Raw genomic sequence first — 57,671 nt, 5'->3', positions numbered from 1 at the left:
ATATATATTGCGACGTAAAAGTGAGAATGAAGTAATTATATATGAAAATTCATATATATTGGGACAAAAATAAAGAAATTGGTCAAATATGTATGAAAAATCATACATATTACTCAAAAAGTAGTCCTTTCAGGATATTATATATGATATTTCATACACATTTGAATTAGGGGTGGCGAAAAACGGTTGCATATAGGAGATAGGAGATAGGAGATAGGAGATAGTACGATCGAATAATTGAATAATGGAATAATGGAATAATTGAATGATCGTATGATCAAATGAGGGAATGATGGAATGATGATGCGTTGAATTGTTGGAACGAGAGGGGAGAGGAACGTTAGTCCGTTTAGAGTCAGGGCGACATTCGAATATTAATAAAAATGGCGTTGCAGGGTTCATCCCCTGCAACGCCATAATGCGTTAAAGCTACCTCTAAGAAGAAAGCTCCTCTTCCGTTTAACCACTTCGGCTAAGTGGCAGTCTCGGCGCTTAGCCGACCAATTCGTCCAGTCCGCGAACAACGATGTTCGCCGCGCCGAGAATCTCTTTCGTGCCGATGCCGACAACGTACATGCCTGCTGCAATCGCCGCCTGCACGCCCGCTTCCGCATCCTCGTAAACGACGCAATCGGCCGGAGTCAGACCGAGCTCGCTGCAGCCCAAAGTGAATACTTCAGGGTCCGGCTTCGCCTTCGACACCTTCGTGCCGTCCACGATAGCATCGAACAGATCCAGAATGCCGACTTTTTCTAAAATAAACACCGCGTTTTTGCTCGCCGAGCCGAGCGCAATTTTCACGCCTTGCTCCTTCAGCTGCAGCAAGTACGCTTTTGCTCCAGGCAGCAGCTCCGACTCATCCATGTTGCGGATATACTGCAGGTACCGCTCATTCTTTTCTTCCGCAAGACGGGTCTTCTCGTCCTCGGACAGTGTGACCCCGCCTACTTCCAGCACGATTTCCAGCGATCTTGTGCGGCTGACGCCCTTCAGTCTTTCGTTGTCCGCTTCGGTAAAATCGAAGCCCAAATCCTGTGCCAGCTGTCTCCAAGCCAAGAAATGATACTTTGCCGTATCGACGATAACGCCATCCAAATCAAATAGTGCCCCTTTAAAATCTGTACGCATGCTATTCACCGCTTTCCGTGTTGTTAAAGGCGAATCGCCAGCCGATTGCCCGGCTCCGCCGCCAATTGTTGTCCGCCTATCTCAAAAACTTGCGCCGAACGATTGCTTGCATCCGCCTCGATTGCAACTTCCGATGACGTCAGATGAAGATGGAAGCTTTGTCCCAAAATCCGTACCGGAAGCGAAATCGACTTCCAGCCTTGCGGCAGCGCAGGCTTCACGACGATCGTTCCTTCTTGGAGACGAATGCCGGCGAAGCCTAGAGCGGCTGCCATCCAAGCGCCGCCGTTGGCAGCCGGATGCGTTCCGCCGATGTACAGCGTTCCGACGTACTGCTTGGAATCGCCCGTCAGGTCGATCGTTGCTGTTTTCATAAAATATTTATAAGCCCAATCCGGCGAGCCGATATCGGACGCGACAAGCGCGTAAATGCAGGAGCTAAGGCTGGAACCATGTTCGGTGCGAGGCTCGTAATATTGCCAGTTGGCCTTCTTCACGTCTTCCGAATAACGATCCTTCAGCAAGTGAAGCGTGAGCACGACGTCGGCCTGCTTCAAAATTTGCGTCGTTGTCGCTAGTCCGTTGCCGCCGCCCAAATATTCGTTCTTGTTCAAAATTCGCGACTTCAGCGTCGGAAGTTCGACGTCCTCAAGCTTGAAGTAACCGTCGAACTGTTCGATCAGCAGCGTCTCCGAATCCGGCTGAGGAACGTACAGCTCCGAGTGCATGGCGCGCAAATGCTCCAAGTCTTCCGCGTAAGCCAGCTTCTCGATCAATTGCTCATAGAAAGCCGGATGTTTCGCTTGCAGCAGTTCGATCGTTTGCAGCGCGGTTTCCAGCGTCCGGCCGACCATGGCGTTCGTAAATGCGTTGTTGTTCACACGCTCGTGGTACTCGTCCGGTCCCGTTACGTCAAGCAGTTCGTAACGGCCTTTATCGACTTTGTAGTAAGAGTAGGAATGGAAAAATCTTGCGCATTCCAAAATAACCTCGGCGCCGCCTTCCAATAAGGCGCTGTCGTCGCCTGTGAAGCGGTAATACTCCCAAATGCCGTGCGCGGCGTCCGCGCTAATATGAATTTGTTTATCACGGAAATAAGTACGCATCGGACGATTCGTAAAGACATCGGTCACATTAAACAGCGTGCAAGCGTCGTCGCCTGATTCTTGACTTTCCCAAGCATAATAAGCACCGCGGAAGCCGTACTCCGCCGCTTTTCTGCGCGCTCCGTCCAGCGTATGAACCCTATACATAACCAAATTTCTGGCGACCTCCGGCTGGCTGTACAGAAAGAACGGCAGCATAAACATTTCCGTATCCCAGAAAACCGCCCCTTTATACACTTGCCCGGACAGTCCGCGAGCCGGAATCGATACCTTCTCCGATTCGGTCGGCGCGATGATATGCAGCTGATAAAGGCTGTAGCGAAGCGCGAATTGCGCCTCGTCATCGCCTTCGATCTCGACGTCTGAAGCGGCCCATTTTTGCTCCCATTCCCGCTCGTGTTCTGCCAACAAGCTCTCGTAGCCTGTGTTCAACGCTTCCTGCACGCTGTTAGCCGCCGCTGTTGTCGTTGCGGAACGGTCTTCACCGTAACGGACGGAAATGTATTTCGTGAACGAATACGTTTGCCCCGCCGCACAGCGAAAAACTATTTTCCGGTACGCGCCTTTATCGGTCCGAACGGCCGTTTCTTCACCGTCGATGCCCGCGAGCACGACGCCTTCAGCTACGCTAACTGTCTGACGAAGCTCGTGCGTCAGCGCAGACAAGCTGACGATCCCGTCCTTCTCTACCGTCTCGAAAACTTCGAGATGCGGACCGTTAATATCCCAAACATCGCCGTCAATGCCGGTTTCCACCGTCAATTCGGCGTCTTCCGAGCAGCGCACGTCCACTTTCAGCACAATCAGATCAAGACGGCTCATACTGACAAAACGGGTCGAGCGGATTTCCGCCTTGCCGCCGCTTTGCGTCGCGAACGTCGTAGCCCGATGAAAGGTTGCGTTGCGTATGTTAAGCGATTGTTCATGCGATTCGTAACCGGACGACAGCAGGCTAAGCGGTTCGCCGTTGTAAAACCAGCGAGTCGACAGCCCATTTGGCGCATTGACCGGCTCCCGCCATTGGTCTCCGACTTTGTCGTATAGGCCAGCTGGCGTGCACGCCGTCAGTTGCTCCTTCGTAAATTCCTCCAGTGTTCCACGATAACCGAGCGCTCCATTGCCCAGCATAAACTTGTTCCCGTTAATCGTAATCCTTTCCGGATCAAATCCGGATTGTTCCACGATCCAACTCACAGTAATCTCCTACCCTTCGGCTCTGAATATCCCCTCTATTATATAAAAGGCGAATTCAGGCCAATAGGCGCATTCCTATCGAAATGATGTTCGATTCCAAGATGTTTTGCAGCAGTCCTGTAGACCCATTGCGGGGAGATCGGATGATCACCAAAAAAGATCATAAAAAATAGGCCAACCAGAAAATACTGGTTGACCTGATAGTAGAAGCAGCCGGATAACGAACCGCCCCCCATGGCATTCGCCATATAAAGGGAGCACAGTCCAGTACCGGCTGCTCTTCAATTTTTACTTAGCGCCAAGCTCCTTCGCCAGCTTCTCGGCTCCGTCGAAGATCGAGTAGCTGTAACCCCAGAACTGGTTGAAATCAATGACGTAAATCGCTTTGTTTTGAATAGCTTTCAAGCTTTGCAGAGCGGGATCGGCGTAAAATTTCTTGATCGTCTGCTCCGGATCTGGAGCCCCGCTGTAGTACGAAAGCAGCAAAATGTCGGGATTCGTCGCGATCAGTTGCTCACGGCTAATTTCACCCGTTAAATCGCCAAACGCGTTTTTCAGCCCAAGCAGGCCGAGAACTTCCGCTTGGAATGTATCGGTATTCCCGCTGTAAACGGCGATAGCTCCTTCGCCTGCATCCGAAGAGTAAGCAAACGTTTTGCCGCCGACGGCAGCAGAACCGTCCTTAATCGCCTGAGCCCGCTTCTTCAGCTCTTCAATATAAGCGGCTGCGTTGTCCTGCGCGTCGAAAATTTGTCCGATTTGCGCAATATCGTTATATAAGCTGTCGAGCGTAGCGCCTTTGATGCTGGTACTTTGCACGAATGTCTTAATGTTCAATGCGTTTAGTGCATCGACCGTGCCGACTCCCCAGTCCGCATCGGCGAACAAGTCGCCGCGTCCGAGCACGAGATCCGGTCCTGCTCCTACAACGAGCTCTTTGCTTGCATAATCTTTGGAGATGACCGGAATTTTCTTGAACTCTTTCGCTACGTCCGGGTCTCCTCCGCCATAAACGGCAGCCACTCCGACCATTTTATCGGTCAATCCCAGCTTAATAAGCAGCTCAGCCGCCCCTTGTGTATTAGCGACCACTTTCTCCGGCGCTTTATCAAATGTTTGCGATTTGTCGCTCCAGCTTCCGCCCTCGCCAGAAAGCGAGTAGTTTTTCACCGTAAGCGGATAGGTAGTTTTCCCTCCGGCTGCCGACGTTTCTTCCGGCTTCCCGCCGTTATTTGCATTTTCGGTCTGCTGACCGGCTCCTTGATTGGCATTGCTATTTCCTTTTCCGTTATTCGCCGCATTCGAACCGCAGCCTGCGGCCAGCAGCAGCGTCAAAATGACGGCTAACAGCGGCAGCATCGTTTGTTTAAAAGCTTTCATTCCCCTATCTCCTTCTCCTCGAACCTTGTTTATGTTTGTTATCGAACCACTCGTAGCATACAAGACAAATTTGAACGTTGTCAATGAGAAAGATTATCATTGACAACAATTATCATTTTCACTTATATTCTTTGAGAGGGCTCTATTACGCAAAATGTAGACAGGAGTTTATTTGTTTATTTGCTCGGCCCAATCACTTATATACGGAAGGGTTATCACTCATGCAAACTGCCAGTGCCGAGCCGTCTTCGGCAAAACCATCCATTATTCATACTAGAGCCGGCTTCTTCACGATTATCGGCGTACTCGTCGCAATCGCCTTCTTCTCGGTCGTCGCAGCCGTTTCGTTCGGCCAAGTCGATATCCCGCTCTCGCAGTCCTACCGTATTCTGCTACATCAATTAACGGGACTGCAGATCGGGAACCCGGAAGATTTACAAGCCGGCTCCTTTGTCGATATTATTTGGAAAATTCGTTTCCCGCGCGTTTTGTTGGCCATGTTCATCGGCGCTGGGCTCACGCTATGCGGCACAATCATGCAAGCAGCCGTGCAAAACCCGCTTGCCGATCCTTACATTCTCGGCATCTCGTCGGGCGCAACGCTGGGCGCTACCTTCGCTATCTTGGTCGGCTTCGGCTCGATCGGCCTGATCGGTCAAACGGGCGTCGCCTTCTGGGCGTTCGCTGGAGCGCTCGGCGCAGCGATACTTGTACTGACGCTCGCCGGCGCAGGTGGCAAGATCACCTCCGTCAAACTTGTTTTGGCCGGTATGGTCATCAATGCGCTATGTACTGCATTCTCCAACTTCATCGTTTATTTTGCAAACAACGCTGAGGGCATCAAAACCGTTACCTTCTGGACGATGGGCAGTCTGGCCGTAGCCAACTGGGAACGCCTTCCGCTCATCGCAATCGCCGTTATACTGTCTTGCGCCTTTTTCCTGCTGCAACCCCGCATTTTGAATACGATGATGCTGGGCGATGAAGCAGCTGTTACACTTGGGATCAATTTGAGCGTTTACCGCAAAATTTACATGCTTTTCTCTGCATTAATTACAGGCATTATGGTAGCCTCCTGCGGCATGATCGGCTTTGTCGGTCTCATTATTCCGCATATGGTGCGTGGACTCGTCGGTTCCGACCATCGCCGGATGCTGCCGACCGCGATTTTGTTCGGCGCCATTTTCCTGATTTGGGCCGATGTAATCGCTCGTACCATCGTTCCTAGCGTAGAGCTTCCAATCGGCATTATTACGGCGCTCATTGGCGGACCGATGTTCATGTACATGCTTGTTAAAAAAGGGTATGCGTTTGGGGGGAGATAACAATGAATTTAAAAGTGGAACATTTATCGGTCTCATTCGCAGACACTGCAATAGTGAAGGACGTATCGGTCAGGGTGCGCGATAAACAGTTCGTCGGCCTGATTGGTCCGAACGGATGCGGCAAGTCGACACTGCTTAAAAGCATTTACAAAGTAATTAAGCCGAGCCAGGGCGAAGTTTTCTTGTCCGATATGAACGTAATCAAATCGAACCCGAAGACGGTATCGCAAAAGCTTGGCGTTGTCGGCCAATTCAATGAATTGAGCTTCGACTTCTCGGTTCAGGAAATGGTCATGATGGGACGAACGCCTCATAAGGGCTTGCTCGAAACGGACAGCGCCAGCGATTATCAGATCGTAGACGAGGCGCTGCGCAAAGTTAATCTACAAACTTATGTGAACCGCAGCTACAACTCGTTGTCCGGCGGCGAAAAACAGCGCGTCGTGCTCGCCCGCGTGCTGGCGCAGCAGCCGCAGTTTCTTATTCTCGACGAGCCGACCAACCATCTCGACATTAAATATCAGCTGCAAATCTTAACGATTGTCAGACAGCTCGGCATCGGCGTTTTGTCTGCGCTGCACGACTTGGAGCTGGCCGCCGAATACTGCGACTACTTATATATGATGAAAGACGGGCAAGTCGTCGCAAGCGGAACGCCCGAAGAGCTTTTGACGAAAGAGCGGATTCTGGAAGTTTTTGACGTGTCCTGTGAAATCTATCGTAATCCGGTCACCGGCGGTCTCGGTATCGCCTATTTGGCCACAACTTAAAAAACGAGAGCAGCCCGCTCTCGCTCCAACCATGCCAAAAACCGTCCTTATCTCTGAACTGTCCCCCAAAGCGTTAGATGGTGTCTAACAATTGGGGGTAGTTCATCTCAAGGCGGTTTTTTGGCATCATCTTCATCGATATTTTCACAATAAAATAACCGAACGGCTCCGTTTAGGAAGCGGCTCGGTTGTTCTGAACGAAAATGGTCCGAATTGCATTGCTGGCGGCACATCTCCGCGCTCATCTTATAATCTCGGTTCAATGTTCCCGAGAAGCGCTGCTGCATTTTTATAAAATCGCGATATAAATTTCGGTGTTTCCGTTCGGACTGTACTTTTCGAAATCCCAAGTGTACGCCCGCCGGAGCGTCCCTTCCTGCTCGCGTTCCCAAATGTTTTGCCACGCGCGTACGACCGACAGCTCGTCGGCTTCATCCACTTTAAAAATCTCGTAATTGGCGTGTTCCGACAGCTCTACCAAGGCTTCGCCCTCGCTGCCCTCTACTGCCACAGCCAACGTATAATCCCCTTTATAATCGCTCTCATAATCGTAATACACGCCGTATAGAACTGTATTTTGGCCCACGAGCTGGCGGGAAGCTTCCGCCCACAGGCTGTTTATTTTTTCTACACATTGCTCGTCTGCAAAATTATTCGTTCGAATGCTGTTGATAACGGAGAACTTCATTTCAAAACGCCCTCTCTCGCCCTATGTTTTCCATTAGCAGGACTACCGTTACAATAGCAAGAATTTGGTTGCCGAGCAACTGTTAAAAGCATCGTTGACAATCTTCCGTTCATCCCCTAAAATTCAGATAGTTAAGTGCTTAACTATTTTAAAAGGGAGAACTGCTTCATGAACGAATTGCAACAATATGTACTGGATTTGCCGCTGCCGAATCAAGTTTTTTTCACACTCGTGGAAACAACCGCCCAATTGGTCGACGTATCCGAGCAATATTGGCAGTCCAAAGGAATTAGCGGTGCTAGAATTCGTCTCTTAGTCGAGCTGATGAAGGAAGGCGGTACGCTGTCCCCTTCAGTCCTCGCTCAAAAGATCGGCGTCACCAAAGCGAATATCAGTCTGCTTCTAACCCCGCTGGAAAACGACGGTTTAGTACAGAGAAAACCTCATGCCGAAGATGGCAGAAAATGGGTCATTTCGATTACGGATAAAGGTCGATTTCTTTTGCAGCGACATTTGCCCGATAACCGGCAAGCCGTTGCAAACCGCGTGCAAGCGTTGGACGAGTCGGAGTTGACACAGCTTCTCTTCCTATTAAATAAGCTGAAACGGGGGTAACGCTTCCGCCCGACTTTTTAGTTAAGTCCTTAACTATTTATTTGAATTCTATTTGAAGGGAAGAACATTCATGCCGATTATCATTACAGGAGCAAACGGCAAGCTGGGACAGCTAGTCATTCAACGTCTTGTTCGCAGTATCCCGCTAGATCAGATCATCGCTTGCGTTCGCCGTGCTGAATCCGCAAAATCACTTGAACAACTGGGAGTAGAGGTGCGGCTTTGTGATTACGATCGCCCCGAGTCGCTTGAACAGGCCTTTATCGGGGCCTCCAAGCTGCTTTTTATTTCAAGCTCTCATCCCGATGACGATGTTCGTTTGCGTCAGCATATCGCGGTGATTGAAGCAGCCAAACTAACGAAGGTTGAACATTTGCTCTATACCAGCTTCGCTTATCCTGATAACGGTTCGAGCCCGCCTGTCCCACTGCATCTTGCGACTGAACAAGCCATCCGGGCTGCGAAAATTCCTTTTACTTTTCTGCGGAACGCGTTGTACATCGATTTTATCGGCGCCCTCGATCTGAATGCGGCTATTGAAAAAGGGACTCTGACAGTCCCGCCGGGCGAATGGCGATTCAATTCGGCAGCTCGTTCCGATCTCGCTGACGCGATTGCTGCTGTACTGACAGCGCCCAATGAAACGAATCGCATTTACGAACTAACCGCGTCCACCCCATGGACATTCGATGATTTGGTTGCCGCGCTGTCAGACATCTCAGGGAAATCTATCACGCTTGAAATTGACCCGGGCATTCAACATTGGATTTACAGGTTTTTAAGCCGCATCAACACGTCGTCGGTTTCGTTGGATATGGAGCGTTTAATGGGCCGTCCGGCCGCTTCGCTAAAAGAAAACGTTGCTTCCATCCTCTCAACAGCTCCTGGCAAGTGAACCACTGCCGAGTAAGTCAATGCGGAGATTGATAGTTCGAGCGTTATTTTACGGAAGTCCGAAGCATCGCTGTCCGCGCACCTTCTCTCGTGCAGCAGCGGTGCTTCGAAGCGGCGCGCTCCCGCATGGTTAGCCGAGAAAGCCCATCCGCCTCTTGACCTCATTTGTATTTTCCGTCGAAGTCAACAACTCAAGCAGCTCGAATGCCACCTCGAATGCGGTTGAAGGATTATAGGAAGTAATAATATTGCCGTCTCTTACGATCGGCTGGTCCGGCACGATGACGGCCCCCGTCTCCGCCAGTTGAAGCTGACGTTTTCGATCGTTCAGGTTGTAGGTGGTCGCCCTTCTCCCCTGCAATACCCCGCTTTTGCCAATCGGCAGCGCACCAACGCATATAGAGGCAATGAATTTGCCCTGCCGGTCGAATTCCCGGATCAACTCAAGAACATCAGAACGATAAGCGTCCTCGTAAAATCCAGCCTCTTCGAAACCACCCGGCAGCGCCAGCGCATCAAACTCGGCAACCGTCACTTCATCAATCGTTTTTTCTGGTATGACTGTGAAATTCCACGTGCACGTTAATTGCGCTCGGGTGCCGACCGTCACGAGCAATGTTGAGCCGTCGCCCTCATCCTTATTCCATCCAAAAACATCCGTGAACACGCTCGCCTCGACCGCTTCAAAGCCGTTTGGCAGCAGCAGACATATTTTTTTCATCGCCATCATCTCCTTTTCCCAGTAGAATAAGCTATAAGCATTCATTAGTAAAATTGAAATAACTAAATATAATGTTCAGAAAAGCTAATGACAAAATCGAACTCAGGAGGCGATCGTATCGAAATCCGGCAATTGCAAACGTTCAAGGCGGTAGCCGACTGGCAGAGCTTCACGAAGGCTGCCCAATCGCTTCAATATTCGCAAGCTTCGGTCACTTCGCATATTCAGCAGCTGGAGCAGGAAATCGGAGCGCCTTTGTTCGACAGGCTTGGCAAGCAAATCCGGCTTACGTCTGTCGGGCGGGAACTCTATACGTATGGCGAGGAATTGCTGGCCGCTTACGCGAAAATTAAACATTTATCCGCCGACGACTTCAACTTGAAGGGCGAGCTGCGCATCGGCGCATCAGAAACGATCACCGTATATAAGCTGGGACCGGTGCTTTCCGCATTTAAAAAAAGCTATCCGGGCGTAACCGTCTCCTTAATTAACGATCACTGCCCCTCGCTGCGCGAGAAGCTCCACTCTGGCGAGCTTGATCTGGCCATGACGCTGGAGCCCGTGGTAAACGATCCGCAGCTCGTTATGGAAGTTTGCTCGGAGGAACCATTAGTTTTTGTCGGCGAGTACGGTCATAATCTGACCCATATCGAAGAATCGAATGGCGCGTGCGTTATTTTCAGCGAAAAAAATTGCTCGTTGAGACGATTTTATGAGCAGTATCTAATAGACAAAGGGATGAGCGCCGCGCAATATTTAGAGTTTACGAGCATGGAAGCGATGAAGCAGTGCGTTGCGAGCGGATTAGGCGTTAGTTTAATGCCTCTGATTAGCGTAGAGTCGCTGCTGAGAGAGAATAAATTGGAGACGATACCGTCTCCGGAAGATGACCTTACCTTTTATATGCAAATTATTGTTCATAAAAATAAATGGCTGTCGAAGGCTCAGCTCAAATGGATGGAGCTTGCCAGAAACGAATTTATGCGGAGCGCTGTTGGGAAATAACGATTTCGGAGTGAAGTGAAGCATTCACGGAACGCAGCTCATTTTCGCTCACGTTTATGATGGCTCACTACCAGTGTTACTAGGCGTGCGCTCTACCTAGCTTATATGTAGGGTCACGACACGGTACCTGAGACGGTTCAGTTGCAAAGATCGTCTGTTCGTAGCAAGAGACCGTGCTCATGATAGCAAGATGGCTGTCCTAACGGCAGTAGGGTCGTTATTGCTGTGGCATTCTAGCACGCTGTGCCATCCCGGCACGCGGTGCTCGGTCACACTTTGGCGGTCAAACCTCCTCCCCGCATGACATTCACAATAACTGCCATATGGCAGTTATTTGCTCTACTTCCAGTATAAAAAGCCGGAATAACTGCCATATGGCAGTTATTTGCTCTACTTCTAGCATAAAAAGCAGAAATAACTGCATTTTAGCAGTTATTCGCCGAGATAGGCGAACACACCGGGCAATCCCCTAGTAATAACTGCCATATGGCAGTTATTCGCTCTGCTTCCAGCCTAAAAAGCAGAAATAACTGCATTTTAGCAGTTATTCGCCGCGATAGGCGCACACACCGGGCAATCCCCCAGTCAATAACTGCCATATGGCAGTTATTCGCTCTGCTTCAGCATAAAAAACAGAAATAACTGCAATTTAGCAGTTATTCGCCGCGATAGGCGCATAAACTGAGCATCCCCCAGTCAATAACTGCCGCATCCATGCAATCGATGCCACATCCATACAACGATGCCGCATTCAATTGCTGCTAAAATAAGCGACTGTCGAATCGTTCTCGACAGCCCGGATGCCTTTTAACGGTTAATCCTCACCGCCTCCCAGCCTCATTTCCTCAAACTAGTCCCTCCTTCCCTTGAAATAAACCATAACTTCGGTATAAATGCACATAAAATGAATAAAGTTGAACCTTCTTTCGACACGACGATTGAACTAATCTGAGACTGTATAGGATTGAAAAGCATAAAAGGAGTGGAATTAGCATGGCAAAAGTAGCAGATAAGTATCTTGTCGTGGATACGTGGAAGGTCATTGAAAACGACTTCGATGCAGCCCGGAATCGCGTTTCCGAATCGATTTTTTCGCTAGGCAACGAGTATATGGGGGTTCGCGCTTACCCGGAAGAAGGGTATAGCGGCGATTCGCTGATCGGCAGCTATTTTAACGGACTTTTCGAGGAAAGCAAAGTATCCGCTCACTATAAAGGCATAATTCGTTCCCTTCGTTTCATGGTCAATGCGGTCGACTGGCTGTATACGCGAATCAGCGTCAATGGCGAATCGCTGGACTTGGCCAAAAGCAAATTCAGCGGCTTCCGCAGAGAGCTGGACTTTAAACGCGGCAAATATGTGCGCACCTTCGTATGGGAGCTTTCCGACGGGAAGCAGCTCCGTTTGACGTTCGAGCGCTTCGTCAGCATGAATGTGTCCAGCCTCGGCTGTCAGCGCATCGTGTTCGAACCGCTGAACTTCTCCGGGCAAGTTGAAATCCGCACAGGTCTCGACTTCTCCGTCATCCACGAGGATCAAGGCCGCAGCTTCTGGGGAAGCGTTCGTCAAGGCCAAGAGGATGGCGTAACGGCTATGCTCGGCGAAACCGTTTTGACCAAAAACCGCCTCTATTCCGGTTTTATATTCGACGCGCCTAACGCCCTGGAATCCAAGCCTGTTGAAGGCGACCGTTTCATCGGTCAAGATGTGTCCATCAAGCTTGTTCAAGGCGAGAAATCGACCTTTGATAAATTTGTCTATAATTATGCCGAGAAAGATCTTTCCGTAGCGAACGACCAGTTGTGGAGCACCGGACAACAGCAAGCGAAAGCTTATATCGGCGCAAGCTATTTGAAGCTCGAGCAGGAGCAAGCGAATTACTGGGAGAACGTATGGAAGGAATCCGATATCGTTATTGAAGGCGATCCTGAAAATCAGCAAGGCATTCGCTTCTGTATTTTCAATCTGTACCAAACGTATCACGGCGACAACCCAGGCTTCAACATCGGCGCAAAAGGCCTTACAGGCGAGGCTTACCGCGGACTTGCCTTCTGGGATACCGAGTCCTACTGCCTGCCATTCTACATTTTCAACAATCCGAAGGCGGCCAAAAGCTTGCTTGAATTCCGTTACAAATCGCTGCCATACGCATTGGAGCGCGCAAAAGAGCTCGACTGCAAAGGCGCCTTCTACCCGATCGCAACGATCGACGGAACGGAAAGCTGCGACCTGTGGCAGCACTCGAACCTTCAATTGCATGTCGGTACGGCCGTCGCTTACGGCATTCGCCATTATGTGAACATCACAGACGACGTCGACTTCCTATACGAAAAAGGTTTGGAAATGCTGATTGAAATCAGCCGTTTCTACGCAACGCGCGGTCAATGGGGACAGAAGAGCGGCCTGTACGGTTATTTCGGCGTCATGGGACCGGACGAATTCCAATTGATGGTCAACAACAACTGCTACATCAACTTGATGGCGAAAAAACTGTTCGAATATACGCTGGAAGTGATCGACAGCATGTCGAACGAGTCTGCGGTAGCGTTCAAAGCGCTGGCTGAGCGCCTTGCATTGACGGACGAGGAGCAAGCGGACTGGAAGCATAAGGCGGAATTTATGAAAATTCCGAAAGACGAGGAAAACGGCATTTTCGAGGAGCATGACGGCTTCTTCGATATGCCTCATCTGGACATTCATTCGATTCCGGTAACGGAATTCCCGTTGTACTCTCACTGGTCGTACGATCGCCTGTACCGTTACGACATGATCAAGCAGCCGGATGTGCTGATGTTCATGTTTCTGTACAGCGGAGATTATTCGGCGGCCGAGAAGCTGGCGAACTACGAATATTACGAGTCGCGCTGCATTCACGAGTCTTCCCTCTCCCCTTCCATTCACTCCATTTTGGCAGCTGAGATTGGCAAAGAAGAGGAAGCTTATCAATTTTTTGAATTTGCAACGCGTCTTGATCTGGACAACTACAACCGCAATACGCGCGAAGGATTGCACACGACTTCCATCGCGGCGGCTTGGATGAACATCGTCTATGGCTTCGGCGGCATGCGCTCGGACGGCGATCACCTTGTCCTTCGTCCGACAATTCCTGCACGCTGGGACAGCTACAGCTTCCCAATCTCTTATAAGGAATCGAAGCTGATTGTCGAAGTGAACAAACAGCGCGCTTCGATTAAAGCCGTATCCGGCAAAGCGATCGAACTGACGATCTACGGTCAGACGCACACGGTTACGGCCGACGGCGTAACGATCGATTTGGCTCAAACCGTTCAGCAATAATTGGCGAACGCGAGAGTAATAAAAGCAGCCAGGCTCCTAAATTAGAGCTTTGGCTGCTTTTTTTCATACTGCCCTTCCTGCATTTGCCACCCTCTCTCTTCTATAGCTATAATGAATTGTACCTGAATGATAGAAAGTAAAGGAGTTGGAGAATCATGGCTATAACACAATTCGAAACCTTTCAACGCAAGGAGACCAAGCTCGTCGGCTACTCTGTCACAGCGTCGTTAAATGAGGACCTGGACCAAGGGATTGTAGTAAATTTGCGAAACTCGCTGCTAGCCAAGCAGCATGAAATTATAGGCCTCTCGGATAACAACGGCCTGTACCTTATTCAAATTTATCCTGATGTCGAATGGACGCCGGATGTTCCTTTTGAAAGCATTGTGGCAGTAGAAGTGCACAACTTCGACGGCTTTTCTGAAGATCAAGGACTCGTGCAGCACACATTGCCTGCCGGCAGCTATGTAAAGGTTTCGCATCAAGGGCCGGAAGATGAAATCGCCGAGGCTTACGATACGATTCGAGAGCGGGATATTAGCAGCAATCGCTGCTTTGATTTTGAATATTGGCCGGACGCCAGCAACTTCGATCCTGAAGATTGCAAGATTGATATCTATTTACCAACAGAGGAGTAACGGCTCGCTGTCATAAGAAATGAAAACACCTTCAAGATAACCCTGCCATGCCGAAGTGATGGAGGCTCTCTTGAAGGTGTTTTTGATCTAAACCGGAGTTATTCTAGTTCAAACCCGCTTTCATTAATCCAAATGCCGCGTCCGCCGAACCAGGCACGTTCCTGAAAGCTACGTTTATGCGGTTCCACGCGTTAATCGTCATGACTGAGAACGTAAGGTCCGAGATTTCTTTCTCAGATAATTGTGTGCGAACACGGTTATAAACTTCGTCAGGCACACCATGTTCAGGCAGCTTGGTTAAAACCTCGGTCCATGCCAGCGCGGCCCGCTCACGCGGAGCAAATAGATTCGACTCCCGCCAAATGGAGAGATGATAGAGTCGAAGCTCGCTCTCGCCGTTGATTTTGGCCTGTTTCACGTGCATATCCAAACAAAATCCGCAACCATTAATTTGCGAGGCTCTTATATGAACGAGATCAAGAATCTTTTCTTCAATTGCGCTATTCCTCTCAGCATTGCTGAGGTCCATCATTTTTCTGAAAAACTCCGGTGATTGCTCCATGTAATTCAAACGCTGTGTCATTATTATAACCTCTTTCTTTCATAAATTTGGATAAGTCGAATCATCATACCGCTTTCGATTAACTGAATGTTCGACGTCCTCCATCTTGTCTTTCGGAAAATATAACGACGCTGACATTCAATCTGTGACAGAAGAACCGTTGAGAAAAATATTTTTTCGGGAAAATTAAAAATATGTCACAGCATAGCCCACCATCTCGTTTTATTAATGGCGCTGACTATGCCAAAGTGAGTAAATAGATGGGATGGATGTGAAACAGATGCACGAGTTATATATGCAATATAAAGGATTGTTATTTAAACTCGCCTACCAATTGACAGGGTCCGTTTCCGATGCGGAGGATGTCGTTCAAGATGTTTTTCTAAAAATATATGAAGTACCTCAGGAGAAGCTTGCCGAGCCGAAAGCTTACCTTTGCAAAATGGTTACAAATCGCTGCCGGGACTTGTATAAATCGGCGCGCAAGAAGCGGGAGCAATATTTCGGGGAATGGCTGCCTGAGCCTTATGTCAGCACGGATAACGATACGATGGAATCCGTTATTCGCGATGATCTTTTGTCATATGCCATGCTGGTTCTTTTGGAGCGGCTCACACCTACTGAACGAATCGTGTTCGTTCTTCGCGAAGCGCTCGGCTTTGAATATCAAGAGATAGCCAAGCTCACAGAAAAAAGCGAAGTGAATTGCCGGAAGCTTTATAGCCGTGCCAGCGCTAAGATGGGAATTGACGCCGAAGAGATGATTCATGCTGAACCCGTCAATCAGGAATGGGTGACTGGTTTTCTGGAAGCTCTTAAACAAGGGGATATGAATCAACTCTTATCCATGCTTGATCAGAATGTCGTATTCATTTCGGATGGAGGAGGCAAAGTGTCTGCCGCTGTTGCTCCGATCGAGAAACGAGAGCCAGTGGCAAACTTTCTTCTCGGTCCGATACGCCAAGCAGCTACAGCTAGTGGAGACTTCTTGATCGAATTGGCTCAATTGAATGGACAAACCGGTATTATTCTTCGATCAAGCGATGGCATTCACACGGTTGGTATGCTGCATGTTGAGGACAATAAAATCCAGAACCTGTATTTTATCAGAAATCCGGATAAATTGAAGCATGTCATGTCCTAAAAATGGTCGAAGCATAACTCGATACTGCTGCTCTGTACTCTCTGCCATCATCGTTATCAGCTAGCGGTGCCGCCTCTCCTCCTAATCCGGATAATTCGATTTAGTGAAGAACAACGTTTATAATGAATACAGCATATCGCATCTTACCTAATTAGGAGTTGTACTTCTTGGATAATCAACAATGGATTGCACCCGATTTTTATAACCTCACTTCCGAGATGACGAAACATCCGGAGGACAAGGTTGCGCTAATATCGCTTACTGAGCAAGGAGAAGGAGCTGAGATTACATATGGCGAGCTGAATAAGCAAGCTAATCGGCTGGCGCATGGATTGACGAATCTCGGCCTGAGCAAAGGGGATCGCGTACTAGTCATGGTTCCTCGCAGCATTGCCGCCTATGTCATCTATATCGCCAGTTTGAAAGCGGGTCTTGCCATTATCCCTTCCTCCGAAATGCTGCGGGCGAAGGATCTTTCCTATCGGCTTCGCCATTCTGAGGCAAAGGCGGTCATTGCTTGGCCAAACGGTATAACCGAGGTTGAATCGATCGAAGAAACACTCCCCGATTTGTCGTACCGCATCACCGCCGCATCGGAAGCTGCCGACCGTTTGCCCGAAGGTTGGACCGCGTTGGACAGCTTGATGCATGGACAACCGGACGATTATGCTGCTGTCGGCACTCATCGGGACGATATTGCGATTCTGGCATACACATCTGGCACTACCGGCAATCCGAAGGGAGTCGTCCACAGCCACGGTTGGGGCTACGCTCATCTGCGGATCGTCTCGTCGCTATGGCTCGATATCCAGCCAGGAGATACGGTTTGGGCAACGGCTGCTCCCGGTTGGCAGAAATGGATTTGGACGCCGTTCCTGTCCGTGCTCGGAAACGGCGCGACGGGATTGGTCTACAACGGTCCGTTCCAATCCGAACGTTATTTGCAGCTTCTTCAGGATGAAGGCATTCAAGTTTTATGCTGCACGCCTACGGAATACCGGATCATGGCCAAGTCGGAAACGTTGAGTCACTATGATTTGACCGGCCTGCGCTGCGCCGTATCCGCCGGTGAACCGTTAAATCAGGAAGTAATCAACAGATTCAAACAGGTGCTCGGCATTACGATTCGAGACGGTTACGGACAAACCGAGAACACGCTCATCATCGGCAATTTCAAGAATGCTGAGCTAAAAGCCGGGTCGATGGGCAAAGCGATTAATGACGGAATGGTCGCCGTCGTCGATGAAGACGGACGCCCTCTTCCTGCCGGCATTGTCGGCGACATTGCCGTTCATCTCGATATGCCCGCCCTGTTCAAGCAGTACTATAAAGCTCCCGAGCGCAAGTCGGCTCAATCCCACGGCTCCTACTTCATTACCGGAGACCGGGCGCGCAAGGATGAGGACGGCTACTTCTGGTTTGAAGGCCGCGGAGACGATATTATTATTAGCTCCGGCTATACGATCGGGCCTTTTGAAGTCGAGGACGCGCTAATGAAGCATCCAGCCGTTAAGGAATGCGCCGTCGTCGCCAGCCCGGATGAAATTCGCGGACATGTGGTAAAAGCTCTCATCGTTCTTAAAGACGCAGAAGCTGGCTCTCAAGAGCTGGTGAAGGAGCTGCAGGACCATGTCAAGCAATGGACGGCCCCTTACAAATATCCTCGCAAAATCGAGTTTGTCGCCGATCTTCCGAAAACCTCCTCCGGCAAAATTCACAGGATCGACCTTCGGGAACAGGAGAACCAGACTCGTCAAAAATAAAGCAAGAGCAAAGGCTGCCGTATCTCTCGGCAGCCTTTGCTCTTTTCCCATTCCTATTCCCTGTTATTCTTCCTCTTCGTCGAAAAGAATGACGTCCAGCACCGTTACTTGCTGATCGAATATTTCTGGATGCAGCACAACGGTCTGTTTGCCGGGGAAGGAGAAGCGTGCATTTTGTATGCCCGCCGTCAGATTGGTGAGCGTATATTGGCCGGCTTGGTTGCTAATCGTCTGTCTTATTAGCTCGTTTGAAGAAGTGACAATCTCAACCAACGCCTTAAAGAGCGGCTGTTTGGCTGCGTTTCTGATCGTACCTGTCAGCGTGCCGAACGCCGTACTGAGCTGAACGCTGCCGTCCCCTCCAGCGGCAGCGCTTCGCGCAACCGATCCGAATAGCGGAGACGAGAAAGTCGTTGTAAACGTCCCCGGACGAAGTCCTCGGGCGGTAAAGCGACCGGTCTCATCGACAATAGCAGATGTCAACGGCATATTCGTTCCCGGATCAAGCACCGTCACGATAGCGCCGGGAACCGGCCCGGTCAACTCATCTCGAACAGAACCGCTGATCGTAAGCGGCGGAGCTTTCAGTGTGAGATTGACGGTTGTTTTGGCTGGCGGCGTTGAAGGCGGAAGAAATACAACGCCAGGCTGCGTGTCCGGGTTATTGCCTACGACCGTCTGCCCGCCGCCGGGAACGCTCGGCACCTCGTAATGACCGCCGCTATCCGAAACGCCGCCGCCGATCACGGTCCCGTTGTCGTCAATAACGGTAATAGGCGTATCTGGAAGCGGATTGCCCGTTGTACCGTCAGATACAGTGCCTTCAATCGAAGTCGGGGTCATCTTGAGTGTGAAATCGACCGTGGACGCCGAGCCTGAAGCGACGTTGACGGATGTCTGCTCCCCGATGAAATTCGTCTGCGAGGCCGAGACGACATAGTTCGCCGCTGTAACTTGACCGGCATCGTAGACGCCGTTGCTGTCCGTTAGAATGGATGTGACAACCGGTCCGAAGTTGTTGTATTGTCGCACGACGACGGTGCAACCGGGAATCGAAATTCCGTTACTCACGTCCGTTACTTTTCCGTTTAGTTCACCTGGCAGTGGAATTAACGCGTAGCTGAACTTCGTCGCTTCACCGGCGCCGATGTCGAATCCCCCTAGAGCGTTGCCGAAGCCATCTGCGCTGCAAATAGACGTATAAGAACCGGGCGCCAGCCCTTCAAAGCTGTATTGCCCTCCGCTGCCGCTAAGCACCGAAGTGATTAACGATCCTGTAACTCCATCGAAAATACGGATCGTTGCTCCCGCCACATTCGCACCGTTGGCAAAGTTGCTGACGAGCCCGAATACGCTTCCCGGCGTCGGTGTCAATTGGAGAAATACAGTCGCAATCTGTCCCGCTGTTGCAACGACTGCAGCCGTATCAGAACCAGAACGAGCGGCGGTCGCCGTAACAAGCAGGTTGCCTAGCGGTATTCCGTTAATTGAGAAAGCTCCGGTCTCGTCGCTAAAACCACTCTCTATTTGCTGACCGTAGACAGTGCGAACCTCGATCTGAGCCCCGGCAATGCCGACACCGGAAGCCGCATTGCTAACCGTGCCGCGCAGCACAACCTTTTCCGGCTCCAATGCGGTCCGAATAACTGACGTTGTACCGGCCGCTACAAAGGTGCCTTGAGTCGAGGAGGTAAATCCGGTGGCAGACACGTTCAAGAGATATTCGCCAGGGCGCAGTTGATCGATGACGAAGGTTCCGTCCTGGCTCGGAAAGAGCGTACTGACCAGCGCTCCTTCCTTTGTATATAAACGAATCTCAATAATAGATGCAGGTATATCCTGACCGGCGCTATCCGCAATCGAGCCTTCGATACGGCCGTAGCTCGGCGTTAATGCTATAACAGCGGAGACGCTTTGATCGCTGGCGACGACTGCGCCAACGCTGTTGTTCCCGTATCCGACCGCCGACGCTACAACAGCATAAGAGCCTCGCTGCAGGCCGTCGATTACGAAACCTCCGGAAGGATCCGTAATTACCGAAACGATAGACAGTCCATTCGCACTGCCGCTGCGAAGCTCAATACTGGCGCTGCGAATCGGCTGCTGTGTAACCGCGTCAACGACTTGCCCGGCGATTGAACCAGGATTCGGAAGCAGCCTCACTTCCACTCCGTCAATCAACTGTCCCGGCCCAACCGATACGCCTGTCGTCGCCCCAGAATAGCCCGGTGCCGAAACAGCCAACTCAATTTGCCCGGACGGCATTAAATCAAGGATGAAGCTTCCGTCGGCTCCCGTCTGCACAACCCCGCGAACCGTTTCATTGCCGTTGATGGCTTTGACGATTGCATTGGGGATCGGCAGCCCATTATTGTCGAGCACATGCCCGGTAATTTTCCCAGGCAGCGGCACAAGCGGAATCGTTACAGTTGTCGTTTGATCAGGCGTAATAATCGCTCCGATTGCGTCGGACGTGTACCCGTTCCCCGAGGCGATGAGATAATACGAGCCTGCGGCAAGCGTTAGAAACTGAGTTTTCCCTTCTGTGCTGGTCAGACTGCCGACAATCTGTACATTGCTTAAATTGTACAGATTTACAGTCACTTCCGATACAACTGGCTCGGTCAATACGTTTAACATGCCTGGATTCGGAAGCAAAGCAAAATCGACAGTCGTTGTTGCATCCGAGACAACAACAGCCCCCGTCGTCCCGCTCTGATGAGCGAGCGAATTGACAACAATCGTATAAGCGCCGGGCGGTAAGCCGTTTACAATATACTGTCCGGAGTTGTCTACAAGAGTCGAGGCAACCTGCAGCCCGTTCTTATCTTTCACATTAATAATGGTCGACGTCAGCGGTGCTCCCGTACTGCTGTCGGTGACAATACCTTGAATGGAGCCGGGGTCCGGCGCCAACCGAATGACAATCGGGCTAGCGGCATCCGATACGACTTGCGTTACAGCGGAAGCGGTCTGGAACGATGAAGCCGACGCAACAATCGTGTAGACCCCGGGCGCCAGATTGCCGCTCACGAATGACCCGGCTGGGTCCGTGAACAAGCTGGATATCGTTACGCCATTCGCATTGCCGGAATGCACTTGAACAGCCGCGCCTTCAATCGGCAAACCGTCGCTTGTCAGAACAGTCCCAGCAATCGATCCCGGATCGGGCGCTAGGCTGAAATCGATCTTCGTTTGCTGACCGGGAATGAGCGATGCGCTCGCGAAACTGGACTGGAAACCCGCCGCGCTTACCGATACGATGCTTGGCACCGCGATCAGATTACTGGCAACATATTGGCCGTTCTCTTGCGTTAAGAAACGCAAGAAGACGACATTGCCTCCATCCAAATTCAACTGTATGGAAAGCACCGCTCCGGCGAGCGGATTTCCAGCCGTATCGGTCACGTTGCCGGATATTGACGCCGGTTCTGGCGGAAGGACAAAGTCGGCGATCGTCGTTTGCCCCGGAATGACCGTCACGTTCAAGGCGCTTCCGCTATAGCCGCCTTTTCGCGTGGAAAGCAAATATTTGCCGGAAGCCAATTGGTTAATCTCATACGTTCCATCGGTATCCGTATTGACGGAGGCTACTACAACGTTATTAAGAAATACACGAATGTTCACGGCCGACAGCGGGTTGCCGTTTACATCTTTAACTGTACCGGTTATCGCTCCGGCCAGTTGTTCCAGCGTTGCGTTCAAGGTTATGGTTTGACCGGATAGAACCGTCGCGCCAATTGTTTTCAACGCATAGCCCGAAGCTCCAAAAAAAACGCTATAGCTTCCGGGGCTGAGTGAAGTAATGGTATAAGCGCCCGCGCTATCGGTCATTGCGGTCTGCAGCGTTAATCCTTCCGCATTGGCAATGCGAATGGACGCGTTTGGAATGGCAGCCCCTGTCGTTCCGTCGGTAACAATGCCGGATACTTGGCCGGTAATCGGAGATAACGAGATATTGACGGTTTTCGTCTGTCCGGCTGTAACGGCTAAACTAATAATTGAGGTGTTAAAACCGGGTTCAGACACTCTAAGCCGGTCATTCTGATCGGGAGGAAGGTTGTTGAGCAAGTAGCTTCCCGACGCATCCGTCGTCGTCGAAATAAGCAAATTGCTGCGGCTATTGAGCACCTCGACAAGCGCTCCCGCAATAGGAGTACCGCTGGTTGACGTTACAATACCTGTAACCGCTCCAGGGTTGCTGAGCAAGGAAATATTCAGGTCAAGCGTTTGAGCAGCGCTCAGTTTAATGCCTTGATCGAATTGCTGGAACCCATCGGCAGAAAAACTGATCCGGTAGTTGCCCGGTGTGATGCCGGTAATCGTGTACTGACCCGCAGCGTTTGTGTTTGTCTTCGCGACAACAGCGCCAAGCAGATTGGTGACAATAACGGCAGCTCCAGGTATCGCCCCGCCGCCCGATGAGGCGGAAATAACGCCCTGCACCGCCGACGGTAAAGGAATGAGCGTTGCGTTTAAGGTGGTAATTGTATTGGCCGTTACCGTCGTCTGAGACGTCAAGGTTTGGTGCAAATCAAGTGAGAATTGCACGTTGTACGATCCGACGGGAAGGCCGGTAAACGAGTAAACGCCTGCCGTATCGGTCGTTGTCTGACTGATGACCGATGTCGTCCCGGTAAGCAGAGCTTTCACCGTCACTCCCGGCAAAGGCAAGCCGCTTGCTTGGCTAAGCACCGTCCCTGCGATACCGCCTATCGCGATGACGTTGATCGTTGCCGTCACGGCAGGGGCGGAGATGGCTGCGCCTGTCGCCAAATCGCTGCCCGACGCCGTAACCGTATTGATAGTCCGGGAGCCCGAAGTTGTAAACATGCCGTCGATCTGATATCGAAGCATTTCACTCTGTCCCGGGTTCAAAACACCTACGCTCCAAGTTAATGTTCGCGTCTGCATATTAACGAAGACGCTGCCTGTCGAGACCGTCGGGTTCGGAAACGAAATGAGCTTATCAAACTGAAAAGGCGCGGATACAATAACCAGATTTGCTCCGCTGCGCCCGGTATTGGATGCCGTAATCGTACCTGAGAATGTCGCTTGGGCTCCCGCAGTCACCGATTGAGGGGTGACCGTCTGGGCTAAAGCCAGCTTTGCACGGATATCGCCTCCGGCGATTGTGACCGGATCGCAAAAGGCTTGACTTAACACCTGAGGCGTACCGTTCGTGAAGTCTTTATTGAAGTTGTTATTATTGGTCGCCGTGAAGAAAGCGAAGCGAAGAGTGGACTGACTGGTAATGCCAAGCGCCGCTAACAGCGAGGAAGCCGGAATAAGCCAGTCAATAAAGAAATTCTCGTGACTTCCAAAGGTCGAGCCGTCGCCGGTAGCCTGCGCCCTCGCGATGTCGAAATTGCATATTTCGGTACTAATGTTCGGTGCGCCTTTGCCGTCAGTTCCTTCCGCTTGATCTGTAAATGCATTCGCAATTTGAACCGTATTGCGGATCAGGTCTACCGATGAGCCGAGTCCGTTGACGACAAGCTCCCATTCATAGGTGGAAGGATTGTTATCGGTGTCAAACAGCACACCCCATGCAAAATTTCGAAAGGCGCTCTTGAATCGAGGGTCTGTACTTAACCTCAGACGAAAATAAATATTAATTCCGTCGTAAGCGTAGTAAGCTGCGGGAAAAGCCGCGCTGCCAACGATATCCGTCTCGTCTGGCGAGACGTCTTTCACAGGGTCGGCAACCGGCGAACCGTTCAGCGTTAATGCGACAAACTGGCTGGAAGATGGAAATGACAAACTTACTGCCTCCTTGTCTAGACTTGAGACTGCGTTAACTTCAGCCTATGCTAAAACAAGGTGATGTGGTGCACGTATATACCTCTTGCAAGTTGCTGCTCTTCTATGTCTTCTGATTTTCCAAGAAGGCCATCAGTTCCTCCACGATTCGCTGCCTGCCGATCGGCGTCCAGCTCATCGCGAACCAGTTCGGAATCGTATGCACCCTGCCCTCCTTGACTGCCGTCATTTGCGCCCATGCCTCCGTCTCGGTCAGCTTCTTATAAAGCCGTTCACTTCCGGCACGTATATGATGCTGGTGAATGAACAGATGCTCCGTATCCAATACCGGCATCGACTCAGGCTGCATCTCCCAGCGCCACAGCTCCTCAGGCGCCTGCTCGCACGGGCGCAGGGCAAGATCGCCATACACCAGCTCATTCAGCGGGTGATGCTCCTTTCCCTGTAGGCCAATCCCCAGATGGCTTACTTGCATGATCGCGACCCGATCCATACCTAGTCTTTTCCGCAGCTTCTGTCCGGCTGTCTCGATCTGAACATACAGCCTTGTCAGCATTTCAGAAGCCTCCCGTTCACGCTTGACCAGTTCCGCGATCCGCTCGAAGTTTCTTTTCCAATCCCAAGTTGAAAAATCCATATAAACGGGTGCGGCCGTCCGCTTGAACTGGTCTTTGAACTCCGTATGGTAATGATCGGCGATGATAAAATCCGGATTACACTGCTCCAATTCCGCAAGCCGGCCTCTAAGTTGATCGGCGTACGCCTCATTGCTGATATGCGGGTACTGGAATAGATCAACCTCGCAAACCGGCTCAATGCCAACCGCTCTCAAATGGTCACCGAAGCCCAGCGAGGAAGCCACCGCTACCTTCAGCTTGCCGCGCTTCATATACATTGTCGGAGAAACGCCCACTATACGCTGAAACATGCGGCTAAAATAAAATTCACTGCGAAAGCCGACTGCCGCCGCCACTTCCTTCACCCTGCTATTGCTCTCGCTTAACAGTTGCTTGGCGAGCTTCATACGCAGGTTGCTCAAATATTCGACTGGCGGAAGCCCGGTTTCGTTGCGGAACAACAGCGAAAAAGCAACCGACGACATGCCGCCCGCTGCTTCAGCCAATTGCTCGATGCTTATTTTCTGCTGGTAATACAACTCCATATATCGAATGCTTCGCTCTACCCGCTCATCCTGCTGGGTCGACGGCGACTCCGAGTCATCCTGCATAATTTGATGGATGAATTGCTCTAGCTGGATTCTAAGCGCAAACGAATCTCGGCCAGCCGCTGGTATGCTTCTGGCTTGATGGTATAGCTGCACAATCTCTCGGCAAATTCGCTGCGGATCTCGAACGGAAATAAGCCCGGGCTGCAAGCCGAGCGACAAAGTCGATGGGGCTGCAGTACCATAGCTTCCCTTCGACTTTGTCAGCTCGATTGGCTCGAATCGTACGCCATAATATTGAACCATGCCGAACTGCTCAGGAAATTCTACCGTCATACCGGGCACGAGCAAATAGAGCTGGAAAGGCCGAATCCTGTGAACAGCCCCATCAAGCACAACAACTCCTTCGCCTTCCGTTACGAAACATAACAGGTAAGCAGATAGTTGTATTTTCCTCGCGTGCGGAGATCCTGTCAGCTTTCTCTTATGAACGGAGGAAAGAAGATAAATAATAGAGGAATCGTTCTCGTTCGCATAAGTCGGCATAAGAAGCTCAACCAGCCTTTCTATCATTCTAGCGACCCTATTCCATTATATTGCTCTACGTCGTAATAACAAATAGATCATATACGGAACGCCGATCACAGCCGTTATCAATCCGGCCGGAATTTCGTAAGGCGCGAACGCGATTCGTCCGACGAGATCCGCCAGTACGACGATTAAACTTCCGAGCAGCGCTGCCGCCGGCAGCCTGACGATACTGCGCGTGCCAGCCAGATGCCTTGCCATATGCGGCGCCATCAGTCCGACAAAGCCGATCGTACCGGCCATCGCAACCGCCGATCCTGCCAGTCCTACACTGATTAGAATGAAGAGAAGCCTTGTCCCCTCTACCCGCAGTCCTAACCCGGTTGCCGATTGCGTATCGAGCAGAAACAGATCTAGTTTTCTGGACATCGCTGCAACCAATAAAAACAAAATGAGCTGCCAAGGGAGCAGCGGCCAGAAATGGTCCCAGGTACGCCCGTACAGGCTACCCGCCATCCAGACGGAAGCTTGCGACACTCGGAAGATTTTGCCGACCGTCAGCAAATAGGTGATAAGCGCGCCCGTCATGGCGGAAATGCCTACGCCAATAAGCAGCATGCGGACAGGCGAACCCGCTTCCCCTTTCCTCCAAGACAAGCTATAAATAACGGCTGCTGCGAGGAAGGCTCCGCCAAATGCTACCCATGGCATCATCCGCATCGGAAATGCCGGAACGAGCACCATGACCGCAACGACCGCTGCCGCAGCGCCCGAATTCAGCCCGATGACGCCCGGAGAAGCCAGCGGATTTCCCGTAATCGCCTGCAATACCGTTCCCGCCAGTGCCAGCCCGCATCCAACCAGCATACCTGTAAGCACCCTCGGCAGCCGAAGCTCATGAATCGTAAAGCGATATTCCTGCCCGCCGGTACCTATTAAGCTTGTGAATATTTCATTCGGCGGAATAGAGCGTTCCCCCAACATCAAATGAAGCGCAAGTGCACCTGCATTCAGTACGACCAACAGCCCGATGATCAAGAGTGCGCGCCGTTTCGCAGAAGAAGTCATCATCACGATTTCTCCTTTCGTTGGGCCAAATAGATAAGCATTGGAGCACCGAAGAATGCAGTGACGACGCCTACAGGAATCTCTTGGCCAGGCAGCGCGAAACGTGCTCCGATATCCGCCCCGAGCAGCAGCAGCGCACCGAGTGCTGCGGAATAAGGCACTAGCCAGCGATAATTGCCGCCAACGAGCAAACGTGCGATGTGAGGAACAGCCAAGCCTACGAATCCGATTGGCCCTGCAAGAGCAACCGCGCTTCCGGCGAGCAGCACGACCGCGATAATGCTCGCTATCCGGATCGCAGCAATTCGCTGTCCTAACCCTTGGGCGACCTCCTCACCCAGGCCGAATATATTCAACTGACCGCTTACGGCAAACGCTAGGATTGCACCGATGCTCATATACGGTATAACTTGCCAAAACAAGTCCAAGTCTCTGCCTGTCAGCGAGCCTGCCAGCCAATAGCGCATCGTATCAAGCGACTGCTCGTTCAAGATCAATATGCCTTGCGTCAGTGAGGCAAACAACAAATTCAAAGTGGCTCCGGCAAGCACCAGCCGAGTTGACGATATGGATTGCCCGCTCCGATAGCTAAGGAAAAATACCGCCATGCCTGCAACTGTCGCCCCGATGAGAGCGGACCATGCAAATAAATGCAAGGAGGCGCTTCCCAGCCAAAACGAAGCGGCGACCGCTGCCAGTGCCGCGCCGCTGCTGACGCCAAACAGTTCCGGCCCCGCAAGAGCGTTGCGGCTTATCGCTTGCATCAGACATCCGGCAACGGCAAGGGAGCCTCCGATCACAGCAGCCATTAACGCCCTCGGCAGCCTGACGGTGCGAATAATTAAATGCTCCCGAGAACCGTCGAACGACAAAAAGGCATCGATGACGGCACGAAAAGGAACCTGCACGATGCCGAACATGATGCTGCCTAGAAAGGCAAGCAGCACAGCAGCCACCAACGCTGACAAACCAATTATTCTCCATTTATTGTTTTTGTACATATCGAATGCCTCCGCCACGCGCCGTCCATACGCACAAAATTGGACCGTCGCAAGAGACGATCCAATTTTATACGAGTAGCGCTGCGCCGTTCTATTAATGAATGAAAACGAAATTTAGTTATTTTCCTGCTGCCACGAACTTGTTCAAGTCGTCAACCACTTTGTTAACCGCCTGAATACCCAATCCGCTCAGCCAGTATTCCCAATCTACCGGATGTACGGATTTGTTCTGCACGCCGTTCAGCGTTGCCCACAGAGCGCTTTGCTCCAGCTTCGTGAATGCATCAGGCTCGCGGTTAAACCACAGGATGACGTCGCCATCCAAATCGGCAATCTGCTCCTCCGTCACATCTTTGGAGAAACCGGCGTCCTGCTGCGCTGCGGGACGAGCAATGCCTGCGTCCTGCATAATCGTGCCTGCGAACGTTTCTTGCAGGTAAACTTGAATTTTGTCTGCCCGAGGCCGGAACAGCGATACTTCTTTCGCTTTCTCGCCACCCAGCGCCGCTTTCAATTCCTCTATGCGCTTATCGTAAGCTACCAGCAGCTTCTGACCTTCTTCTTGTTTGTTCACGGCATCCGCGTGGAGCTGCAAGTTTTGTTTCCAAGTTACACCGAGCGTCTCGACAAAAACGGTCGGCGCGATTTGCGACAATTGACCGTGAATGGCGTCATGCGTATCTTTGTTGCCGATGATCAAATCCGGCTGCAGCGCATCGATCGCTTCCAGGCTCGGTTCGTTCACCGTTCCGATGTTCGTAATGCCGTCCGTGCCTTTCAAGTAAGCCGGATAAGGATCGCCTGCCGTCAAAATGGAAGGTGCGCCTGCCGGTTTGACGGCAAGCTCCAGCAAATTGTCGAGCGCGCCAATATCGAGCACGACGACTTTCCCAGGATTCACCGGAACCTCTACATCGCCGTATGCATCTTTAATTGTACGAGTAGTCGCAGCGCCTGCGTTCTCCTCCTGCTTCTTCTCAGGAGCTGCCGTTGCTCCCGTTCCAGCCTTATTTCCATCTGTTCCGCTATTCCCGCATGCTGCCAGCAGCAGCATCAAGGCAACCGCCAGCGCAATCATCATCGTTTTTTTGTTGCCTGACCCGTCTCTCTGTACTTGCATTCCCTGTCATCTCCCTAGTCTATTTAATAATGATTATCATTCTTGATTATAGGGAGAAAGTGGGAACTTGTCCATGCAGTATTCTTTTAATCTCATATACTATTTTTAGTACAGTCGCAGAAAATGCCAATTAAATGTAAAACGCAGCCTGAATCAGGCTGCGTTTGGGTACATGATGTTTTCAATGGCTTAACCAATTGCGAAACTGATAGATGATTCTATACCGTAATTATTGTCCCGAGCTAATGCCGGCATGCTTAGTTACCGCGCGGGGCTTTGGCTTCGGCGCAAATTCCGTCCGATAACGCCAAGCAATATGCACAGTCCGCCAAAGTAGTGGAACCATTCCAGACGTTCATGCAGGACGATAACGCCAGCCACAATCGAGATCAGAGTTGCCAGATTGGCGAACACGCTCATCTGCGATGCTTCCAGCTTGGAAAGGGCATAATTGGACAGATACGACGTTAAAAGTGAAGACAACAGGCTCAGGTACAAGATGGACATGACAAAAGGGAGCTTCGTAAACGGTTCAAAAAATTGTCCGGCTGTTCCCTGCCGCAAATGCTCGCTCACCGCCATTATATTGAAGAGCACAAAGCCGGCCGCCGTCATCACGTAGGTTAATGTAAAAACGTCCCATTTCCCACCCAGCTTGCGTGCCATCACGTTATAGCTTGCTGAGGATAGCGACGATAACAGAATGAGCACACTTCCGATCAGGCTGGAGTTCCGTACGTCCAATCCCTTTAGCGCAAAGATGAACATCACGCCAAATACGGAGACAAATGTGGCTGCAAGCTGCCAGCCGCGGGTTCGCTCCTTCAGGAAATAGAAGGCGAGCAGCATCGTGAAAATCGGGATGGCTGCCTGGATGATTCCGGCTTCGGAGGTTGTTGTGTACACAAGCCCAAAAACTTGAAAGCTAAAGAAGAGAACGGGGTAAAATAACGCGAGCGGCAAAATAGTCCATAAATCCTTTTTCCAGTTTAGTTTCACTTTAACCCATCCAAACAAGACCGGTATCGTTGCCGCTGCAAACGATAATGTAAAACGATGAGCTAAAATATCCAAAGGCCCTGCATCTTCCAGAGCGGTTTTTACAAAAATAAAAGAAAACCCAATAATAACGGAGTAAATTAAAGCGGCTGCATAACCGCTGGTCCGATTCTGCTTCATCACGATCACCTTCCATCTGTTACTGTCCAATCGGATTTTTTCTTCATGCTGCGCAGCATCCACGCTCTAATCTTATCCGGTGCTTATCTGTGATACAATAATAGAAAACATGATCTGTACCGATACAGATTTCAGACTGAGGGATAGGAATGCTAAAATACATGAAGCTCCTTGCCGATTTGGAAGCATGGATAGATAACGCAAAGCAAGGCGATAAACTTCCCTCTATTCGCATACTTGCCGATCAATACCGCTACAGCAACAGCACGATCATAAGAGCACTGCAGGAGCTGGAGCAGCGTCACTTAATTTACTCCATTCCCAAGAGCGGCTTCTTTGTCGTCAAAAACAAGTCGGGCCATCAGGAGGAATCCTCCCCCTTCCTTGATTTTGTCTCCGCCTCTCCCGATCCGGACATCTTCCCTTATGTAGATTTCCAGCACTGTATGAACAAAGCCATCGACACTTACCGCAGCGAGCTGTTCATATACGGAAGGCCGCGCGGACTTCCCTCCCTGATTGGAATCATTCAAAAGCAGCTGATGTCCTCGCAAGTTTTTGCAAACAACCAACAGATCGTTATTACTTCCGGCGTGCAGCAAGCGTTGTCTATCTTAAGCGAAATGGAATTCCCGGGCGGGAAGCAGAACGTGCTGGTGGAACAACCAGGCTATCATTTGCTATTGGAGCTGCTGAAGACGCGTGGCATCCCTGCCGTAGGAATCAACCGAACAGCGGAGGGCATTGATTTGGAAGAGCTGGAGCGGCATTTTCGCACGGGAAACATCAAGTTCTTTTACACGACGCCCCGGTTTCATAATCCGCTCGGCAGTTCTTATGATGAAGAGACAAAGAAGCAAATTGCCCGTCTCGCTGATCGCTACGATGTTTATATTGTCGAGGACGACTATATGGCTGACTACGAGCAAAATTCCAAGTCCGATCCGATCTTTGCCTATAGCCGCGCCACCCGAGTCATCTATTTGAGAAGCTATTCCAAAATCATTTTCCCAGGGCTAAGAGTCGGGGCTGCCGTCCTTCCGGAAGCGCTTGTCGAGACCTTCACCCGTTACAAGCGTATTCTCGATATTGACAGTGCGGCAATGTCTCAAGCCGCGCTTGAGATTTATATTAAAAGCGGCATGTTTGCCCGCCACCGCGCGCGGGTCATCTCCTCCTATGCGGAGAAAGCGCATGTTCTGGACAACGCCTTAAAGCAATTAGCAGCGCTTCACCCGGAGTTAGTATCGTACATCTCGCCGGTACAGCCGATGATTCACAATCATTTTGTGCTCAAAAAAAAGGCGCTGACCGATAAACTGATCAGCGCCTTGAAACGAAAATCGATACTGCTTGGCTCCATCGAACCTCATTATTTACACGGCTATGAGCAGCAGCCGATCGTCAAGCTCAATGTATCCCGGCTCCAACTGGATCAAATCCACGCGGGCATGGAGCAGTTATCCGCCGCGCTTTCCAGCATGAAAGCTTGAAGCAGTTGCTGCGGATTGCGCTCCAGCCGCCTAAACCGTGAACTTTTCAAGATAAACCATACGAAATCCGGGAGTAACCTCGCGTTCTTGGAACACTTGGTATCCTAATTTGGCGTATAAAGCAATGTTGCTCTCGCTCTTGCTTCCCGTGAACAATTCATACCTGGAAATCGGAAACAGACCTTCCACAGCGTGCATTAACATTTTGCCTATTCCTTTATACTGATGGCTAGGATGAACCATCAGCTTGCCGATAAAACAGGTACCGTCCCGATCGATTGCCCGTACAGAGCCGACAATTGTCTCGTCAAGCACAGCTTTAAGTATAATGTGATCTTCAAACTGCGATTGAAGCTGCTCCACTGTCTGGACGAGCGGCTCAATGCTGAAATCATTGTAAATTTCTGCTTCGCTTCGATACGCAAGTCTTTGCAATAAAAGAATTTCTTCGGCATCCGCTAAGGATGCCTTTTCGATTTGAATGTCCATCTTTCGCCCAACTCCTCTCGCCTGACTTTAAGTGAGAGGAAGCGCTGCGGGTCAGAGGGTTCTTCGCTGCTCTCTCTCCTCTTCAGTCATGCATGTTAGTACATTTCATTTTTCGACTCGTCACATCAATCAGAATGTACCTATACTATTTTAACCATAAAATGTAATAAATCAAATTCAAAAATTTCAGTTTACAATAACCTAATTTTTCTGATTATTTTGCTAGTTTAATGCATCATATGTCATATTTGTTAACGATATTGCTACGTATACAGAAATATACTATACTAGGTTTTCCAATTGCAGCTATGTACATATGCATTAATTTAGGAAATATCAATACACTACAGACCCAGTGTATTCGTTACTAACAGGAGGAAATATGGTGAAGCAGCAAGAAATAGCAGAAAAAGTAAGTCGGGTGCGAGATAGAATGATTTTTAAAATGACAGCCAGCATTGTGCTGCTGGTAACTGTGATTAGCATTGTCTTTTTTATTAACGAGTGGTTAGATGGCAAAAACATGACGGAGAAGCTTGAGGAACAATTGGAAATCCGGCTGCGTACTGATATCCAAACAGTAAGCTCTTTCCTTGATTCTATTCCGGAAAAGGGTTTTGAAATTGAAAGCAATAGCGATCCCCGGTACCTAAAGATTAAAGAAGGATTGGAAAAGATTCGTGAGAAACACACATTAGAAAATGTCTATATTCTAATGAACACGGGCGGTAATGAACGAATTGTCGTATTGACCGGGGTTGATGACGATTTTGGCACAGCGTATGCTTTTTCATCCCAAATTAATGCCGCGATAGCAGAAAATAAAGAAGTTATCAGTACTATTTATAAGGACGAATATGGGATCCATCGTTCAGTCTATATCCCTTTGACAGATAATAGCGGACAAAATGTCGGTATTGTCGGCATTGATCTTGACGCTTCAGCTGTACCTCTAGCGAAAAAAAATATGCTGCAATCATCGATATTAATAACAATAATTGTTTCCGTAATTGGCGGTTTCCTTGCTTACCTAATTAGCAGAAGTATCGTTAAGCCGGTTGTGCAGCTGATGCAAGTGACGCAGAAGGTCGCTGCGGGCGACTTATCTGCGCAGGTGGATATAAAACGGACGGACGAAATCGGAAAGCTTGCACAGTCCTTCAATCAAATGCGCAGCAACTTGGAAGCATTGATTAGGCAAATTTCATCGTCCTCTCATACCATTACAAGCACAAGCGATCATTTGTACCAATCGGCCAAAGAGTTAAGCGCCAGCTCACAGGTAGTTGCCGGGTCGATGAACAGCATGAATGAGGGTGTTGCGGACGTCATAGTCTCGATCTCAGACAGCACTGCTTCTATTGTTGAAGTAAATGCCGATATGGTTAACGTGACCTCTGAAGTAAGAGAGATGCAGCAGATGGCGCATCAGGTTGGAAAGCAGTCTGACGAAGGACAACAGCTCGTGGAGAAAACATTAGGACAAATGAATATCATTCAACAGGAAATGAAGCAATCGCAGGAGGCGGCTGTTCAATTGGGTAATCGCTCTAAGGAAATCGGAGAGATTATTCATATGATTACGAATATTTCCAAGCAAACGAATATGCTGGCTCTCAATGCTTCTATCGAAGCGGCGAGATTTGGAGAAGACGGTAAAGGTTTTGCCGTCGTTGCCGGAGAAGTAAAGAAGCTTGCGGAACAGTCAGCATCTGCAGCCAGCTCCATTACAGAGCTGATCTCGAGTACTCAGCAAGACAGTCAATTTGTTCACGATCGGGTCGTTCAAGGCTATGATGCTGTGGAGCAAGGACAGGTATGGGTTAAAGAAATGTATGAAAATTTCAAAGTTATTTTCGCTGGCATATCCTCTTTCACGGATCGGATCGATCATTTACAGCTTACGCTGGAGAAGGCAGATCAATCGTTCGAATTGATCTCCGATACGATGCTAAAGATTTCTGGCGTAACCCAGGAGCAGTCGGCTGGATACGAAGAAACAGCTGCGGCTGTTGAAGAACAGAGCGCAACGATGCAAGAGATTACGGCAGCCATTCGCAACATGTCGGAAATGGCGGCAGATTTGCAAAAATCTGTTCAGAAGTTCAAAATCTAATCCGTAATGAAGATGGGTTGTACGAACAATGTTCGTGCAGCTCATTTTTTTGTCGTTTAATATCTTAAAATGACGTGATATACTATTTAGATTCGCAAAAAAGGGGAATCTACAGATTGATAGAGAAGACATCCGAAAAAAAATTATTTTATTTGGATGGGATTAGAGGGTTAGCGGCGCTTGCTGTTGTCATTTCGCACTATATCCAAATCTTTTATCCAGCTGCGCTAAGCGGTAGAGCACAACAAGCACATTTTAGGTGGGATATATGGTATGGCCATTCCCCATTAAATTTGTTTTATAACGGGCAATTTGCTGTTTGTTTATTTTTTGTACTCAGTGGGTACGTCTTAAGTGTAAAAATGTTTGAAAAAGAACTCGACAGTGAAAACTTTCAAAAAAGGATGCAATCCAGCGCCATTCGAAGGTATGTTAGATTGGCAGTCCCTGCGGCTACTTCGGTTTTTCTCGTCTATATCGCTATTATTACTCATGCTTTTTATTTGCAGGATATTTGGGATATAACTTGGACGGATCTGAAAAAAGATTATTACGCTTTGGACACTAATTTATATACCGTCATAAAAGCAGCTGTCTTTGACCCGTTTTTCAGTTTCAAATCGCATCCCTACAATCCCGTTCTTTGGACTATGGGGTATGAGCTTTTGGGGTCGTTTTTAATTTTCGGTTTTATTGCTTTATTTGGCCGAGTAAAAAGAAGATGGATTGTATATGTTGTCCTATCCATTGCGTTGATTCAGACCTATTTTGTTGCCTTTCTATGGGGAATGTTACTTGCAGACTTACTGAAACAAAAATGGGTCAAACCTAAAGGGATAGCGATTGCTATCCTGATTCTAGGTATCTATTTAGGGTCGGCCCCTTACACAGCGCTTATGGGTACGATATATGAACCGATCCAAATAGGGATAGCGCATCTGAATAAGTGGACACAATTTTGTTTAGACCCTAGACTTATTGCACGAACATTAGGGTCAGCAATGATACTGTTTGCCCTATTGCGTCTTGAATGGATGCAACGTTTATTTAGTTGGAAGCCATTTGCGTACCTGGGACAAATATCGTTTTCCATTTACTTGATTCATTTTACATTCTTAACTACCTATTCAGCGTTTGTGTTTAGTAAATTGATTCCTTATTTTAGTTACAATGAAGCCTATGGCATTACGTTTATCTTCTCAATGATACCTTTGTTCCTACTGTCACACTACTATATGAAGTACATTGATCAGGGTGCAATTAAGTTAGCTAAACATATAGACAAAAGGATGACTAATTAATTAGTCGTCTTTTTTTGTTTTGACTTTGGGACAGTCCCTCAGCTATAAAAACATTTGACATCAGATACCCTCAGTGATACATTGTGCATACACAACATACACAATTTTAATTAGGGGAGGACACTATGCTGGCATTAGAGGTCAACAAGTTGAATAAGAAATTTGAACATTTTCAACTGCAAGATGTTTCTTTTCAGCTGGAAAAAGGCTATATTATGGGATTTATCGGAGCCAACGGCGCCGGAAAAACAACCACGATAAAGTCGATCCTGAACTTGCTTCGAACAGATAGCGGCGAAATCCGGATTTTGGGCAAGGAAATGCGCACCCACGAAATCGAACTGAAACAAGAGATTGGCTTTGCATTCGGAGACGTCAATTTCTATACGCGCAGCAAAATCAGATCGTTAACCAGCGTTATTAAAAAGTTTTATCAGCACTGGGATGATGAGACCTACTACAGCTACTTGAAAAAATTCAATTTAAACGAAGATAAGAAAATAGCCGAGCTATCGACCGGAATGAAAGTAAAATACAACCTGGCTATCGCTCTATCCCACGGCGCAAAGCTTCTCATTCTCGATGAGCCGACAAGCGGACTTGACCCGGTTGCGAGAGACAATCTGCTCGACATTTTTCAGGAGCTGGTGGAAGAAGGAGAAATCAGCATTCTCTTTTCCACTCATATTACAACCGATTTGGAAAAATGTGCAGATTATATTACTTATATCGATAACGGACGGATTATTAAAAGCTCCGATAAAGAAGATTTTATCGATACCTACCGTTTGGTTAATGGTAAAGAGGAGCAATTGCATTTGATAAAGGACCGGTTGATTTCCTACAAAAAGAATTCTTTTGGTTTTACGGGTTTGATCCATACGAAGGATTTTGATTCGTCATTAGATGTGAAGTCGACGGTGCCTAATCTGGAAGAGATTATGATTTACTTCTCCAAAAAGGAGGGTGCACATGTATAACTTGCTGATGAAGGAAATGAAGATTGGCATTAGTCCTTTCTTCTATATACTGCCCTTCTTGACCGGCGCTTTGATGCTCATTCCCGGGTGGTTATATTTTCTAGTCATCCTTTACTTCTGTTTTTTAACCATACCGAATACGTTTGCCGGATATAAAACGCAGAATGATTTGATTTTTACAAGCATGATGCCTGTAAGAAAAAAGGACATTGTCAAAGCGAAAGTTTCGTTTATTGTGATCCTTGAACTTCTGCATATCGTTGTCGCCATGATATACGGCATGATTAGCGTGCGCTTATATCCGAATCTGGTCTACTATTTCTTCGGACCGACCCTTGGCTTCTGGGGACTATGCTTCGTCATGCTGGCCCTCTTCAACCTGATCTTCATCCCGATGTACTATAAGACTGCGTATAAATACGGGGCAGCAACGTTCGCATCTATTGCAGTTGCTATGCTGTTTGCAGGAGGCGCCGAATGGATTGGAATACAGAACGATTACCTCTTCGATTTATTCAAAGGGGCGGGCACCGATAACTTAACCATTCATCTCTCCATCCTATTCGCGGGCATCGCAATATTTGCGCTATTCACCATAATCGCTTATTATATTGCCATTAAACGGTTTGAGAAAGTGGAAGTATAATGAATATTGCTATTTCGAACACATCGGAAAAACCGATCTATCAACAGCTTTTTGAACAGCTCAGCGCACAAATTCTTAAGGGCGAGCTTGAAAAAGGATTCAGCCTGCCACCGATACGGCAAGCGGCCACAGAGCTTCGCGTTAGTATTATAACCGTGAAAAAAGCGTGGGAAGAGCTCGAACGGCTAGGCTTAATCTATACCGTAACCGGTAAAGGCTGCTTTGTCGCCGATCTCTCCCCCGACGATATGCTGAGAAAACGCAATGAAATGATTTTAAAGCAGATGGTGGTCGACGCATCCTATTACAAATCGTTCGGGCTGTCGATAGAAGAGGTTTTTGAGCTGATGAAGGAAATCTATTAGCGATGAGTGACGGTGTCAGGGTAGAGTCCCCTGCACCGTCTTTTTCGTGTTGCATGTGTGGTAAGTGGTTTACTGTTAAGATTTCAATCATCGCTCCTATGTAAGGAGCGACTTGGAAAAGATGATATAACAAAGCATGGACGACCTATTTCAATCCACGCTCCTACGTAAGGAGCGACAGTCGCAGCCTAGTAATCTCGTTAAAGTAACGCCAATTTCAATCCACGCTCCTACGTAAGGAGCGACAGCGCCCTGATTGAAGCCTTATTCCATAAGGCTTCAGAGGCCATAAAGTGCGAATCCTATTTAACAATATATTGAACATAAAAATTATACCATATTTATATGATTATTAGGATCAAGCTTAAAGTCAGTTCTGAACTGAAAAAGAGAGAGCAGCGAAGGGTCAGAGGGATTCTGGAGAAACGATAGTGGTCGCTTTTAAAGCATGATTCCTACCTCAAACCTCCATACAATAAAGGAATCAGGCTTTAATGGCGATCGGAAGAACCCTCTGACCCGCAGCGCTCCCCCTCGCTTCAAGTGATTTCGGTTCTGAGCCGATTTTTCTGTCCGTAACGCTTGGTGCGAATCTCCCGGCGATTTCATGTGAGCTTATGATTCGCACCAAGTTTTTTCCCCTTTTACTGAGCAAGCTTCACCCCAGGATATATCACATGCTCCGCATACCGTTTTGCCTCGTCTTCAAGATCATCTTCAACTGGTCTATAGGAAACGTGCCCTGAATTGGCCGCAAATACTCGCTTAAGGTGAACAGATTGTCGCCTCCTGCACGATATTGCTTCTCCGATCCTCCCATCGTCCTCGCAATTAAAAACTCCCTGCCCTTCAAATTGTCTGATGAAGTGAAATAAGCATGTGCTGCGCCTATGTAATTTCCAATAATTTGCTTCATTCGAATCCTAGGGTGAAGATTAGATGAAAAGTTCGGTTCTAGCATTGATTTCTATTGGATATAGCTATATAAAATAAATTAGAGCAATTATTATTTGCTACTTTTTATAACCAATAGGAGGTTGATGATGTAATGGACACAAAAGCAACTGCAAGCGCAGGAAAGTGCCCGGTAATGCATGGCAGCGCTACTAGTCACAAATCTAGTGGTACGTCTAATAGAGATTGGTGGCCAAACCAATTGAATTTGAACATTCTGCATCAGCATGACAGAAAATCGAATCCATTGGGGGATGACTTTGATTACGCGGAACAATTTAGCAAACTAGACTATTTCGCTCTTAAACAGGATCTTCGCGATCTGATGACAAACAGTCAAGAATGGTGGCCGGCTGACTATGGTCATTACGGTCCGTTCTTTATTCGTATGGCTTGGCATTCTGCCGGCACTTATCGGACAGGCGACGGTCGCGGCGGCGGCGGAAGCGGCTCGCAGCGTTTTGCTCCGCTAAACAGCTGGCCGGATAACGGCAATCTCGATAAAGCACGCAGGCTGCTTTGGCCGATTAAGCAAAAATACGGCAACCGCATTTCTTGGGCCGACTTATTTATTTTAACGGGCAATGTCGCTATTGAATCGATGGGCGGGAAAACATTTGGTTTTGGCGGCGGACGTGAAGACGTCTGGCATCCGGAAGAAGATATTTATTGGGGTGCTGAAAAAGAATGGCTAGGAGATAAACGCTACACCGGCGATCGGGATCTTGAAAACCCGCTGGCCGCCGTACAAATGGGACTTATCTATGTCAATCCAGAAGGCCCTAACGGCAAGCCGGACCCGGTTGGCAGCGGCCGCGACATTCGCGAAACCTTCGGTCGCATGGGCATGACTGATGAAGAAACGGTGGCGCTGGTAGCCGGCGGCCATACGTTTGGCAAAGCGCACGGCGCAGGCGACGCCGCTCATGTCGGTCCGGAACCGGAAGCTGCTCCGATCGAAGCGCAAGGCTTAGGTTGGATTAGCACGCATGGCTCCGGTAAAGGCCGAGATGCCATCACTAGCGGTATCGAAGGCGCTTGGACGGCTAATCCGACGCAGTGGGACAACGGCTTCTTCGATCTGTTATTCGGTTATGAGTGGGAGCTTACGAAAAGTCCTGCCGGCGCGCATCAATGGAAGCCTGTAAACCCTGCCGCCGAGCATCTCGCGCCGGATGCGGAAGACGCTTCCATTCGCGTAACGACGATTATGACGACCGCAGATATGGCTTTGCGACTGGATCCGGCATATGAAAAGATTTCCCGCCGTTTTCACCAAAATCCGGACGAATTCGCCGACGCTTTCGCCCGCGCATGGTTTAAACTGACGCACCGGGACATGGGACCGCGCGCCCGTTATCTTGGCCCAGAGGTTCCTGAAGAAGAGCTGATCTGGCAAGATCCTGTTCCAGCTGCGGAGTATGAGTTAAGCGATGTGGAAATAGAAGAGCTCAAAACAAAAATTTTGGAATCGGGTCTGACCGTCAGCGAGTTGGTCACTACTGCTTGGGCTTCGGCCAGCACCTTCCGCGGCTCCGATAAGCGCGGCGGAGCTAACGGCGCCCGCATCCGTCTTTCTCCTCAGAAGGACTGGGAAGTCAATCAGCCGAAGCAGCTTGCCAAAGTACTTACGATTTTGGAAGGCATTCAAGACGATTTCGAGAAAAATGTCAGCCTTGCCGATTTGATCGTGCTGGGCGGCAGCGCCGCCGTCGAGAAAGCTGCCCGAGACGCAGGCTTTGTGGCTTCGGTACCATTCACTCCTGGACGCGGAGACGCGACGCAAGAGCAAACCGACGAAGAAAGCTTTGCCGTGCTTGAGCCAGCAGCCGACGGCTTCCGTAACTACCAGAAGAAGCAGTACCATGTTAGCGCTGAAGAGCTTCTGCTGGACAAAGCACAGCTGCTCAATCTAACTGCGCCGGAATTAACTGTGCTGATCGGCGGACTGCGCGTGCTTGGCGTCAACTATGGCGGCACGCAGCATGGCGTTTTTACAGACCGCGCGGGCACGCTTACGAACGACTTCTTCGTTCATCTGCTCGATATGAACGTTGCATGGAAGCCTGTAGACGGAGACGTATACGAAGGACGCGACCGGAAGACGGGCGAAGTCGTCCGCACAGCGACTAGAGTCGACCTCGTATTCGGTTCAAATTCCGTGCTGCGCGCCATTGCGGAGCTTTATGCGCAAGACGATAACAAGGAAAAGTTTGTACGCGATTTTATCGCTGCCTGGTTAAAGATTGTGAATGCGGATCGTTTCGATCTGAAACGAAACTAATTGCATGTAAAAGAGCTGAACCGAGTGTCCTGTCATTTACGCTCGATTCAGCTCTTTTTTTAATGAAAATAGTTGCACAAACCGCCTTCTAAAGAATTGGTCCAGCTGTTATTATGCTTCTTCGCTTCTTTCATTGTAATGAAGTTGGAGTGGGTAATAACAAGCTCCGTCTTATTGTCTTTGTCGATAAAATCGATGGTAACAAGCGTTTCCTCTGCGTCGGCCCCTTCATTCAGCCACTTCCAAGTAAACGAAAGCTTATCATACGGAACGATCTCTACATAATGGCCTTCTAGGGTGTGAATTCTTCCGTTGGGCGCTTGCATATGAAAAAGATATTTGCCTCCAACCGAAACGTCCATTTGTCCAATGGTCGTCTTAAAGCCGGTCAGCCCCCACCATTGCTTTAACTGCTCTTCCTTCGTCCAAGCCAGGAACACTCTTTCCTTGCTCGCGTTGTATACATGATGAAGCTCAAGGAAAAACTTTCCTGCCTGCATTGAGATCATGAATCGTGCCTCCGTTAGTCTTCTTTAGATTGATTATCCAAAAAATGTTCAAGGTTAAACACTTGCGCAGTCCAGAACTTCCTCAAGTCCATTAACCACTCGTGAGCGTCTTCCACTGCCCTTGGATTTAGATAATAATAGCGATACGTTCCTTCCTTTCGAACCGAAACTAGACCAGCCTTCTCCATTACCTTCAGGTGTTTGGAGACAGCTGGCAATGACATTTCAAAAGGTTTGGCCAAATTCATGACGGTCATTTCTCCAACGGCTAGACTTTTTATGATTTCTCTTCTCGTCGGATCAGAAAGGACTTGGAAAACATCGTTTAACATTTCATCGTTATAATTAACCATATGTTTAAGTTTATGCAGTTTTCATCTAATGTCAAGCAGCTATTCCCGGGGGCCCCCCATCAAGCAGACTGTACGAAAGTATGCAAAAAAAGAGCCAGATGGATCAGGATTGGATACCTGAACCTCATCGGCTCTTGTATGGATTCGTTAGAAGCTCTGAGCAACTTCACGCGCTTGCTGTATCGCCTTTTCTTTAATCACAGTCGCTTGGCTAGGATCTACAGCCATCCCTTCTACGAAAATGCTCTCGAAGCTTGGAACCTCAAAAAATTCCATAATGGCATTCAGATGACGATGGCCCATTTCAAATTCTGCAAGCGCTGAGCCAGGTGACAATACGCTTCCGCTTGCTTGAATGTGAACCGCCTTTTTATCTCTCAATAGGCCAACCCGCCCTATCCCTTGCACATACTTAAACGTTTTGCCTGCTACGCAAATAGAATCGATGTATGCTTTCATAACGGGCGGAAAGGAATAATTCCATATTGGGGTTACAAATACATACTTATCTGCAGCGACGAATTGATCGACCAGTTCGCCTAGACGACCGACTTTCGCTTGTTCCGCACCGGTCAATGCATCAAATCCAGCTCCCGCCCCAAGCTTTCCCCATCCGCTAAACACTTCTGCATCAATCTCAGGAATATTCGTTTTATATAGATCAAGATGTACGATTTCATCATTCGGGTTTGCGGCTCGATAAGCCGACACGAATTCATTTCCTACTGCCAAACTGTAAGATGACTCATAATTCGGATTTGCTGTGATATAAAGTACGGTTGCCATATTGTTATTACCTACCTTCAATTTATATTTAACCTTTTGGTTATTTAACCAATACATTAAATATATAACCTGTTTTATTTGCTGTCAAGCAGAACAACAGAATTTGCCCCTGCAGTGCTCTGCCGAACAAAAAAACACGCCATGACTTGGCGTGTTTTTCATTGCTATGGGTCAGTGAATGGGGAGCCGACGATTATCGAGTGCGGACATAGAACAACGAATAGCCATCCGATTTACCAAGCGTAGTCGTCTCCGCTGCATCAATCAGCTTTACCGCTTTTAATAGCGATACGATTTGCGCATGCATGTTTATCAAAAAAATAGCGGACCAAGTGAAATAAACGAACGAAACAGGCTGTCCCAAAAGGTTCTGATGAATTTTCAAAACGCCCTTGAAACCAACTACAAAAGTGGGTTTCAAGGGTGTTTTTCGCCTGCAATAACCAGTCCATGTCTCTTGCTGCTTCCTCCGAGCTTTGGCACTACAGCCATGTCAGTGTCCCTATTCAAACTGCTTAATTTGGTCTATACTCAAAAGATTATTAATCAAGCAGCAGGAAGGAATCTCATGATTAAATTACAGCAGCTATCTACTGGACTTTTATCGGCGTTAATGGCTTGCACCGGTGGAGCCATTATGATTATTACCGCAGCCAAACAACTTGACCTCTCATCAGCCGCACTGCTTTCGTGGATGTTTATTGTCTATGTTGCCGGCGGGGCAATGAATTTATGGCTCGCACTTGCCTACAAAATTCCTTTTGCAGGAGCGCACTCTATAACAGCCGCCGCTTTTTTGAGTATGACTGCCGTGCACTTGTCACTGGCAGAGCTAGCAGGCGGCTATATACTTGCAGGAGCAATTATCGCGCTGCTCGGCGTTACTGGCATTTTTCACAAGCTGCTGCAGCTCATTCCGCGCGCGCTAATTGATGCCATGCTCGCAGGTTTGATTCTGCACTACGTAACTGGCATTGTGCCGGTCTTTCAGGAGGCTCCGTTTATTGCCGGTCTTAGTCTGATCGGATACTTCGTCGCTCCCCGACTTTCTAAGTCAATACCGCCGCTACTGGGCGTATTGGTGTTCGGATTGATCGGACTTATGATCGTATATCCATTTCCAGCGATGGTCAGCATCCCTTTCAGCCTGCCGCAGCCGATCATACCTGCGTTTACGTTCAATGGCCTGCTAACAATAGCCATTCCACTGGCTGTGCTCGTCCTGACCAATGATCTAGCCGTGGCTTTGGCCGCACTTATGAAGAACGGTTACCGCGCCCCTTCTAATAAGGCGGTGGCATTATCTGGCTTCGGCACGATAATGTCGGGTATATTTGGCGGACAAGCCATTAATATTGGGGGCATGATGACCGCACTATGCAGCAGTGATGAGGCTGGCCATCATGATGAGCGATACAAGGCAGCTGTTGTCTCCAGCATAATCGTTATTTTGTTTGGACTATTCTCATGGAAGCTTATTGCCGTTATCGAGCTGCTCCCATCCTACTTTATTACGATGTTGACTGGCTTCTCTTTGGCCGGCGTCTTGCTCGGCAGCTTGCAATCCGCCTTTCAGGACACTCGTTATAAGTACGCTGCACTTTTTTCCTTTGTCATCGCGGTTTCGGGCATTTCCTTTTTCGGCATTTCAGCAGCGGTATGGTCACTAGTTGCAGGATCAGCAGCAGCTAAACTACTAGGCGAAGGCGGGCGCCCCCTCGGAACGAACAAGCGCTAGTTACTATTCGCCCCCATCTAGTGATGAAACACCAAGAAGAACCAGAGTAGTTTGTCGATAAGGATAGCACTTTTCTTTTCCTCCCACCGATCAAACGTATAGCTGTTGCGATATACGGTAAGCCCCCTATCTGTTACTTGTTGCTCAAGCCATGCAATAAAGCTATTATGACCTTCAGAGCCCGTTGTTCGGCTTCCGAAAGCATTCATCGTTTCGATATTTTTCAACATCACTTCAGCAGAATCCAGTTTCGTTTCATCGATTGATGCAGTTAGATTAGCTGGTAAATTATCGGGTTTCGTAATAGGCTTTGCACCTAAATTAATAGTCCAAAGAACGCTCACGATAAAAGCGGCCACGCCGAACAACACTTTTCCGGCGACAAGCAGTACCGTGACTCTTCTGCCCGCAGATTTTACAAAAGCCCCCTCCATACACTGGCTGCGATAAGCAGCGCGATCGAGAGTGCAAGCAGACGACTTCATCAATATTTTGACATCACCTATAAGGAAAAACAATAAAATGAACGTCAGAGCGTACAAAAGATTCTGCCTTTCACTGATGAATCGAGCGGCAAAGCCAAACAACCTGACCCAAATTTGTTTTCACCTTTATCAAACTCCTATGTCGCAGGAATGATATATAAAACAACGCCGGCAAGATATCATATTGTTTTGACATCTTGCCGGCGTTTTACAATTGTCTTTTTACACTCGCTTCAACTTCACTAACTATACTTGCCAAGCGCCTTAAAAGCGAGATCTTTAATGACCAAATCGTCGAGCGGCGGATTGTATAGGCCAGCCCGAATATCACGATAAATTCGCTCCAGCGGATTTGAGCGGGACAAACTGGAGCCTCCGCACACCCGCATCGCGCGATCCGAGATGCTAATCGCACTGTTAACTGCCGTATACTTGGTCAGCGCAAATTCCGGCTTCAGCGACTCCCGCTCCTCCGGCTCTTCATCCCAGCGACGAGCCATCGCATGCAGCAGCGTGCGCGCCGTCGTCAGCTCCGCCTCGATCAGCCCGAGATGCTGCTGAATAAGAGGCAGCTCCCCGATTGGCATACCGAGACTGTCCGGCTGATATGTGCGGGCGAACTCCACCGCATAATCTCGGGCTGCAGCAGCCAGTCCGAGGTAACAAGCGGAGATGAACATCAGAAAGCCGAGTCCATCCTGCGGACGTTTCTGCTTCTGACCGTCCGGCGTGATATAGAGAACAGACTCCTCCGGCACAAATACGCGATCCAGCAGCAGATCATGGCTGCCGGTCGAGCGCATGCCAAGCGTATCCCACGTTTCTTTCATTCCCACGCCCGCCTGGCGATCCACGTAAAATTCTCCGGTTGCCGCTTCCCCGTCGATCGATGCGATGACGCTGAAATGATTAATGTTTGGCAGCAGCGTGCTGAAGCTTTTGCGTCCGCTCAGCAGCCAACCGCCTTCCGTACGGACAGCCGTTGTGCGCGGCTTTGCGCCGCGGCTCGGACTTCCGATTCCAGGCTCGCTAATATATCCGTTGTACAATTCGCCTTTCTCTACCGCAAGCTTGCACACTCGGGCAAACAGATGCTCCGGCCAGCGGCGGGTCGTCCGAAGCTGCAAAATCAATCCGAGATGCCAGCCAAGGGAAAGCGCAGTGGAGCCGTCGCCTTTGGCGATCTGTTCCAGAAATTGCACAAGTGAGAACAGGGAGATTTCGTCGCCGCCGAATTCCTTAGGGACTGTAAGCTTCAGACACCCTGCCTGCTTCAAATCCTCGAAATTGTCGAATGGAAAGGAGCCCTCGCGATCATGCTTGGGCGCACGCTCTGCGAATCGGGCCGCGAGCTGCTTTGCCAAAGCCGTCAACTCAGTATCTTTGCTTTTATTTGACAAGTTTTCTTCGCTGCTCATTCTTCTCATTCCTCTTATCTGCTGCGGTAGTCTTCAATGCTTGCTTGAATTTGATCCAGATGCCCTTGCAGATGGTTGATTTGTCCAGCAATCAGCTGCTCCAGTGTAATCAGTCCGTTCTCCGGATGCGCTCCGGTGCGCTCCCACTCCGCATCTCCGATCCGTTCCAGCAGCTCGCTGTTAGCAGTGCGAAGCAATCGGAAGCGTTCCAGCGCAGCCGCCAGATCTAGCGCTTCATAATTTAGCGAATCGGTCCAGTTGTCCTGCTCGAATGGCTGTATCGCTGGATCCTTCTCCGACAAAATATTCCGTACACGGAAGGACACCGCAAGCTCCGCATCCGCCAAATGAACCGCAATCTGCTTGACCGACCACTTCTCCGGCAAACGATGGTGCAGCAGCTCGGCTTCACTCAAGCCTAGTACTGCTTTCGCCAATGCCTCTCCCCCTGCTTTATACGCGGCCACCAACTGCTCTTTACTCGATTGTGTCATAACCTATTTCCTCCTTGGATGTGTGGTTGTATACATTTGCTTCTACAGACTACAGACGTTTGTCCAGCTTGCTGACGATGTAGTTGCCGACGAACTGGAACAGCTGCACACAGATGACAATCACTATAATTGTAAAAGCCATCGTATACGTCTCATATCGCTGGTAACCGTAGCGGAGAGCGAAGTCGCCTAGTCCACCCCCTCCGACAAGCCCGGCAACGGATGAGTAATTCAAAAAGCTGACGAGAATAATGACGATCGAATTGACGATGCTGGAACGCGCTTCCACATAGAGCACGCTCCATATGATGCGAGGCAAGCTGGCCCCCATCGATTCCGCCGCTTCGATAAGTCCCCTGTTGATCTCTAGCAAACTTTGCTCGATAAATCTGGCAAAATACGGCGTAGAAGCAACTACCAGAGGAACGATAACCGCTGTCGTCCCGAGAGCTGTTCCGACGATCAGCCTAGTGATCGGAATAATCGCGATCAGCAGTACAATGAAAGGGAAGGAACGGACGATATTAACGAGGCCGTTAAGCAAAATATAAGTCCGCGGCGCCTTGAATCTGGAGCCTGGCCGGATAAAGTACAGAACGGTTCCGAGCGGAACGCCCAGCAAGACCGTAATGGGAATAGAGATTAGCAGCATGTACCAGGATTCGCCGAACGCGACCCAGAAATCGGGCAACGCCTTGGCAATCTGATTAATCGCCTCATCCATGCAAGCTCCCCCCTACCTCTTCTGCATAAAAGTTCTCACTTTTGAACAAATAGCTGGCGATTTTGGACTTCGGCACATAATCGCGGTTATTCATTTCGAAATCCTCCACGATAACTCCCTGTTCCATTACCGCCACTTTATTGCAGATCGCCCGAACGACATCCATCTCATGAGTTACGATAACGATTGTAATGCCGAGCCGGCGGTTAATATGGGCCAAATGCTTCAGAATATCCCCTGTTGTCTGCGGATCGACCGAAGAGGTCGGCTCATCGCATAGCAGTACCTTCGGATGGTTGGCAATCGCACGGGCAATGGCTACCCGCTGCTTCTGCCCGCCGCTTAGCTTAGCCGGATAGGCGTCGATCTTATCGCCGATATCCAGAATGTTCAAGCATTCCTCAACGCGCTTACGCCGCTCTGCTCTGGGCACGCCGGCTATTTTCAATGGGAAAGCCACATTATCGTAGACCGTCAAATTATTTAACAGATGAAAATGCTGAAAGATCATCGATATTGACTGCCGCTCCTTGCGAAGCTCCCCTTTGCTCAATTCGGCGAGCGGTTTGCCGTCTACGATGATCGTGCCGCTGTCCGGACGCTCCAGTAAATTAATCGTGCGCAGTAAGGTTGACTTGCCGGCTCCGCTAAAGCCGATTATCCCGTAAATATCTCCCTTCTCGATCTCGATGGAAACATTGTTAACTGCGGCCAAAGTGCCCGTTGGCATATCAAAGCTCTTATTTATATTGCGAAGTGAAATCATCGGCTGCTCTCCTCCATTAAATGTACATCTGGCTAGGGCAGGCTTCCGCTAGGTTGTGACCTGCGTATAGCGATTAGGAGGAACCGGCAGCCCCAGCTGCCCCCGCAATGTCTCTGCTCTGTAGTCTGTATGATATAGGCCGCGGCTTTGCAAAATCGGGACAACCTGCTCGACAAAATGATGCAGGCCTTCCGGTACGATTGGACCGGAGCTGACGATAAAGCCGTCCGCGGCCTCTGCTTCGTACCACTTTTGAATGGCGTCCGCGACATGCTCGGCCGAACCGACGAAAGGATTATGCCCGGCACGCGTCGACATCCGAAGCGCTAGGCCTCGCAAAGTCAGACTTTCCTTCCGGACAAGCTGGGCAATTCGATCGGTCTCTGCTTTGTAGCCATCGGTCAACAGTCCATCCAGATGTGGCGTCAGTTGCTCATCCAGGTCGATACGGGCGATCGCATTAGCATCAAAGTAACGTTCCAACTCCTTCAACGCTTCGCCAATATCGATCAAGGCATCGATTTCACCCTGCTTTTGCTGGGATTGTTCAGCGCTGTCTGCCACAATCGTACTGATACCGGGCAGTACGAGCAGCTCATTCGGGTTCCGCCCAAGCTTAGCTGCCCGCTCCTTAATGTCATGGTAGAAGCGTTTCGACTCTTCAATGCTGTTCTGGTGGGTAAATACAATTTCCGCATGTCTGGCAGCAAAGTCCTTGCCCGCGTCCGAGGAACCGGCTTGCACGATAACCGGCCGCCCCTGCGGCGTGCGTTCCATACTAAGTGGACCGCGCACCGAGAAGTGCTCGCCTTTGTAATTCAACGTATGAAGCTTGCTTGAGTCGAAATATACACCGGTGTTCTTGTCACGCAAGAACGCGTCTTCCTCCCAGCTGTCCCACAGTCCCTTTACGACATCGAGAAACTCGGTTGCCACCTTGTAGCGCTGATCATGTTCCAAATGACGGTCGCGGCTGAAATTTTCAGCCGTACCCGGAAGTGCGGTCGTGACGACATTCCAGCCGGCTCTTCCCCGGCTGACATGGTCAAGCGAGCCAAACAAGCGGGCAACATGAAAGGGCTCGTGATACGTTGTAGACAAAGTCCCCACAAGTCCGATCCGCGAGGTTGCGCCTGCCACTACGGAGAGGAGCGTAAGCGGCTCCAGCCGATTAATCAGATGCGGGGCGGTATGATCGTTGACATATAAGCTGTCCCCCACAAAAACAAAGTCGAGCTTGCCTTCCTCCGCCTTACGTGCGGCAGAAACAAAGTAATCGATATTAATGGACGCATCCGACCAGTATCGCGGATGGCGCCATACAGTCGTATGGCTGCCTCCGATACTGAGCGAAGTTCCCAACACAAGACGTCTTGCTTGGCTCATGTTTGCCTGCTCCCTTCTTACCACGCGTAATAGATGCTTCCTTCGTCAAAACGTGTTTTGTAAAATTCTTTCACAGCGTCGGAATAGTAGGCCTTCTTCAGCGCTTCGATCTTTGGCGAATCGGCGAGTTCAGGACGTGTCGCGGCAATAATGTAGAAGTCCTTTACTTCCGCGCTCTCAAGTCCAAATGCATCCTCCAGCTTCAAACCGCCTTGCACACGCTGGCTTTGGAAGAGGAATCCTGCGTCGAGATCGTCAAGGGCGCGCAGCAGCAGTCCTGTCTCCAACGTCTTAAATTTGAAGTTATGAGGATTCTCCACAATATCGGACGTTGTAATCTTCGTTACATCCAATCCTTCTTTGAGTTTAATCAGCCCGGTATTTTGCATAATCAGCAGCGGACGCCCGCCGTTCCCCGTATCGCCGGGAATGCCGATTGTCGCGCCGTCTGGCAGATCTTTAAAGGAAGCGTACTTCTTGGAATAGATGCCGTTAGGCGCAAACGTCGTCAGGAAGGCCGGAACCAGATTAGCGTTATTCCCTTCATTAAATGCCTTCAACGCAGCCGAATGGTTGCCGATAACGACATCATAGTTGCCTTCAACCACTTCTTTATTGGCGATAATAATATCGGTTGGCACCTTGAACTCCAGCTTGTAGCCCAGCTTCTCGACTTCCTTCACCAGAATAGCTGCCACCTCGTCATTATGGTTCGAGCTATTGGCTAACAGCTTGATAACATGATCTTCAGGTTTATCATTGCTTCCGGCTTCCTTATTGGAATCCGAATTTTTATTACCCGTTTCATTCTCGGACTGCGTATTTGCAGCAGGTGCCGTATTGCCGGCATTTGGCGCCTGCGTACCGCAAGCAGAAATCAGAATTAATGTCATAATTGACAAGAGGATAGCGAATGCAGACTTCTTCATTTGTTGTTCTCTCCTTCAAAAGTATGGTCTAGTTGAAAGCCTTTTGATATGAATCTCTTCCATGAGAAGTACATTCATTTTAAATCCAAGTTATCCGCTACGAATATTTATAGTATAGCAGAATTTTTTCATTATAAAAGACTATACTTTGCAATATGAATCATTATACTTTTTAATGATTGAGATGCTAGAGCTAGCTAATATATGAATGATTGATCTCATAGACCGTTCATGTCATACTATTACCATAAATATTCCTGTTCCAGTTCCTAATTGATTCTGATTTATTACTATGTATCTCATTAATATATTTAATGAAAAAGGTGAGCTGTAATTTGGATATTCAATATTTCATCACGTTTCGCGAGGTAGCGCGCTGTCAAAATCTGACCCGAGCCGCCGCCAAGCTCGGTTACGCCCAGCCCACGGTAAGCGTGCAAATTCAGCGGCTGGAAAATCACTTTGGCACCAAGCTGTTTGAGCGCAGCAGCAAACGATTGAAGCTGACTCCCAGCGGCGTGCAAATGCTAGCTTACGCAGATCAAATCGCGCAAGGCTATCACCAAGCCCAGGAGACGTTTAGCACAGCGTCCGAGGTTAATTTGGCGATAGGAACGACGGAGACGCTGGCCGCCTTTTTCCTGCCGCCTCATTTCCAATCTTTCCGCAACCGCTATCCGCAGGCCAATGTTGTCTTCTTCCCGACCTCAGATCATGAAATTATTCGTAAAATAAAAAACAATGAGCTGGACATCGGCTTTGTACTGGACATGCCAGTCACCGACCCGGAGCTCATATCCATTAGCGTCCGCAATGAGGAGCTGATCTTTATTTGCTCCAAGGATCATCCGCTGCACGGGCGAAATGACATGAGCTTGCGCGAGTTGGAAAACAGCTCCTTCATTCTGACAGAGAAGGGCTGCTGCTACCGAAGCGCACTGGAGCGATCGATGAGCGACAAGGGCATTTCCTATCAGGTTGTATCCGAAATGGGCAGTCTGGAGGGCATAAAGCAGTGCGTTCTGTACGGGATGGGCATTGCGATGATTCCGAAAATTGCAGCCAACGATATGTTAAGCAAAGAGCAGTTGGCCGCCTTTTCGATTCGCGAGGACACACTGTCCTCCTTTTACACACAGATCATTATTCATAAAAACAAGCATCTGTCCGCCCCGCTGCGCTATCTCATCGATCTTATTAGTAACGGCAGCAGCAAAATATCGATTTGATTGTTGATTAAATGGAAAGGACCTCAGTTCCACTTTAAAGTGGAACTGAGGTCCTTTTTCTCGAGGAAAATCGGTTATTAAAGCTGCTCCCATTCTTCTATTTTAAAATGCAGCGAGGCGTCGTTTTCTGTTGAAAACCGCCTATTGACCGCCTGTTTCTCATAACGGCCAAACTGGTTAATAAGCGGCACATCAAACTTTAGATCGCGCGGCAAAACAAAGGAACCGCGATACAGCCCGTCCGCCACTCTCGGAATTTCGAATCCGGTGTAAATACGGTCATCCTTCGGCGTATCCGGCGGTACCTCAACTGTCACATCAAGCTGTACCGTTTCCGTTACTTCCAGGACAACTTCAATCTGGATTGTAGCGTGAAGCCCGGCATAACGTACCGTCACATTCGTCGTTCCTAATTGGCGGGCAATAACGCTGCCGTCCGCTTCAACGATTGCAATCTCCGGGTTTTCAACGACATAATCGGCTTCCAGCAAGCTCATGACAAAGCCGCTGTCATACTCGACGTTCGGATAGAGGCGAACCTTCAAACCTCGCAAGCCAATCTTCGTTCTCCCGTAAATGCGTATGTCTTGAGGCGTACCTGTTCTTCCGAACATATAAAGCAACGGCGCGTGAATCCGATCCGCCCAAGCCTGTTGGGTATGCGCCGCCTCCGGGTCGAAATAGAAAGCAAGATCGCTGTCCGGTTTGAACCCGTTTCCAATCATTTCGTCAGCAACCTGCCTCGCTTGAGAAACGGTTAGAAGCCCTTCAGCCCCTCCCATATCAAGCCATATCCGAATTGGCGGCTTAGCCGCAAACTGCTCATAAATCGGGATTTCCGTTCGGTTCGCACCCTCCCAGATTGTATGGATGAAGAATGGCGACATAATTCCGATCTGGCCGAACACATCAGGACGCCTAAAACCGATATGATACGAAAGCAGGCCGCCCGCCGAAGAACCGATCATCCCGGTATGCTTCCTATCGGGCAGCGTTCGGTAGGTGCGATCAATATATGCTTTAACTTCCTCGATTAGAAAACGTTCGAACAGCATGCCGCTCCATTCCGACGGAAAAGCTCCCTTGGCAGAAGGCACATCGTGGAAGTATTCCGACAGCCTTTGCCAATGCGACAGCGAGGAAACGGCAACAACGATAATTTCATCCAGCTTGCCTTCGCCAATAAGCCGATCAACCGTCTGATGTACGTTCCAGCTTTCGCCAAAGCGGTCTTGAGCAAACATTTGCTGGCCATCATGCATGTACAATACGGGAAAATCTTCGCTGGCATTCCTATCGTAACTAGGAGGCAAATAAACGAAAATATCCCTCTCGTTATTTAGAATCTTAGAATAAAAATGCGAAATTGTTTCCACTCTTGAAGCCAATAAGACGACCTCCCCACCGATGACTTGAATACGATACTAATCGTTATTCTACACTCTTTAACGATTCAATCATATTGATTTTAGTCACTTTTCTTCTAAGCATGAGGTTAGCCAGAACGGTGAGCAAGAGGGCAAGACCAACAGAAACCAGTAGAATAAAAATATTCAATCGATCGGGGATTTGTTGATGCGTGCTGGACAGTGCTTTTACAACATTCGCATACATATAGCCGCCGATCGGTAAAGCAATAAGTATTGCAAATACGGTTAGACTGATGTTTTCAACAAAGATAAGCCTGTTTATTTTATTTTTTTGATAGCCCAGCACTTTAAGGGTCGCGAGCTCACGAGCTCGTTCATAGATATTGATGGAAGAGATCGTATAGATAGCTCCAAAAGAAAGGACGACCGCACAGATGATAAACATAACAAATAGAAAACTGTTTTGTTCCAATATATACTGTGCTGATTTCTTTAAATCCGTCTTATCCGTAACCGCATCTACTTGAGGATTTTGTTCAAAAAAGCTGCGGATGCCGATCAGATCAGCCGGGCTATCCGCTTCTACCAGAAGTGAGGTTGGACGGTAATCCACCTCAAAACGGTTTAAATACTCGGGCGTGATATAAAACGACGGATTCGAATACTGCGTAGATATGCTTAACACCTTCATACTTACTGTCATATGATTAAACTCTGGCGCTGCAAACGCTATTTGGATGTAATCCCCTACTGCAATGCCGTATTTATCGGCGTATGATTTGGGTACAAGCACACCGTCGTTTTCCAAATCTATGCGATTGTCCTTCTCGTCAAAAAAATGAATGAGATTGTTTGCTTTCTCCGTCACCACTAAAACGGCCTTTTCCACTACATTATTCTCCATCAATTCAATCGGAAAGGCGGACAGGAAAAAACTGTTTTTAATACCCGAGGGCAGTTGAAAAGCATCCTCCGACGCCCCCATTTTATAATCCACTCTTAAGTCATAGGTATACACCTCTTCAACTTGGTTGGCGACTTTTTGCAAGGACGTCTGCGTACCGAAAGCGGTTATTAATAAAACCGTGCTGGCAACAACGCCAATCGAGCTCGCTAAAGCTTTTTGCTTATTGAGAAATAGATTTCTGAGAATAAGCTTGTAGCTGTAAGGAAGACGGCTCCAAACGGCTGGGATTCTTTCAATAAGGATCTTTTTCATCGTCTTCGGCGGTTTAGGACGGATCGCTTGAGCTGCGCGTTCCTTCAGTATCGCTCTGCCGCTTAAGTAACAGGACAGCACTCCAAAAACGCTAGAGATAAGGATCGGAGGAATAATGGAATATAGCGAAAGAGAGAATTCAATGCCTGGCAAAGAGTAGGATCTTGCATTCGACACCGTAATAAATGGAACAAATACGAATGCGGCAATGGCATAGCCTAGAACAGAGCCGATTATGCCAACCAGCACCGGGTATCCCATATAGTGAAGCATGATGCTTCTGTTTTTCACACCCAAAGCCTTCATAATGCCTACTTGATTCCTTTGAGAATCGATGATCCTCGACATCGTCAGGTATAAGATAATCGCTTCGATCAGGAAGAGCACCAGCGGTATAACCTTGCTCATCAATTTGTTATTGTATACGGTGGCATTTAGTTGGGAATAGCTGAACGTCCGTTCCTTGCTGACTTGATTGATATAAGAATATGGCTTAGATGCCTCCTCCATTGATTTACTTAGCTTGCCGATCGCGAAGCCTTCTTTGGCATCAATCATAAGCTCATTATAGAAAAAGCTCTCTATGACTTCTGGAACGGTCTCCTCGCTAATATAAGCTACCCCATATGCGTTATGGTCTTGTATGTCGTTCTTTTTTGCATATTCAACATTTTCGCCCAAACCGCTAATGATGAACTTCAAATCTTTATTATCAGTACGTATGCTCATTTCATCGCCGATCCGAAGATGACGTTCTTTGGCATAATGGGAATCGATTAAGATTTCACCCTTTTTCGCTGGGATGCTGCCCTCGATTACAGTCGGCGTATTGATTTCATTGTTTTCAGGAATCGAATGAATTTTTAATGAGGCCTTGTCACCTTCAAAAGATTGCACGGCATCGAAGGAATAGCGCCCTTCTAACTTGTGGATGCCATTTATCTTACTTAAACTCGCCGCCTCCTCTTTGGAAATATGACGGTAATAGATGTTTAAGTCGCTTAGATTATGTTCCTTAAAATAAACCTTCGTATAGGCGCTCAGATTATCGCTTAAGGTTACGAGCCCTGTGTAGAAAAAAGCTCCTACTGCGATAACCAATACAAAAGCCGTAAATTGGCCAACAGATTGTTTAATATCTCGAAATAGCTTCTTGAACAGATTCATCATCACCACTCAATCCCTTCAACGCTTTGCTTATGCTCGTTAATCGTTATGCTTTCTATCCTTCCGCTCTTCACCTTAATCACCTTATCGGCCATTGGAGCAATGGCGGAATTATGAGTGACTAGAACGACACATTTTCTTGTCTCCCGGTTCAAATCTTGAAGAAGCTTTAAGATGGACTTGCCCGTTATATAATCCAAAGCTCCGGTTGGTTCATCGCAAAGCAGCAGTAACGGATTTTTGGCAACTGCTCTAGCGATCGCCACCCTTTGCTGTTCACCTCCAGAGAGCTGGGACGGGAAGTTTTGCATACGATTCGATAACCCGACTTTATGCAAAATGTCCTTCGCATCCAAATGCTCTTTGCATACTTCAGCGGCAAATTCAACATTTTCCAGGGCGTTCAAGTTCGGAATCAAGTTATAAAATTGAAAAACAAAGCCGATTTTCTCGCCGCGATATTGCGTTGTTTTCTTCTCGCTTAATGTTGTTATTTCCTGATCGCCTACAAACACTTGCCCTGAGCTAACGGTGTCCATACCCCCAAGTATGTTCAGAATCGTGCTTTTGCCGGCTCCGCTTGCCCCCAAAACAACAACGAATTCCCCCTCAGCGATGGAAAAATCTATCCCGTCCAGCGCTTTGATTTTCATCTCTCCTATTTTGTACTCTTTCGTTACTTCTCTGAACTCAATTAACTTTTTCACGAAATCCATCTCCTCGAATCGTATATTGGGAAACCTCAAAACTTAACTTTACCGAGTCTTGATCTTCAGCATTTCATCATGTTAGTATGTCGGTATGTTACTTGTGTAGCATACTATAATTTATGTGTTAATTATTGTCAACGGTCTGCAGAATGAGGAACCCTCCTTCAGGTATTGACAAATATTTGCTCATCAAATATGGTATGTTGGATAAGTAACATACTAATATGATGAATGGTGAGGCAATGAACGTCACTTTTGACGATAAGCAACCGATTTTTCAACAAGTAGCGGAAATCATAGAGGACGATATTTTGAACGGGACTTTCCGTGTGGACGAGCAAATTCTTTCCATGGCTCAGTTGTCGCAGATGCTTCAAATCAACCCGGCAACCGTTGTGAAGGGGATTGGCCTGCTCGTTAACGAGGGTATTCTTTACAAAAAAAGAGGGCTTGGCATGTTTGTTGCCGCTGATGCGAAACTAATCATCCAAAACAAGCGGAAAGATCGTTTTTATAAGGAACTGTTGTCCAATCTGCTGATTGAAGCTGACAAACTCGGACTGACAACTGAAGATATCTTTCACATGATCAAACAGTTGAGAGGGGAATAAACGAACGGTGAGCAATGCTCTAACTTGCGGCAATTTAAACAAAAAATACGGCCGAACTTATGCGCTGCAAGATCTGAATCTGCAGCTTGAGGAAAATGTCATATACGGCTTGCTCGGGCGAAACGGTGCCGGCAAAACAACACTGCTGAACATGATCGCTGGCGGGATCTTTCCGAACCACGGCACCATTGAGGTCAGAGGAAAAAAGCTGAGTCAAGGGGAGCTTCCGGAAGGTTTCTGTTTCGTACGCGAGAACAACAAGTATTTCGGAGGAGCACGGGTTATTGAAATTTTGCAGTTTGCCGCGAAATTTCATCCCAACTGGGACTGGACGTTAGCCCATGAGCTGCTTGAAACATTTCGCCTCGATCCGCGCAAAAAAATAAGGCAGCTTTCAAGGGGTACGGAATCGCTGGTAGGGAACATCATCGGCTTAGCCAGCCGGGCACCGCTAACGTTGTATGACGAGCCGGTGCTCGGACTCGATGTCACGATGAGAGAACGATTTTACAAGGCGCTTCTGGAGGATTACGCCAATCACCCGCGCACGATTCTGTTATCTACTCATTTGATTGATGAAATCGCCCCCGTTGCAGAAAAAGTTTATATCCTAGAAGCCGGCTCTATTCTGCTTCATGACGAGATGGAACGTATACATATGGCCGCTCATCTCATCCGGGGAAATTCGGAGGCGGTGGCTTCGTTTACAGCCGGAAAACGGGTTTTATATACGGAAACCTATGGACACGGCTCACTCGCCGCCATTTATGAAAACTTGCATGCGGCCGACGTGCAGCAAGCGCGCGCCATGGACATTTCGATTGAAAATTTAACGCTTCAAAAGTTTTTCTCGTATTTGCTCGAAGGGGGTCGCTAGATTGGGTGCTTGGGCCGTTCATTTGAAGGCAACCTATGTTCAAATGAGGATTTATATATGGAGCGTCATTATTTTCATCATGATTGGAAGGCTGGCAGAAATCATGGTTACCCTCAGTATAGACAGCATTCAAAGTGCCCGTCTTTCGGAAAGCAACATGCTTATTCTCATTTTGCTGCTGATTGCAATTGTACTGCCGCTAAGTTATTACAGGCGCA

Annotated in this window: 49 protein-coding genes (1 of these 49 only partly in view); 21 read left to right on the top strand and 28 right to left on the bottom strand. The window is 48.8% G+C overall.

Annotated features, from left to right (window positions below; genetic code table 11):
* Positions 1-492: 492 nt before the first annotated feature.
* From pgmB to ACFVTB_RS10260, 3 genes are all read right to left on the bottom strand, one after another.
* Entirely contained in the window at positions 493-1,128 is a 636-nt protein-coding gene (gene pgmB, locus ACFVTB_RS10270) for a beta-phosphoglucomutase (protein ID WP_387748119.1), read from the bottom strand.
* A gap of 23 nt (positions 1,129-1,151) precedes the next feature.
* Positions 1,152-3,428: a glycosyl hydrolase family 65 domain-containing protein gene (locus tag ACFVTB_RS10265; RefSeq protein ID WP_387748117.1), complete on the bottom strand. Its 2,277-nt coding sequence runs from the start codon at positions 3,426-3,428 to the stop codon at positions 1,152-1,154.
* Between the two features lie 288 nt (positions 3,429-3,716).
* Positions 3,717-4,808, bottom strand: a complete 1,092-nt coding sequence (locus tag ACFVTB_RS10260; RefSeq protein ID WP_387748115.1) for an ABC transporter substrate-binding protein — start codon at positions 4,806-4,808, stop codon at positions 3,717-3,719.
* Between the two features lie 221 nt (positions 4,809-5,029).
* Here ACFVTB_RS10260 and ACFVTB_RS10255 point away from each other — a divergent pair, with 221 nt between their 5' ends.
* Together ACFVTB_RS10255 and ACFVTB_RS10250 are read left to right on the top strand one after the other, a co-directional pair.
* Complete coding sequence (locus ACFVTB_RS10255; protein WP_387748113.1) at positions 5,030-6,133, top strand: FecCD family ABC transporter permease; 1,104 nt, start codon at positions 5,030-5,032, stop codon at positions 6,131-6,133.
* 2 nt (positions 6,134-6,135) lie between these two features.
* The gene (locus ACFVTB_RS10250) at positions 6,136-6,903 is read left to right on the top strand and encodes an ABC transporter ATP-binding protein (protein ID WP_387748111.1); all 768 of its coding nucleotides are present in this window, start codon (positions 6,136-6,138) and stop codon (positions 6,901-6,903) included.
* Positions 6,904-7,192: 289 nt separating this feature from the next.
* Here ACFVTB_RS10250 and ACFVTB_RS10245 read toward each other — a convergent pair whose 3' ends face one another.
* Positions 7,193-7,591, bottom strand: coding sequence for a GyrI-like domain-containing protein (locus ACFVTB_RS10245; RefSeq protein WP_387748109.1), 399 nt, complete (start codon positions 7,589-7,591; stop codon positions 7,193-7,195).
* A gap of 168 nt (positions 7,592-7,759) precedes the next feature.
* On the opposite strand from ACFVTB_RS10245, the gene ACFVTB_RS10240 reads away from it, so the two are divergent.
* Both ACFVTB_RS10240 and ACFVTB_RS10235 read left to right on the top strand, forming a co-directional pair.
* Positions 7,760-8,206, top strand: coding sequence for a MarR family winged helix-turn-helix transcriptional regulator (locus ACFVTB_RS10240; RefSeq protein WP_387748107.1), 447 nt, complete (start codon positions 7,760-7,762; stop codon positions 8,204-8,206).
* Between the two features lie 70 nt (positions 8,207-8,276).
* Positions 8,277-9,101: an NmrA family NAD(P)-binding protein gene (locus tag ACFVTB_RS10235; RefSeq protein ID WP_387748105.1), complete on the top strand. Its 825-nt coding sequence runs from the start codon at positions 8,277-8,279 to the stop codon at positions 9,099-9,101.
* 129 nt (positions 9,102-9,230) lie between these two features.
* Here ACFVTB_RS10235 and ACFVTB_RS10230 read toward each other — a convergent pair whose 3' ends face one another.
* Complete coding sequence (locus ACFVTB_RS10230; protein WP_387748102.1) at positions 9,231-9,821, bottom strand: DJ-1/PfpI family protein; 591 nt, start codon at positions 9,819-9,821, stop codon at positions 9,231-9,233.
* Between the two features lie 87 nt (positions 9,822-9,908).
* Between ACFVTB_RS10230 and ACFVTB_RS10225 the strand changes: the two genes are divergently transcribed.
* From ACFVTB_RS10225 to ACFVTB_RS10215, 3 genes are all read left to right on the top strand, one after another.
* Positions 9,909-10,826: a LysR family transcriptional regulator gene (locus ACFVTB_RS10225; RefSeq protein ID WP_387748100.1), complete on the top strand. Its 918-nt coding sequence runs from the start codon at positions 9,909-9,911 to the stop codon at positions 10,824-10,826.
* A 993-nt stretch (positions 10,827-11,819) separates the two neighbouring features.
* Positions 11,820-14,123: a glycoside hydrolase family 65 protein gene (locus ACFVTB_RS10220; RefSeq protein ID WP_387748098.1), complete on the top strand. Its 2,304-nt coding sequence runs from the start codon at positions 11,820-11,822 to the stop codon at positions 14,121-14,123.
* Between the two features lie 155 nt (positions 14,124-14,278).
* Entirely contained in the window at positions 14,279-14,761 is a 483-nt protein-coding gene (locus tag ACFVTB_RS10215; RefSeq protein WP_387748096.1) for a GyrI-like domain-containing protein, read from the top strand.
* A gap of 103 nt (positions 14,762-14,864) precedes the next feature.
* Here the strand turns inward: ACFVTB_RS10215 and ACFVTB_RS10210 are convergent, their stop codons facing one another.
* Positions 14,865-15,344, bottom strand: coding sequence for a carboxymuconolactone decarboxylase family protein (locus tag ACFVTB_RS10210; RefSeq protein WP_387748094.1), 480 nt, complete (start codon positions 15,342-15,344; stop codon positions 14,865-14,867).
* A gap of 259 nt (positions 15,345-15,603) precedes the next feature.
* On the opposite strand from ACFVTB_RS10210, the gene sigJ reads away from it, so the two are divergent.
* Both sigJ and ACFVTB_RS10200 read left to right on the top strand, forming a co-directional pair.
* Positions 15,604-16,467: an RNA polymerase sigma factor SigJ gene (sigJ, locus tag ACFVTB_RS10205; protein WP_387748092.1), complete on the top strand. Its 864-nt coding sequence runs from the start codon at positions 15,604-15,606 to the stop codon at positions 16,465-16,467.
* Positions 16,468-16,685: 218 nt separating this feature from the next.
* Positions 16,686-18,230 carry an acetate--CoA ligase gene (locus ACFVTB_RS10200; RefSeq protein ID WP_387748583.1) on the top strand — a complete coding sequence of 515 codons (1,545 nt, stop codon included), beginning with the start codon at positions 16,686-16,688 and terminating at the stop codon, positions 18,228-18,230.
* Positions 18,231-18,293: 63 nt separating this feature from the next.
* Here ACFVTB_RS10200 and ACFVTB_RS10195 read toward each other — a convergent pair whose 3' ends face one another.
* From ACFVTB_RS10195 to ACFVTB_RS10170, 6 genes are all read right to left on the bottom strand, one after another.
* Positions 18,294-23,993, bottom strand: a complete 5,700-nt coding sequence (locus tag ACFVTB_RS10195) for a carboxypeptidase regulatory-like domain-containing protein (protein WP_387748090.1) — start codon at positions 23,991-23,993, stop codon at positions 18,294-18,296.
* A gap of 103 nt (positions 23,994-24,096) precedes the next feature.
* Entirely contained in the window at positions 24,097-25,731 is a 1,635-nt protein-coding gene (locus ACFVTB_RS10190) for a helix-turn-helix domain-containing protein (RefSeq protein WP_387748088.1), read from the bottom strand.
* 18 nt (positions 25,732-25,749) lie between these two features.
* Complete coding sequence (locus ACFVTB_RS10185) at positions 25,750-26,757, bottom strand: FecCD family ABC transporter permease (protein WP_387748086.1); 1,008 nt, start codon at positions 26,755-26,757, stop codon at positions 25,750-25,752.
* Positions 26,757-27,755, bottom strand: coding sequence for a FecCD family ABC transporter permease (locus tag ACFVTB_RS10180; protein WP_387748085.1), 999 nt, complete (start codon positions 27,753-27,755; stop codon positions 26,757-26,759). Before ACFVTB_RS10180 ends, ACFVTB_RS10185 begins: the two co-directional genes overlap by 1 nt.
* 118 nt (positions 27,756-27,873) lie before the next feature.
* Positions 27,874-28,875, bottom strand: a complete 1,002-nt coding sequence (locus ACFVTB_RS10175; protein ID WP_387748084.1) for an ABC transporter substrate-binding protein — start codon at positions 28,873-28,875, stop codon at positions 27,874-27,876.
* Between the two features lie 261 nt (positions 28,876-29,136).
* Positions 29,137-30,054 (bottom strand): DMT family transporter, encoded by a 918-nt coding sequence (locus tag ACFVTB_RS10170; protein ID WP_387748082.1) that lies wholly within the window; start codon positions 30,052-30,054, stop codon positions 29,137-29,139.
* A gap of 149 nt (positions 30,055-30,203) precedes the next feature.
* Here ACFVTB_RS10170 and ACFVTB_RS10165 point away from each other — a divergent pair, with 149 nt between their 5' ends.
* Positions 30,204-31,547, top strand: coding sequence for an aminotransferase-like domain-containing protein (locus ACFVTB_RS10165; protein ID WP_387748080.1), 1,344 nt, complete (start codon positions 30,204-30,206; stop codon positions 31,545-31,547).
* 30 nt (positions 31,548-31,577) lie between these two features.
* Here the strand turns inward: ACFVTB_RS10165 and ACFVTB_RS10160 are convergent, their stop codons facing one another.
* The gene (locus tag ACFVTB_RS10160) at positions 31,578-32,036 is read right to left on the bottom strand and encodes a GNAT family N-acetyltransferase (protein WP_387748078.1); all 459 of its coding nucleotides are present in this window, start codon (positions 32,034-32,036) and stop codon (positions 31,578-31,580) included.
* Between the two features lie 382 nt (positions 32,037-32,418).
* On the opposite strand from ACFVTB_RS10160, the gene ACFVTB_RS10155 reads away from it, so the two are divergent.
* The 5 genes from ACFVTB_RS10155 to ACFVTB_RS10135 all read left to right on the top strand — a co-directional run bounded on the left by ACFVTB_RS10155 (position 32,419) and on the right by ACFVTB_RS10135 (position 37,444).
* On the top strand, positions 32,419-34,152 hold the full coding sequence (locus ACFVTB_RS10155; protein ID WP_387748076.1) for a methyl-accepting chemotaxis protein: 1,734 nt from the start codon (positions 32,419-32,421) through the stop codon (positions 34,150-34,152).
* A 116-nt stretch (positions 34,153-34,268) separates the two neighbouring features.
* Complete coding sequence (locus ACFVTB_RS10150; protein ID WP_387748074.1) at positions 34,269-35,453, top strand: acyltransferase family protein; 1,185 nt, start codon at positions 34,269-34,271, stop codon at positions 35,451-35,453.
* A 125-nt stretch (positions 35,454-35,578) separates the two neighbouring features.
* Positions 35,579-36,433 carry an ABC transporter ATP-binding protein gene (locus ACFVTB_RS10145; RefSeq protein ID WP_387748072.1) on the top strand — a complete coding sequence of 285 codons (855 nt, stop codon included), beginning with the start codon at positions 35,579-35,581 and terminating at the stop codon, positions 36,431-36,433.
* Positions 36,426-37,079: an ABC-2 transporter permease gene (locus ACFVTB_RS10140; RefSeq protein ID WP_387748070.1), complete on the top strand. Its 654-nt coding sequence runs from the start codon at positions 36,426-36,428 to the stop codon at positions 37,077-37,079. The genes ACFVTB_RS10145 and ACFVTB_RS10140 overlap by 8 nt, the downstream gene beginning before the upstream one ends.
* The gene (locus ACFVTB_RS10135; RefSeq protein WP_387748068.1) at positions 37,079-37,444 is read left to right on the top strand and encodes a GntR family transcriptional regulator; all 366 of its coding nucleotides are present in this window, start codon (positions 37,079-37,081) and stop codon (positions 37,442-37,444) included. The genes ACFVTB_RS10140 and ACFVTB_RS10135 overlap by 1 nt, the downstream gene beginning before the upstream one ends.
* 673 nt (positions 37,445-38,117) lie before the next feature.
* On the opposite strand, the gene ACFVTB_RS10130 is transcribed toward ACFVTB_RS10135, so the two are convergent.
* The gene (locus ACFVTB_RS10130; protein WP_387748066.1) at positions 38,118-38,360 is read right to left on the bottom strand and encodes an NADPH-dependent FMN reductase family protein; all 243 of its coding nucleotides are present in this window, start codon (positions 38,358-38,360) and stop codon (positions 38,118-38,120) included.
* Between the two features lie 132 nt (positions 38,361-38,492).
* Between ACFVTB_RS10130 and katG the strand changes: the two genes are divergently transcribed.
* A complete protein-coding gene (gene katG, locus ACFVTB_RS10125; protein ID WP_387748064.1) occupies positions 38,493-40,682 on the top strand; it encodes a catalase/peroxidase HPI in 2,190 nt (729 codons plus the stop codon).
* A gap of 59 nt (positions 40,683-40,741) precedes the next feature.
* Here the strand turns inward: katG and ACFVTB_RS10120 are convergent, their stop codons facing one another.
* The 4 genes from ACFVTB_RS10120 to ACFVTB_RS10105 all read right to left on the bottom strand — a co-directional run bounded on the left by ACFVTB_RS10120 (position 40,742) and on the right by ACFVTB_RS10105 (position 42,782).
* Complete coding sequence (locus tag ACFVTB_RS10120) at positions 40,742-41,191, bottom strand: SRPBCC family protein (RefSeq protein WP_387748062.1); 450 nt, start codon at positions 41,189-41,191, stop codon at positions 40,742-40,744.
* Between the two features lie 14 nt (positions 41,192-41,205).
* Entirely contained in the window at positions 41,206-41,523 is a 318-nt protein-coding gene (locus tag ACFVTB_RS10115) for an ArsR/SmtB family transcription factor (RefSeq protein ID WP_387748581.1), read from the bottom strand.
* Between the two features lie 168 nt (positions 41,524-41,691).
* Positions 41,692-42,330 carry an NAD(P)H-dependent oxidoreductase gene (locus ACFVTB_RS10110; protein ID WP_387748579.1) on the bottom strand — a complete coding sequence of 213 codons (639 nt, stop codon included), beginning with the start codon at positions 42,328-42,330 and terminating at the stop codon, positions 41,692-41,694.
* A gap of 260 nt (positions 42,331-42,590) precedes the next feature.
* Complete coding sequence (locus tag ACFVTB_RS10105) at positions 42,591-42,782, bottom strand: hypothetical protein (protein ID WP_387748060.1); 192 nt, start codon at positions 42,780-42,782, stop codon at positions 42,591-42,593.
* A 116-nt stretch (positions 42,783-42,898) separates the two neighbouring features.
* Between ACFVTB_RS10105 and ACFVTB_RS10100 the strand changes: the two genes are divergently transcribed.
* Positions 42,899-44,068, top strand: a complete 1,170-nt coding sequence (locus ACFVTB_RS10100; RefSeq protein ID WP_387748057.1) for a benzoate/H(+) symporter BenE family transporter — start codon at positions 42,899-42,901, stop codon at positions 44,066-44,068.
* A gap of 17 nt (positions 44,069-44,085) precedes the next feature.
* On the opposite strand, the gene ACFVTB_RS10095 is transcribed toward ACFVTB_RS10100, so the two are convergent.
* The 7 genes from ACFVTB_RS10095 to ACFVTB_RS10065 all read right to left on the bottom strand — a co-directional run bounded on the left by ACFVTB_RS10095 (position 44,086) and on the right by ACFVTB_RS10065 (position 50,270).
* Positions 44,086-44,556: a hypothetical protein gene (locus ACFVTB_RS10095; protein WP_387748053.1), complete on the bottom strand. Its 471-nt coding sequence runs from the start codon at positions 44,554-44,556 to the stop codon at positions 44,086-44,088.
* A gap of 239 nt (positions 44,557-44,795) precedes the next feature.
* Entirely contained in the window at positions 44,796-45,971 is a 1,176-nt protein-coding gene (locus ACFVTB_RS10090; protein WP_387748051.1) for an acyl-CoA dehydrogenase family protein, read from the bottom strand.
* 14 nt (positions 45,972-45,985) lie between these two features.
* Positions 45,986-46,465 (bottom strand): DinB family protein, encoded by a 480-nt coding sequence (locus tag ACFVTB_RS10085; protein WP_387748049.1) that lies wholly within the window; start codon positions 46,463-46,465, stop codon positions 45,986-45,988.
* Between the two features lie 49 nt (positions 46,466-46,514).
* The gene (locus tag ACFVTB_RS10080; protein ID WP_387748047.1) at positions 46,515-47,189 is read right to left on the bottom strand and encodes a methionine ABC transporter permease; all 675 of its coding nucleotides are present in this window, start codon (positions 47,187-47,189) and stop codon (positions 46,515-46,517) included.
* On the bottom strand, positions 47,182-47,955 hold the full coding sequence (locus ACFVTB_RS10075; protein ID WP_387748045.1) for a methionine ABC transporter ATP-binding protein: 774 nt from the start codon (positions 47,953-47,955) through the stop codon (positions 47,182-47,184). The genes ACFVTB_RS10080 and ACFVTB_RS10075 overlap by 8 nt, the downstream gene beginning before the upstream one ends.
* 48 nt (positions 47,956-48,003) lie before the next feature.
* Complete coding sequence (locus ACFVTB_RS10070) at positions 48,004-49,341, bottom strand: LLM class flavin-dependent oxidoreductase (protein WP_387748043.1); 1,338 nt, start codon at positions 49,339-49,341, stop codon at positions 48,004-48,006.
* Between the two features lie 17 nt (positions 49,342-49,358).
* Complete coding sequence (locus ACFVTB_RS10065) at positions 49,359-50,270, bottom strand: MetQ/NlpA family ABC transporter substrate-binding protein (protein ID WP_387748040.1); 912 nt, start codon at positions 50,268-50,270, stop codon at positions 49,359-49,361.
* Positions 50,271-50,605: 335 nt separating this feature from the next.
* Here ACFVTB_RS10065 and ACFVTB_RS10060 point away from each other — a divergent pair, with 335 nt between their 5' ends.
* On the top strand, positions 50,606-51,499 hold the full coding sequence (locus ACFVTB_RS10060; protein WP_387748038.1) for a LysR family transcriptional regulator: 894 nt from the start codon (positions 50,606-50,608) through the stop codon (positions 51,497-51,499).
* Between the two features lie 77 nt (positions 51,500-51,576).
* On the opposite strand, the gene ACFVTB_RS10055 is transcribed toward ACFVTB_RS10060, so the two are convergent.
* The 3 genes from ACFVTB_RS10055 to ACFVTB_RS10045 are packed head-to-tail and all read right to left on the bottom strand — an operon-like array spanning position 51,577 to position 55,962.
* Positions 51,577-52,887 (bottom strand): alpha/beta hydrolase-fold protein, encoded by a 1,311-nt coding sequence (locus ACFVTB_RS10055; protein WP_387748036.1) that lies wholly within the window; start codon positions 52,885-52,887, stop codon positions 51,577-51,579.
* 43 nt (positions 52,888-52,930) lie between these two features.
* Entirely contained in the window at positions 52,931-55,255 is a 2,325-nt protein-coding gene (locus ACFVTB_RS10050) for an ABC transporter permease (RefSeq protein ID WP_387748577.1), read from the bottom strand.
* 2 nt (positions 55,256-55,257) lie between these two features.
* A complete protein-coding gene (locus ACFVTB_RS10045; RefSeq protein WP_387748034.1) occupies positions 55,258-55,962 on the bottom strand; it encodes an ABC transporter ATP-binding protein in 705 nt (234 codons plus the stop codon).
* A gap of 245 nt (positions 55,963-56,207) precedes the next feature.
* Here ACFVTB_RS10045 and ACFVTB_RS10040 point away from each other — a divergent pair, with 245 nt between their 5' ends.
* The 3 genes in view from ACFVTB_RS10040 to ACFVTB_RS10030 are tightly spaced (at most 7 nt apart) and all read left to right on the top strand, a layout consistent with a single transcriptional unit that may run on beyond the window.
* Positions 56,208-56,576, top strand: coding sequence for a GntR family transcriptional regulator (locus ACFVTB_RS10040; RefSeq protein ID WP_387748032.1), 369 nt, complete (start codon positions 56,208-56,210; stop codon positions 56,574-56,576).
* 7 nt (positions 56,577-56,583) lie between these two features.
* Complete coding sequence (locus tag ACFVTB_RS10035) at positions 56,584-57,453, top strand: ATP-binding cassette domain-containing protein (protein ID WP_387748030.1); 870 nt, start codon at positions 56,584-56,586, stop codon at positions 57,451-57,453.
* 1 nt (position 57,454) lies between these two features.
* On the top strand, positions 57,455-57,671 hold the 5' end (the start) of the coding sequence (locus ACFVTB_RS10030; RefSeq protein ID WP_387748028.1) for a hypothetical protein. It continues 467 nt past the right edge of the window; the window shows 217 of its 684 coding nt (coding positions 1-217); the start codon lies at positions 57,455-57,457; the stop codon falls past the right edge of the window.

The sequence above is a fragment of the Paenibacillus sp. NPDC058071 genome, from assembly GCF_042885235.1.
Lineage (GTDB): Bacteria > Bacillota > Bacilli > Paenibacillales > Paenibacillaceae > Pristimantibacillus.
Note: the sequence above shows the minus strand (reverse complement) of the source record. Positions and strands in the feature narration are given on the sequence as shown.

Excerpts from the sequence above, each read along its gene's own strand:
- pgmB (WP_387748119.1), bottom strand. The coding sequence starts at position 1,128 with ATGCGTACAGATTTTAAAGGGGCACTATTTGATTTGGATGGCGTTATC.
- ACFVTB_RS10260 (WP_387748115.1), bottom strand. The coding sequence starts at position 4,808 with ATGAAAGCTTTTAAACAAACGATGCTGCCGCTGTTAGCCGTCATTTTG.
- ACFVTB_RS10255 (WP_387748113.1), top strand. The coding sequence starts at position 5,030 with ATGCAAACTGCCAGTGCCGAGCCGTCTTCGGCAAAACCATCCATTATT.
- ACFVTB_RS10250 (WP_387748111.1), top strand. The coding sequence starts at position 6,136 with ATGAATTTAAAAGTGGAACATTTATCGGTCTCATTCGCAGACACTGCA.
- ACFVTB_RS10245 (WP_387748109.1), bottom strand. The coding sequence starts at position 7,591 with ATGAAGTTCTCCGTTATCAACAGCATTCGAACGAATAATTTTGCAGAC.
- ACFVTB_RS10240 (WP_387748107.1), top strand. The coding sequence starts at position 7,760 with ATGAACGAATTGCAACAATATGTACTGGATTTGCCGCTGCCGAATCAA.
- ACFVTB_RS10235 (WP_387748105.1), top strand. The coding sequence starts at position 8,277 with ATGCCGATTATCATTACAGGAGCAAACGGCAAGCTGGGACAGCTAGTC.
- ACFVTB_RS10230 (WP_387748102.1), bottom strand. The coding sequence starts at position 9,821 with ATGAAAAAAATATGTCTGCTGCTGCCAAACGGCTTTGAAGCGGTCGAG.
- ACFVTB_RS10225 (WP_387748100.1), top strand. The coding sequence starts at position 9,909 with ATGACAAAATCGAACTCAGGAGGCGATCGTATCGAAATCCGGCAATTG.
- ACFVTB_RS10220 (WP_387748098.1), top strand. The coding sequence starts at position 11,820 with ATGGCAAAAGTAGCAGATAAGTATCTTGTCGTGGATACGTGGAAGGTC.
- ACFVTB_RS10215 (WP_387748096.1), top strand. The coding sequence starts at position 14,279 with ATGGCTATAACACAATTCGAAACCTTTCAACGCAAGGAGACCAAGCTC.
- ACFVTB_RS10210 (WP_387748094.1), bottom strand. The coding sequence starts at position 15,344 with ATGACACAGCGTTTGAATTACATGGAGCAATCACCGGAGTTTTTCAGA.
- sigJ (WP_387748092.1), top strand. The coding sequence starts at position 15,604 with ATGCACGAGTTATATATGCAATATAAAGGATTGTTATTTAAACTCGCC.
- ACFVTB_RS10200 (WP_387748583.1), top strand. The coding sequence starts at position 16,686 with ATGACGAAACATCCGGAGGACAAGGTTGCGCTAATATCGCTTACTGAG.
- ACFVTB_RS10190 (WP_387748088.1), bottom strand. The coding sequence starts at position 25,731 with ATGATAGAAAGGCTGGTTGAGCTTCTTATGCCGACTTATGCGAACGAG.
- ACFVTB_RS10185 (WP_387748086.1), bottom strand. The coding sequence starts at position 26,757 with ATGATGACTTCTTCTGCGAAACGGCGCGCACTCTTGATCATCGGGCTG.
- ACFVTB_RS10180 (WP_387748085.1), bottom strand. The coding sequence starts at position 27,755 with ATGTACAAAAACAATAAATGGAGAATAATTGGTTTGTCAGCGTTGGTG.
- ACFVTB_RS10175 (WP_387748084.1), bottom strand. The coding sequence starts at position 28,875 with ATGCAAGTACAGAGAGACGGGTCAGGCAACAAAAAAACGATGATGATT.
- ACFVTB_RS10170 (WP_387748082.1), bottom strand. The coding sequence starts at position 30,054 with ATGAAGCAGAATCGGACCAGCGGTTATGCAGCCGCTTTAATTTACTCC.
- ACFVTB_RS10165 (WP_387748080.1), top strand. The coding sequence starts at position 30,204 with ATGCTAAAATACATGAAGCTCCTTGCCGATTTGGAAGCATGGATAGAT.
- ACFVTB_RS10160 (WP_387748078.1), bottom strand. The coding sequence starts at position 32,036 with ATGGACATTCAAATCGAAAAGGCATCCTTAGCGGATGCCGAAGAAATT.
- ACFVTB_RS10155 (WP_387748076.1), top strand. The coding sequence starts at position 32,419 with ATGGTGAAGCAGCAAGAAATAGCAGAAAAAGTAAGTCGGGTGCGAGAT.
- ACFVTB_RS10145 (WP_387748072.1), top strand. The coding sequence starts at position 35,579 with ATGCTGGCATTAGAGGTCAACAAGTTGAATAAGAAATTTGAACATTTT.
- ACFVTB_RS10140 (WP_387748070.1), top strand. The coding sequence starts at position 36,426 with ATGTATAACTTGCTGATGAAGGAAATGAAGATTGGCATTAGTCCTTTC.
- ACFVTB_RS10135 (WP_387748068.1), top strand. The coding sequence starts at position 37,079 with ATGAATATTGCTATTTCGAACACATCGGAAAAACCGATCTATCAACAG.
- ACFVTB_RS10130 (WP_387748066.1), bottom strand. The coding sequence starts at position 38,360 with ATGAAGCAAATTATTGGAAATTACATAGGCGCAGCACATGCTTATTTC.
- katG (WP_387748064.1), top strand. The coding sequence starts at position 38,493 with ATGGACACAAAAGCAACTGCAAGCGCAGGAAAGTGCCCGGTAATGCAT.
- ACFVTB_RS10120 (WP_387748062.1), bottom strand. The coding sequence starts at position 41,191 with ATGATCTCAATGCAGGCAGGAAAGTTTTTCCTTGAGCTTCATCATGTA.
- ACFVTB_RS10115 (WP_387748581.1), bottom strand. The coding sequence starts at position 41,523 with ATGTTAAACGATGTTTTCCAAGTCCTTTCTGATCCGACGAGAAGAGAA.
- ACFVTB_RS10110 (WP_387748579.1), bottom strand. The coding sequence starts at position 42,330 with ATGGCAACCGTACTTTATATCACAGCAAATCCGAATTATGAGTCATCT.
- ACFVTB_RS10105 (WP_387748060.1), bottom strand. The coding sequence starts at position 42,782 with ATGGACTGGTTATTGCAGGCGAAAAACACCCTTGAAACCCACTTTTGT.
- ACFVTB_RS10100 (WP_387748057.1), top strand. The coding sequence starts at position 42,899 with ATGATTAAATTACAGCAGCTATCTACTGGACTTTTATCGGCGTTAATG.
- ACFVTB_RS10090 (WP_387748051.1), bottom strand. The coding sequence starts at position 45,971 with ATGAGCAGCGAAGAAAACTTGTCAAATAAAAGCAAAGATACTGAGTTG.
- ACFVTB_RS10085 (WP_387748049.1), bottom strand. The coding sequence starts at position 46,465 with ATGACACAATCGAGTAAAGAGCAGTTGGTGGCCGCGTATAAAGCAGGG.
- ACFVTB_RS10080 (WP_387748047.1), bottom strand. The coding sequence starts at position 47,189 with ATGGATGAGGCGATTAATCAGATTGCCAAGGCGTTGCCCGATTTCTGG.
- ACFVTB_RS10075 (WP_387748045.1), bottom strand. The coding sequence starts at position 47,955 with ATGATTTCACTTCGCAATATAAATAAGAGCTTTGATATGCCAACGGGC.
- ACFVTB_RS10070 (WP_387748043.1), bottom strand. The coding sequence starts at position 49,341 with ATGAGCCAAGCAAGACGTCTTGTGTTGGGAACTTCGCTCAGTATCGGA.
- ACFVTB_RS10065 (WP_387748040.1), bottom strand. The coding sequence starts at position 50,270 with ATGAAGAAGTCTGCATTCGCTATCCTCTTGTCAATTATGACATTAATT.
- ACFVTB_RS10050 (WP_387748577.1), bottom strand. The coding sequence starts at position 55,255 with ATGAATCTGTTCAAGAAGCTATTTCGAGATATTAAACAATCTGTTGGC.
- ACFVTB_RS10040 (WP_387748032.1), top strand. The coding sequence starts at position 56,208 with ATGAACGTCACTTTTGACGATAAGCAACCGATTTTTCAACAAGTAGCG.